Genomic DNA, 57,671 nt, shown 5'->3' with positions numbered 1-57,671 from the left:
ACCCCGCCCAGGCGTTCCATGTGGTCGTCCCCTCGGTGCCCGGTTTCGGCTTCTCCGCCCCACCGACGTCCACCGGCTGGAACGTGGCCCGGGTGGGTGGCCTGTTCGCCGAGCTGATGAACCGCCTCGGCTACGACCGCTACGGCGTCCAGGGCGGCGACCTCGGGGCGTATATCGCTCCCGCGGTGGCCAAGGCCGCCCCGGACCGGGTGGCGGGTGTCTATGTGATCGGCGGGCTGGGCTTCCCCACCGAGGCCGATCTCCCCGAGATGAACGAGGAGGAGCGGGCCGCCTTCGCCTTCATGCAGAGCCAGGACTGGATGTCCGGGGTGGACCACCACAGGCTGCTGCGCGCCGCGCCGCAGACCTTCTCCTACGCCTGGCACGACTCCCCGGTCGCCGCGCTGGCCTGGATGGGGCAGAAGTTCAACGAGTTCAGCATGACGGACAAGCTGCCGGAGGAGATCCTCGACCGCGATCTGCTGCTGACCAACGTCAGCCTCTACTGGCTCACCGACACCTTCGGCTCCTCCTCCTGGCCCATGTACGAGTCCACCGAGTTCACCTGGCCGGAGGGTCAGAAGGCGGTGCCGACGGGTGTGTACAACGGCCCGCCCGGAATCCGGCGGCTCGCCGAGCGCCACAACACCATCACCCACTGGCCGTCGGGCAACCCCGGCAGCCACCACTTCGTGGCCATGGAGATGCCCGGCAGTGTCGCCGCCGATCTGCGGGTCTTCTTCGGTCCGCTGCGCGGCTGACGGCGGCCGGAACAGCGGGGGGCGCGGTCATCCGACCGCGCCCCCGCACCGGCGTCACGGGTACCGACCGGGCATGAGGTGATCCTTTACGGGAACCCGGGAGGCCATGGAGACGCTGAGCCGATGGGAACGAGCGATAGAGCGCTGGCAAGAAGTACTGCTCGCCAAGATGTTCCGGAGCGAGCCCGTGGAACTGGTCGAAGCCCTGCGACGGGAGTGCGACGACCACACCGTGGTCTGTGGACCGGAGCGGGTGGTGGTCCCCAACGCCTATGACGTCGAGCTGGCGGAGGGCGTGTACGGGGAACTGACCCGGCGCGGCTGCACGGTGGGCCAGGTGCTCACCGACAGCCTGCTGCGCCACGCGGAGAAGAACGGCTACGAATGGGCGGGCCCGCCGACCGTCCATGTCACCTGGTCCCGCGAGGTGCCGAACGGACGGTACCGGGTGGCCGGACGCCCCATGGCCCACATCCGCGCGGACGGGTTCACCGCCCCGGTGGCCACTCCGGTGCCCGCCTCGGCAGCCACCCCGGCGGCCGCTCCGGTGGCCGCCCCGGTCGCCGAGTAGCCTCCGGCCGTCCGGGGCCGGGGACCGGTCCCGGAGCACCGCGCCTACGGTGCCGCCATGCGGATCACACGGAAACTGGTCATCGGCTTCCTCGCCGTCTCGATGCTCGCACTGCTGGCCGTGGTGGCCGGACCCTGGAGGTCGAGCGGGGCGGACACCGGGGCCGCGCAGTGCACCCGGTACGCCACCGGTCCCCGCGACGCCGCCCGTTCGGCGCGGCCGGGGGACGTGGTGTGCTTCGACGGCGATCTGTCCCGGCGGCGGCTGGTCATCACCCGGGGCGGGACCGCGAGGGAGCCGGTCACCTACTCCGGTGGCGGCGCCGCGGTACACGGCATCACGGTCGAGGCCGACCACGTTGTCGTCGAGGGCTTCCGCGCCGACCGGCCCGCGGCGCCGGGGGTCGAGCTCACCGGCGACCACCTCACCCTGCGCGACACCACGGTCATCGCCCCGCGGGGCGGGGACGGCGACGGCATCCGCTTCTTCGGCGACCACATCCGCCTGCTCGACAACACCGTCCGGGACACCGGCAACAGCGATGGCCGCCACGCGGACTGCATGCAGACGTTCGCCAGTGACACCCCCACCAGCCATCATGTGCGCATCGAGGGCAACCGCTGCGAACGGGTGGACAACATGTGCCTGATGGCCGAGGGCCCCGATGACAGCGACGGGGAGGGCGACGGACGGGGCACCACCTCCGGCTTCGTCATCAAGGACAACCACTGCGAAACCCTGCGCGCCGCACAGGCCCTGATGTTCGAGGACGTGCAGGACGTCACCATCACCGGCAACACCTTCGCCGCGCCGACCCACCACGCCATCGGACTCGCCGACCACTCGACCGGCGCCCATGTCGGCCACAACACCCTCGATCCCGGGATCGGCTACGAAGTGGGCATCGACGCCTCGTCCCGGCCGGGCTACGAGGGCCCGGAACCCGGCGGAGCGCCGTAGTCGGCCCGTCGCCCGCCGCCCCACGACACTGAACCGGGGCGCGGGCGAGGCGGTGTGCCAAGGTGGTGGCCATGACCTCCGGCCAGCACACTCCGCCACGGGCCTCCCTCGCCACCTGGCCCACACCCCTCGAACCCGCACCGCGGCTGGCCCATGCGCTCGGGCTCGGCGCGGACGATCTGTGGATCAAGCGCGATGACCTCATCGGCCTCGGCGGTGGCGGCAACAAGGTGCGCAAACTGGAGTGGCTGTGCGGTGCGGCGGTGGCCGACGGGGCCACCGTGCTGGTGACCACCGGCGCATCGCAGAGCAACCACGCACGGCTGACCGCCGCCGCCGGCGCCCGCCTCGGTCTGGACGTCGTCCTCGTCCTCGCGGGCTCCTCCGGTTCCTCGTCATCCGGCAACCTCGCGCTGGACGGCCTCTTCGGCGCCCGGGTGGTGTGGGCGGGCGAAGGCGACGCCGGGACCCTCGCGACCGCCGCCGAGCATGTGGCCCAGCGGCTGCGCCGCGAGGGCGCCGTTCCCGCGCTCATCCCCTTCGGCGGCTCCAGCCCGGTGGGCGCCCGGGGCTATGTGGAGTGCGCCCGTGAACTCCTCCTCCAGGCACCCGAGTTGAACACCGTGGTCACCGCGCTCGGCTCCGGCGGTACCATGGCCGGGCTGGTCGCCGGACTGAGCCCCGACCGGGTGCTCGGCGTCCACTGCGGTGCCGTCCCCTCCCCCGCGACCACGGTCTCGGCACTTGCCACCCCACTCACCGACACCCCCTGCCCGCCCCCCGCGCTCAGGATCCGCCTCGACCAGGTCGGCGCGGGCTATGGCACCCTCACCGAACCGGTGATGTCCGCTCTCACCCTCGCCGCCCGTACCGAGGGCCTCGTCCTCGACCCCATCTACACCGGCCGTGCCCTCGCGGGGCTGACCGCCGCCGTCGAAAGCGGCGACATCACCCCCGGCCAGCGCACCGTCCTTCTCCACTCCGGCGGCCTCCCCGGCCTCTTCGGCCACCCCCCGACCCTCGCCCGCGCGGAAGAGGGGCTGACCGACGGCTGACCGGCGGGTTCCCTCCGCCGCCTCCGGGAAGCCGGTCATCCGTGGTCGCGTCGGACGAGGGTGACCGCTGCTACCGGGGCGATGTACCTACGGCCCGGGGCGATGTGCGTACGGGGTCGCCGGTCGATGTCGTACGGCGTCGGCCACCGGACGCAGAAACGGCGTATTCCGCATGTCTGATTCAAGTCATGTCGTCAGGGCGGCCGCAGGCCGGTCTAGTCAGCCGCCCGCACATAGGACTATGGAATATGCTCCTGAAGGCTCTTGGCCGTATGAACCACTCCGCGCTATGAGTCGATACGGGCCGAAGCGGCCGGTGGCGCCGGGAAGTTCGCCGGTCGCGAGCCGGGCGCCGGGGGCGCTCGACGGGGCGTGGGGCCGTACCCAGGGGATTCGCTGAACTCCTGTGGCAGGTGGGGCCGCTGGGTCCTGCGGGGCACCTGGGGTCGCGGACCCTACTACACCCCACCGGCCTTTTCATAGCATTACCGGATTTCACCCCCTCGTGCTGAACGGTGCGTAACCTCACGGTCACTGATGAAGCGCCATCGGCGCGCACCACGGGTTCCGCAGGGAGGGGAGACCGCATGCCCGGGATCGACGAATGTCTGCTCGAGGCCATGACCGTGCACGGCGCCCGCGGCGCCGCCGTGATCGAGTGGACCAGTGGACTCGCGCTCGGGATGGTCGGGGAGGTACGGGACGACGACCCCGAGGCCACCGCCGCGGAGACGGCCGAGCTGGCCCGGATGGCCGCCGAACAGCGGGCGTTCGCGGCGGTCGGGGCCAAGGACGCGGAGCAGGGCGAGGGGGCTTCGTCCGTGGAGGACGTCATCATCACCACGGGCACCTGCTACCACCTGCTGCGCTTCGTCGACACGGCCTTCGACAGCGGTGTCTTCTTCTACTTATGGCTCGACCGCCGGGAGGGCAACCTGGCGCTCGCCCGGATGCGGCTGCGCGATCTCTCCGAGCGGCTGGCCCTCATATGAACCCTCATATAGACCCTCATCCGGACCCTTTGGTGAACTCCCCCGGGAGACCCGACAGCCGGACCGGATCCGGCCCCAGCCTTATCGAGCTCGCCGGTGAACGGGCCAGCGGCGCCCTGCTGTGCGACGCGGGCACCGTCTATCTCCGTGAGGGCCGGGTCGTGCACGCCGAGAGTCCGGTGGCCCCCGGTATCGATGTGCTGCTCACCACCGGTGGGCGGCTGACGGCCGAGACCTGGCGGGAGGCGGTCGGCCATACGGACGGCCCCGGCGGCGTCGGCCGGTTCCTGGTCGACAGCGGTCGGCTGTCCGACGCGGCGCTGGAGATCTGCCAGCTCGGGGCGCTGTTCGACGCGGCCTACTTCGCCCTGGGCACCGGCGGCGGCCCCCGCGGCTTCCAGCGGGGCGCCGCCCACCGGCTGGGCTCCGTCCGCCCGGTGGGCGCGGACGCCGTCGAGCGGGAGACCCGGCGCCGTAGCCGTCTCCTTGACGACTTATGGCCTTGTCCCCACGTCGACACGGCACCTGTGGTGCTCCGCCGGGCGGATCCGCGGTCCCCGGCGGTGACCCGCCGTCAGCGCGCGGTGCTGGACCTGGCCGACGGTGTCCGGACCCCCGCCGACATCGCACGGGCCCTGGGCCGCCCCGCGTTCCACACCTTGATCGACATACGGCGGCTGGCGGCCGCCGGACATGTCGTCACCCCCCGGCCCCAGGCCACCGCGCCATCGGCCCGCTCCCCCGGGTCCGGCGCGGTGGTCTGGCCCGACACCGTCCCCGAAACCGTCTTCGCCGACCCCGGTATCGATCTGCTGCGCCGACTCCGTGACGCCTTGGAGGCAACCCTGTGATTCCCCGGACCGCCCCCGCCGCCTCTTGCGCACCGACATGAGACGTACCTTGCGACAGCGCACGGAGAGAAAGCATCTGATGGCCGCCGAACCCGATGTGCTCGAGGAGCTACGGCGGTTACGCGCCCGGGTCGCCGATGTCACCGGCGCCCTGGCCGCCACCAGCGACGGTCTCGTCCTGGCGCATGACACGGCCACCGTCGAACCCGAGGGCGTCGCCGCGCTGACGGCCGCGGCCCTCGGAGTGTCACAGTCCCTCGCGGACGCCACCAGCCGGGGCGCCTTCCGCGAACTGCTGGTGCGCGGCCAGGACGGCTATGTCGCCACCTACGCGGCCGGGCCTGCGGCGGTGCTCACCGTCCTCGCCGGAGCGCGCACCAACGTCGGGCGGCTCCATATGGAGGCCCGCCGGTCGGGCGCCCGGATCGCCGACCTGGTCGGCGGCGCCCTCGCCCGGGCCGAGCACCAGGCATAGCCCGCCGTCCGCGCCCCCCGGTTCCCCCTCCCCGAACCGCCCGAACCACACCGAGCCACGCCGGGTCGCTCCACGGCCCTGCCACGGCCCGTTGCACCGCCGCGACCGCGGCACCGACGCACGACCGCACCATCACTGTCCGGGCCGACCCGGACATCACCCGATCGAAAGGAACCTTCATCATGGCGAACACCCAGACCGCGCTCAAAGAGGCCATGACCATCGAGGGCAGCATCGGTGTCGCGCTGGTCGACTACTCCAGCGGTATGGCCCTGGGCACCGTCGGCGGCGGGAAGGACCTCGACCTGACGGTGGCCGCCGCGGGCAATACCGATGTGGTGCGCGCCAAGGTGCGCACCATGGAACAGCTCGGCCTCAAGGACGGCATCGAGGACATCCTCATCACCCTCGGCACCCAGTACCACCTGATCCGGCTGCTGAAGGGACGTGACAGCCAGGGCCTCTTCCTCTATCTGGCGCTGGACAAGAACCGCGCCAATCTGGCCATGGCCCGTCACCAGCTGCGCAAGATCGAAGGCGAACTGGAGGTCTGACCCTCCGCGCCTCCGGGCGTATGACACCGCGGCGGAACCGGTCGGCCCGGACCCCGGGTCCGGCCGGTTCCGCTACGCCCCGCAGGCGTATCGTCACCGCCATGACCGCTCCGAGAAAGATCATCGTGTCCATGTCGGTGTCCCTCGACGGCTATTTCGAGGGGCCGAACCGCGAGATCGACTGGCATCAGGTCGACGACGAGCTGCACCGCCACTTCAATGAGAACGCCGCGGCCATGAGCGCCTTCCTCTGCGGACGGGTCACCCACGAGCTGATGGCCGACTTCTGGCCGACGGCCGACGACGATCCGTCCTGCTCCGAGCCCATGGCCGAATTCGCCGCGATCTGGCGGGAGATGCCGAAGATCGTGTACTCCCGGACGCTCACCCGCGCCGACTGGAACACCACCGTCCTGCCCGAGGTCGACGTGGACGAGATCAAGGCGATGAAGGCACGGCCGGGTGGCGATATGGCGCTCGGCGGCGCCGACCTGGCCGAGACATTCCGTCAGCACGACCTGATCGACGAGTACCGGATCTATGTCCATCCGGTCCTGCTCGGCCGGGGCAGATCCCTCTTCCGTCCCTCGGACACCACCACCGCGCTGGAGCTGGCGGGGACCCGCACCTTCGGCAATGGTGTGGTGATGCTCCACTACCGGCGGTCCGGGTCCACGGCGCGGGGCTGAGCGTCGGCCACCCGACTGCCGCTACGGCCGCTGCTCCTTCTCCGGCTGCCGCTGTTCCGAGCGCTGCTTCACCACCCGGTTCAGCCGGTCCATCCGCGTGGCCAGCGTCATCCGCCCCTCCAGCCGGAAGGCCGGCGGCCGTTTGCCGTCCACATCGTCGAAGCCATAGCGCTCGGCCAGATCACCGGTGGCCAGCACCTGTCCGGTGTGCTCCTTGACCTCGGGGTCGGCCAGCAGCGAGACGACCGCGCGGCCCACGTACTCCGGTGTGTGCACCACCGCGGCGGGACCGCTGCCGAGGGCGTCCCAGGCCGCCTCCACCCGCTCGGTGCGGACGAAGCCCGGGTGCAGGGAGAGCGCCGTGATGTCGGTCTTGCGCAGATCGGCGGCGAACCCCCGGCACATACGGTCCGAGGCCGACTTGAACACGTCGTAACCGACCTGGCCCAGGTAGATGTCCCCGTCGGAGAAGCTGATCCCCACGATCAGACCGCGCTTCTCCGGAAGCATCAGCCGGGTGAGACGGCGGGTCACCTCGTACTGGGCTCGCAGCGACCCCTCGAAGAGGTCGTAGCGCCACATGGGCTGGTCCCAGTACGGGGCGTCGAAGCGCACCTCGGAGGAGCGCTCGTAGCCGCCCCAGGCATTGTTGACCAGCAGGTCGAGCCGCCCGTGGTCGGCGTTGATCCGCTCGAAGAGCGCCTCGTTGTCCGCCGGATCACGGTGATCACAGCGGAGTGCGACACCCGTGCCACCACGCCGGGTGACCTCCTCGGCGGTCTCGTCCACCGTGCCCGGGAGACCCTCGGTCCGGCTCCCCTCGCGCGCGCTGCGCCCCGTGACATACACGGTGGCCCCCGCCGCGCCGAGCGCGGCGGCGATACCACGGCCCACGCCCCGGCTGGCGCCGGTGACCACCGCCACCGCCTTGCTGAGATCCGGTGGGTTCCAGCCGTCGTTCACCGTTCCGTCCTTCCGTCGTGGGGCGCGCCGTGGGGCGCGGATCAGCTCAGATGCGCCGTGGCGTACTCCAGGCTACGGAGGTACGCCGTGGTGTCGGCCACATGGGGAACGCCGTAGCGCTCGCGGAGTTCGGGCATGGAGGTGGGCAGTACGCCGCCGCTGCACGCGGTGACCTCGCTGACATCGCGCAGCACGGAGAGGTAGGAGCGGGTCATCGGCGCCATCCGGGCCAACTCGGCCGGATCCAGCGAGGCGGGGTCCACGATGGGCGGGGCGGTGAGCTCACGGCCCCGCGCGGCCGCGTGTTTGACGACCACCTGGAGACACGCGGGGACATCCATCGCCTCCTCCCCGTAGGTGACCCAGAACTCCCCTTGTTCATCGTCGAGTTGGACGGCCCGCAACACCGCCTTGGACAGCAGGTCCTGCGGGACGAAGTCCATCCGGATCCCGGCGTGGGCGGGGACGAAGGGCGCCCGGCCACGGCCGATCCAGTCGGACATCAGCTGGACGATCTGCCCCTGGGCGGTCCAGCCGGTCACCGAGTCGCCGACCAGGTTGGTGGGCCGGAAGACGGTGTGTGCCACTCCGGACGCGCGCAGCAGCTCCTCGGCCCGGTGCTTGGACTCGATATAGGCGCGGCACACATTGTCCTCGCCGAGCGGCGCCGGGGCGGTGTCGGCGAGCGCGGCGACGAAGGCCGTGCTCATGAAGTGGACGACCGCGCCGGCCCGTTCGGCGAACTCGGCGACCCGCCGGGTGCCCTCGATGTTGATCGGCTGATACCGCTCGACGGGCAGCCCCCATTCGGTCAGCCCGGCGGAGTGGATGACCACGTCCACCTCGTCGGCCAGTGCCGCGTAGCTCTCCTCGTCCAGTCCGAGACGCTCGGCCGTGACATCGCACGAGACCGATCGCTCGGCCTCCGGCGCGGGGGCGCTGTGGGCGGCGGCGATGATACGCAGCCCCGCGGCCTCCCGGCCGTCCGTGGGAGCGGTGTTCTCCCGCAGCAGCGACCGGCCGACGACACCGGAGGCACCGGTGAGCAGTACGGTCCGCGGTGTGCTCATGGCCGTGCGTCCTTCCAGTCCATCAGCCGGGGCGCCATCCGGGCTCCGGCGAAGAGGAAGGGCTCGGGCGGGAACGGCGGCGGGGGCTTGCGTTGATCGTTGTCGACCAGCAACAGCCGTGAGTGGTCGGTGTCCTTGCCGAGCACCAGGTCGCGCAGGACCTTGCCGCCGGTGTGGGTGGCCGCGATGCCGTTGCCGCAGTAGCCGTATCCATAGAACACACCGTGTCCCAGTCGGCCGAAGTGCGGTGCGTAGTCGCGGACGACATCGGCGGTGCCGCCGTAGGCGTAGGTGAAGGACACGTCGTCCCATTGGGGGAAGAACCGCTGAAACTCATGGCGGATGGCGCGGTAGACATCCTGACGGTTCATATTGCGCTGTCTCTTGTCACGCCCGTAGTAGTACGGCGCGGGTCCACCGGCGAACATCATGCGGTTGTCCTGGGTGAAACGGGCGCAGGTCAGCAGGGATTTGGCCTCCACCATGCCCTCGCGTCCGACCCAGCGCACCCGCTCCACCTGCCGGTCCGTCAGCGGCTGGCTCACCATCGCGTAGGTCCAGATGGGGACGACCCGGTGCCGGAACGGCCGGAAAGCGTCCATGTGCACATTGGTGGCGAGCACCACCTTGTCGGCGGTGACCCGTCCACCCGCCGTGACGACGGTGGTCCGCACCCCGGGCTCGACCCGCAGACAGGGGGTGTCGTCGTGGATGACCACGCCCTTGTCCCGGACCACCCGGGCGATACCGCGCACCAGCCGGAACGGGTTGATGAGGGCGCCGCCGACCCGCATACCGGCCTGGACGGCGGGTGAGTCGATGATGTCCCGGGCCTGTTCACGGGTGAGGATGTCGGGTGCGACCCCGCCGATGCGCTCGGCCAGCTCCCGGTCCTCCCGCAACCGTCTGACCTGCCCCCGGTCGGTGGCGACCATCAGGTAGTCATTGGCCTCATATCCCGCGTCGATCTTGTTCTTGCGGGTGAACCGGCCGATTTCCAGGATGGACCGGCCGACCGCCTGGGTGGCTTCCAGGGCCCGCCGGGCGCCGAACTCCTTGACCAGCGCCTGGAGGTCCTTGCCGATGGTCGGAGTGACAAATCCGTCCGCCCGTCCGGAGGCGCCATAACCGGAATGCTTCGCTTCGACGACGTGGATGTCGAGTGCCGGTTCGGCCTCCTTGAGGAAGTAGGCCGTCCACAGTCCGGTGAATCCACCGCCGACAATGCACACATCGCAGTCGACCGACTCCCGAAGCGGGGGGCCGGACACCACGGACTCCGTGTCGTGCCAGTACACGACGTGTTTCAGATTCTTCAATTACGGCCCCTTGACGTGAACCACCAGTGTCTTCCGGTCACACCGCTTCGAGGACCATTCTCGACAGTCCCAGGTGACGCTTGGCGAAGTGCTCGACCGTCGCGCCCAGGTACCTCTCGTAGTTGGCGACATTGAGCTCGCCGACGCATTCCAGGGCCTTCTCACGGTTCCGCCGCAGCCGGTTCAGCCACTCCTGACAGGTGCGGCTGTAGTGGTCCGGGTCGTTGCGCAACGTGACGACGTCGAAGTGTTTCTCACTGCCCTCCAGAACCTCGGAGAGCGCGGGAATCTCGGATTCCGGAAAGACCGTCTCCATGATGAACATCAGGTCACGGACGGTCCGCTTGTCCATGACCGTGTTGTTGCCCTTGATATTGGTCTGGAGCGCGAGACGACCGCCCCGGGGGAGCCAGGACCGGCACTGCCGGAAGAATTCCCGGTAGGCCGCGACCCGCTCGGCGCGGGACAGCCCGGTGCGCGCGAAGTGCTCGAAGGCGCCGATCGAGATGATGGCGTCGTACGGTTCCCCGGGCTCGTGGTCGAGCCAGTTCTCCACCCGGATCTCGGTGCGGGGCAGCTCCAGCCGGTGCAGATACTCCGCCTGGCTGCTACTGAGCGTCAACCCCACGGCCTGCTCGACGCCATGAGGGCCGACCAGCCGCTTGAGCAGACTGCCCCAGCCACAGCCGACATCGAGCACCCGCCGGGCGCCCGGGGCGCGGGCGCCCTCGATCAGGTAGTCCAGCTTCCGCCGCTGGGCGTCCTCCAGAGTGTCCCCCTCGCCCCACAGGGCGCAGGTGTACGTCAACTCCTCGTCCAGCCACAGCTCGTAGAAGTCGTTGGAGACGTCGTAATGGTGCTTGATCGATTCGGCGGTGGCGCCTTGATAGTCGACCGTCACTCGGCGCTCGCCCTGGTGGCCTCGGCCAGCTTCACCAGATCGCCCACGGTCTTCACGCTCGCGGCCTGGCTCGGGTCGAATTCGATGCCCGCGTCATCCTCGATGGTGTAGACGATGTCGGCGATCTGGAGACTCGACAGACCCACCTCGTCGAAGGCGGTATCGGCGTTGAGCGTGAACGAATCCGCCTTGCTGCCCAGCTTCTTGGCTATGAGACCGCAGACGTCCTCGACGGTAATCACGAGCTTCACCTCTCTGGAATGGTTGCGCGACCGTAGACCTGTCCGAAACTCGGTACTCATGGTGCGGGAACGCGGGCACGGCCGTGCGGGACCCACCCCCGGCACTCGCGATGAACCGGTAGAAACGAACCCGAGCTGTGCCCCGTCGAACTCGATTGCCCATCTTGCACGACGGGCAAGGTCATCTCCAGTGTCCCCATGAACTCCCCCACCGTGCCGTAGAGTTTCGGACCATGAAAGAGTGCTCAACCGCGCTACCCGATCAGGATGGCCCACGTCACAACGGTTGAGGCGCATGTGGCCACGTGTTTTCGTGAAAATTGGCAACGTCCTGCCACGAAGAACTTCCCCGAAATTGGCAACGTCCTGCCACCGGCCAGGGGGTTGAACTCCTTTGGCTCGGTATCAAAAAATGGTGTGTGGACCATCATCGCCCGAGCCTTTGTTCGAGGCCCCGGGTCGATGGTCAGTCGATGAGACGATCAGAGGGTGACATGCCTGATCAACTGGGAGAGCACGGGGATGAGTCGGCCTCGCCGACATCCGGCTTATCCAACGACGGCGAAGAGGAATGGGACGAGGTAATCCCCGTTACCTCTGTCATGAACCTGCCGAATCCAGCCGCACCGATCGCGCCACCCCGAACCACCCCCGAGATCCACTCCCGCCATGGGCCATCTCCCTTCCGGGCCACCGGCGTCGCCGCTCGTGGCGAGCGAGCCGTCCACACCACGGACGTCCGCGCGTCACGGCACAGACCGACCGGCGCATCCCGCCACCACGAGCCCGATCCACATGTGTGATCACGTGCGCGAAGTGAAGCAAGGGATTCAGAAAGGGAGTCAGGTCCCATGGACGGTAGGGAACATCGCTGGTTCATCCTCGGGGCGTCGGTGGTTCCGCTCATCGCGGTCTTCGGCGCCATGGTCCTCCTGTGGCAGGAGGTCTTCGGCTGGTCGGACGTGGTCGTCCTGATCATCATGTACGCGATCTCCGGCTTCGGCATCTCCACCGGCTACCACCGGATGCTGACACACCGCTCCTTCGAGACGTACAAGCCGATCCGGGTCGCTCTGGCCACCGCCGGCGCCATGGCCGGCCAGGGCCCGCCGATCATCTGGGCCGCCCACCACCGGCGCCACCACCGGGTCGCGGACAAGACCGGTGACCCGCACAGCCCGCATCTGGACTTCGAGCCCGGATTCCGGGGCATGATGGCGGGGCTGTGGCACGCCCACCTCGGCTGGCTGTTCCGTAACGGGCTGACCTCCGACCCGATCCGCTACTGCCCGGATCTGGTCCGCGAGAAGCCCCTGCGCTGGCTCAGCGAGAACCTGGTCCTGGTGGTGCTGGCCGGTGTGCTGCTGCCCGGCGTGATCGCGTACGCCCTCACCGGCGGTTCGTTACAGGCTCTGCTGACCGGCATCCTGTGGGGCGGGCTGGTCCGTATCTTCCTGATCAACCACATGACCTACGCGGTGAACTCGGTCGGCCACTACTTCGGACGGCGTCGCTTCAGCACCACCGACGAGTCCCGCAATGTGGCCTGGCTCGCCATCCCGTCGTTCGGCGAGGCATGGCACAACAACCACCACGCCTTCCCGCGCTCCGCACGGCACGGCATGAAGTGGTACGAGCTCGACCTGAGCGCCATCCTCATCTGGAGCCTGGAGAAGACCCGTCTCGCCTGGAAGGTCATCCGCATCGACACCGAGCGGCTGACCATGCGGGAGGCCAATGTCAGCCGGGTGGAGGCGGGTCGGCAGGACCGCCAGGAGCTGCTGGAGGGCCAGCAGCGGATCGCGCCCATGGCCGACCGCTCACGGAGCGCGGGGGCTTCGGTGGTGGACGTCGAATAACCCCGGTGTACCGCCCGGCCGACACCGCCGGGTCGCCTGACCACACAACCGGAACACCACCTGAGCGGCCGGGCGGCCCGGACCCGCCGGGGGCGAGACGACGGGGGACATCCCATGCAACTGTGGAACGCGCTGACCAACGGCTCGGCGGGCGGCACCCTGCACGCCTGGTCCGGTGAGGACTTCGAGCACACACCGTGGCGTGAAGTGGCCGCCGACGCCCATGGGATGGCCGCGCGGCTGCGCGCCCACGGAGTGCGGCCGGGCACCCGGGTGGCCACCATCCTCACCAACACCCCGGACACGGTGCGCGGGCTGCTGGCCGTCTGGCTCGCGGGCGGCGCGGTGGCCTCGCTGCCCCTGCCCACCCGCGGCCAGAGCCAGCAGGAGTACCGCCGTCAGTTCGCCGCCGTGGCCGCACGGCTGGACCCGACACTGCTGGTGGTGGACGACTGGCTGACGGCGCTGGTGCCCGAGGAGCTGACCGCGCAGATGCCGGTGGCCGGATGGGCCTCGCTGCGCGGCTCCGGCACCTTCGAGCCCAGCCCGCCCGGGCCGGATGACATCGCCTTCATCCAGTACTCCTCGGGCAGCACCAGCACCCCCAAGGGGTGTGCGCTCACCACCCGCGCCATCGAGGAGCAGATGCGGATCATCCTCGCCCTGACCGGGGGGCGCCCCGCCAATGACACCGTGGTGTCCTGGCTGCCGCTCTCGCACGACATGGGGATGTTCGGCTGTCTGCTCTACGCCTGGTCGTACGACTTCCACTTCGTGCTGTCCACGCCCGAGCGGTTCGCGATGGCGCCCCGCAGCTGGTTCCGCGATATGTCCGAGTACCAGGCCACCATGACCGCGGGCACCAGCACCGCGGTGTATCTCGCCGCCCGCGCACAGGGCCGCGCGGAGCTCCCCAAGGAGCTGCGGCTGCGGGCCGCGGTGATCGGGGCCGAGCGCGTCGACTGGGACACCCTGTCCCTGGCCACCGAGAAATTCGGCCGGTTCGGACTGTCCGACACCGCCTTCCAGCCCGCCTACGGCATGGCCGAGGCCACTCTCGCGGTGACCGGCAAACCGTGGGCCGACGCCCCGTCCTCACTGGTTTTCGACGGTGCGGCGCTGCTGGACCAGAAGGCGGTGGAAGTCTCCGCCGACCACCCCCGCGCCACCCGGCTGGTCTCCAACGGAGTGGCGCTGCCCGGGGTCGAGCTGGTGGCCGGGTCCTCGGGCGAGGTGGCCGAGATCGAGGTCGGCTCGCCGAGCCTGGCCCGGGGGTACCACGCCGACCCCGAGCGCACCGCCGACCGGTTCGTGGCGGGTCGGTTGCGCACCGGCGACCTGGGCTTCGTCCACGACGGCGAGCTGTATGTGATGGGGCGCTCGGACGACATGCTGTCCGTCGGCGGACGGAAGATCTATGCCGCGGAGATCGAGTCGGCCGTGGACTCCTTCCCGCAGGTGCGCAAGGGGTGTGCCGCGGTGGTGGACATCGGTGGCTCGCGGGAACTGCCCCGGCTGGTGCTGATGCTGGAGGCCCAGGGCAAGCCGCGGGACTACCGGCCGATCGCGGACCGGGCGGCGGCGGTGGCGCTGGAGAAGTCGGGTGTCGCGCTGTCGGAGTGTGTGTTCCTGCCGCGCGGCAGCCTGCCGAAGACCCCCAGCGGAAAGATCCAGCGGTTCCGCTGCCGGGCGATGCTGGACGGGGACCGGATCGAACCACTGGCCCGTGTGGCGTTCGCCTGACGAGGAGGACGTCCATGACCCCCACTCCAACGGCCGCTCTCCCGGCCACCGTTCGGGCGCCCGCGGCCGGCTCCGCCCCCTCTCCTCGGAGGCATCGCTCATGAAGGCGCGGATCACACCGTCCGAGGGCGCACCGCACGCCCGTATCCTCGGCATGGGCGCCTACCGGCCCCGCCGTGCGGTGACCAATGAGGAGCTGTGCCACCGGGTGGACTCCTCCGACGAGTGGATCCGCACCCGCACCGGAATCACCGCCCGCGGCTGGGCGGATCCCGACGAGACCATCGCCGATATGGCGGTGGCCGCCGCGGGCAAGGCGCTGGCCGCCGCGGGAGTCGCGGCCGACGCCCTGGACTGTGTCATCGTGGCCACCTTCACCCATCTGCGGCAGACGCCCGCGGTGGCGGCCGAGGTGGCACACCGGCTGGGGACACACGCCGCCGCGTTCGACGTGTCCGCGGGATGCGCGGGGTTTGTGCACGGTCTCTCGCTGGCCGCGGACGCGGTGCGGTCCCGGGGTGGCCATGTGCTGGTGATCGGGGCCGAGCGGATGACCGATCTGCTCGACCTGGACGACCGCTCGACGGCGGTCATCTTCGGTGACGGAGCGGGCGCGGTGGTGGTCGGACCGTCGCGGACGCCCGCGATCGGCCCGGTGGTCTGGGGCGCCGACGGCTCCCAGACCGAGGCCATCTCGCAGACCGTGCCATGGGACGCGTTACGTACCGACCGCGGTCTTCGGTGGCCCGCCCTTCAGCAGCAGGGACAGAAGGTGTTCCGCTGGGCGGTCTATGAGGTGTCCAAGGTGGCGGAGCGGGCCCTGGCCGCCGCCGGGGTGTCCGCGGCCGACATCGATGCCTTCATTCCGCACCAGGCCAATACGCGGATCATCGACGCGATGGCCAAGCGGCTGGGGCTGCCCGAGTCCACCGTCATCGCCCGGGACATCGTGACCACCGGAAACACCTCGGGGGCCTCCATCCCGCTGGCGATGGAGGCGCTGATGTCCTCCGACGCGACCAGCCCCGGGGATCTGGCGCTGCTGGTGGGCTACGGTGCGGGGCTGTCGTACGCGGCCACCGTCGTCGCACTGCCCTGAGCCCCGGCGGGCCCCGTGCCCGCGGACCCAACGGCACGAGGGGGCGGACCCGGTTCCGGGTCCGCCCCCTCGTATGGCCCGGCCCGCCCGGTCAGCCGGTGGCGCGGGTGCGGTCGGCGCGCTTGAGCAGATACGGCACAGCCATCTGGTGGATCGGTTTGGCCATGCCCCAGACGGCACGTGCGATTCCCTTGTTGAAACGCACAAAGGTCACCCAGACAACATCCCCGTCGTTCACCAGGACGATGTTGTAGGTCGCGACGATCCCGGAATGGGCCTCGATGGTCATCATCCCATCGTCGGAATCCGAGATGTGCCAGCCCAGCACATGCCGCGGCGAGGCGGACTTCGGGCCCATCCGTAAGCCGAGGACCTTGGTCCAGCCGAACCGGAGAAACCACCGCAGGACCCCTGGGGCGTCCTCGAAGGTGGCCCGGCCCCATTGTTCGGGCGTCAACTTCCGCGCGTCCTCGACGGGCAATTGATACGCCGACTCGTATTGGAATCCCGTGAATTTCCGCCCGTCCAGAAGTGCTCGCGGAACGTCGACACGCTGTGCGCGCGCAGTGGCCATGGGAGAGGGCTCCTTGGGAATCGCTGGCGGGGACTTATGGCCTGACGGCCCATGATGGCCCCGCACCTTACCCGCTGCTGACGAACGGCCGGAAGACGGCGCTTCACTATCCGCCGAATCCCGCACCGCTCTCCGCGACATGTCAGCCGACCGGATTCCTCCGGTCGGCTGACGGCCGCGCCCGATCACTCACCGGAAAGGGGTCCGGATCGATCGGCTCAGGCGCTCGTCCGCGGGGTCTGGGTGTCTTCCCGCTTGGCGGCCAGTTCGCACACCAGGTCGACCACATCTCCCACGGTGCGGACCCAGGAGAGCTGCTCCCGCTCCACATGCTGGCCGAGTTCGCGCTCCAGCACGGTGATGAGGTCGACGTAGTCCATCGAGTCCATGCCGAGGTCTTCGCGGAGATTGGTCCGCGGGTTCGCGACATCCTCCCGCGGCATCACCACGGCCTCGGCCAGTAGCGTGATCACCCGCTCCTCGAGCTGGGCGCGCTCCATATCCGCTCCTTCGGTCGATGCGCCGACGCCGGTCCCGGTCACGACGTCTGCGTCTGCGTCTGCGTCTGCGTCTGCGGCGAGATCGGCACCCCGGCCATGGCCAGCGCCTTCGGGGAGAGCTCATCGCGCTGCCAGCCCAGCGAGGAGAACCGGCTCAGCCCGTCGCCCTCGTTGTTGTGCCCCACCATCACCGAGTAGAGGTTGATGGTGCCGGGCTCCTGGAGCTGTTCGGCGAAGGGCACATCGTCGAACCCGGCGATCCGGCGGTGGCGGACCGTCAGCCCGCCGTACCGCCGCTCGTAGTCCTCCGGGGTGAAGGTCAGCACCCCGGTCTGGCCGCTGACGGCCGAGGGCTTGACGCTCTCGCGGTAGGTGCGGATCACGGAGTGGCTGCCGTTGACGAAGCGGAAGACGCTGAGGTTGCGGCGGAACGGCTCACGGTCGACCGCGATCTGCTGGACGAGGGTGGGCACGATATCCGGGGTCATGGCGGCGGCACCGTCGCCCGTGAAGGAGATGACGTTCTCCTCGCGCCGGGTGAGGATGCCGGGCAGGGCCATCAGACCGTCGCCCATCAGCCCCCGGCCGTACCAGCCGGAGACACAGGGGCTGGTACGCGGCAGGCTGTTGACCGCGGAGAGTCCGGCGCGGCCGATGTCGTAGACACCGACGTAGCGGTAGTCATGCTCACGGATGATGCCGTCCAGGACCCCGCGCAGCCGCCGGAAGAAGTAGTTGGTGGTCATGGGCAGCACCGGCAGCAGGCTGATCACATCGCCGTCGGAGTCGGTGGTGGACGCCATGGCGTCCCGCCGGTGGGCCAGCACCTCCGGGTCCACATCCAGCCGGTCCAGCAGGGTGCGCAGCACACCCTCGATATCGGCGACGATGCCCAGTCCGGTGAAGGGTGCCCGGTCGATCTCCCGCTCGGTGATCTGGATCGGGGCCAGCTGCCGGAGATGGGAATCGGAGAACGGGGTGTCGATCTGCGGGATCTGGGTGCCGAGGAACATCACCGACTGCTCGTCGCCGGGGCGGAGCCGTCCATCGCGGTACAGGTACTCGTAGACGCGGGTGGAGTAGCCGTACATGCTCAGCGTGCCGATGAACTCATCCACGGTGCGACCGTTGTGGTAGCGGGTCACGGTGCCGGGCTGGGCCACCGAGTCGGCCAGGCCGATACCCGCCTTGTGCGCCAGCTCGTACAGCAGCTCCTTGGCCGTGTCGCCGAGCGGTCCGACCTGACAGAGCAGCCTGCGGCGCTCGGAGTTGAGCAGCTGGGTCAGCCGGTCGACCTCGGGGGTGCGGACGGCCTCCACGGCGGGTGCCGCCACGGGCTCCGCCTGCGGCGACCGGTCGAGGTCGAGGGTGGTCTGGAGGACGTCGCGGGGGGCGATCACCATGACCGGGCCCCGGTCGGCCGAGTACGCCTCGAACGCCTCGGCGAGACCGCGGGGGATGTCCTCGGACCGCGGGATGTGAACCACCGGGAAGCCGCGGGCCAGCAGCGACGGACGGCTGTCCTCGGTGCGGTGGATGGTGCCCTGGAACGGGTGCCACTGATCGGCGCGGGAGTCGCAGCAGACGATGAAGCCCTTGGTGCGGACGGCCACGTGGTTGGCGAGCGTCCCGCGGAACTCCTCGTGCATACCGCTGGTGGCCACGATGGCGAACGGGGCGCCGTCGAGGGTGTATCGGGCCAGCGCGGAGCAGGCGAGGCTGTGCTCGCTGGGGCCGCGGACGATCGGGTTCCCACCCGCCACGGCGCGCTGCTCGATGTCGTCGATGAAGGTGGCGACCCCGGAGCCGGTGTAGTAGTGCAGCCCCCATTCGGCTCCGGCCCGGGCGGTCAGGAAGTCGGCGATGGCGTCGGCGATGGTGCTCGGCTTCATCGCGGGCCGCAGCCGGCTGTTGCTCTGCAACTGCACGGAGTCGACGAACGCGCAGGCGATATCGGCGGGGACGACCCACTCCTCGGCGGGCATCCAGCGCGGGGTGAAGTGCTCCACCGAGTAGAAGCTCTCGACATCGGCGTCGGTGTAGACATGCACCGTGTAGGGGCTCGGCTCGAACTCGACCGTCTCGCCCAGCTCCTGGGAGAGGGTGCCGAGCCGTTCGTTGAGCTCGTCGGGCGAGGTCATCCGGTAGCGGTAGTCCGCGTGGTCGACGACCAGCAGGCTGAGGACGGTCTTCTGCTCCTGTGCCGCCTTGATGACCGCGTCCCGGACGGCGTCGAGGGATTCCACCGTGAGAAGCGTGAACTGGTCCTCGGGTGCGACGAGGTCAAGAAACCTTAAACCGCGCTTGACCACTTCACGGTATTCGTCATTCACCGGATTGCCGGCCGGTGAAACGGCAATCTCGACATCACGCGCTCCGGCCAGATCGGAAAGCGCGCGGCCCGCCGCCGGGCCCATCACCTCGCTATCGGTGACAACAACCACCAGCCGGCGGAAGGGACTGATATGAGCCATCTCGGGCATCTAGAACATCCCAACAGTAGGCGTGATCAGGACTGACCAAGGTCGGAGAGTGGTTCTGACGTTCTGTCGCCCTCGATCCGACATCGTGCGACTATCCCAATTTCGATCCTGGCAGTCCTCCGTACTCGGTGTCAACGCATTGCGGATACAGGCTTTTTCACGGCGTCAGCCGGACTACCGCGGACCAGAGAGAACGGCCGGGGAGGCGCGGATTCCCCTTGGGCAGCCGGGCCACGATTCGCATCATGGGCGAGAGGCGATTCCAATGCGCGGCCGCGGGCAACTGCGAGGCGAAGCGCTCGACGGTCCAGCCCGCACGTTCGAAGAACGCAATCCCGTTCTCCGGTCCGAAGATGACCGGCGCGTTATTCGTTCTGCTCGCCTTACTGGACATCTTGAGGATGGCGGGTCCGATGATGTCCGCGACCCACCAGGCGACTTCCGGCCCCTTCAGCTCCGCGGCCAGCTCGCGCACCTCGGACTCCGGCAGATACAGCAGCAGTCCCTCGGTGATGACCAGCGTCTTCGCGGCTCCCTCGGTCGCCTCGCTCAGCCAACCGCGGCGCGCCGTCGCGTCGGCGAGGTCGACCGCCACCCGGGACAGCTTGCAGCGTGGCGACTCATCGGCCAGGAGCCGGTTCTTCTCGTCGACGATCCCCGGGAGGTCCACTTCGATCCACTCCAGGGACGGCGGCAGCGGAAGCCGGTACGGTCTGGTGTCCAGCCCGGCGGCGAGGTTGATGACCCGGTCGCATCCCTCGGCGAGGGACCGCTCGATGAGGTCGTCGATCAGCTTGGTGCGCGCGATGAAGAACCAGCCGTTGCCGAACGACCGCTTGGCCGCCTCGGCGATGATCCTGCCGCGCTCCCCCGCCAGTCCGGCCGCCAGCGGATCGTGGAACAGGGCGTCCGGACGGGTGGATTCCTGTGCCCGGTACTCCGCGACCCAGCGCGCGGTGTCGGAGACGTGGTCGAACACCGATTTCGCCATGGGCTCTCTCCCTTGTGCTGTGTCTGCCGCTTGTGCTGCCCGTGCTGGCTGTGTTGCTCCTGCTGTCGGCTGAACCGCGCTCAGGACGTGGAGACCCGGGTGAACCAGTCCCCGACCACCCGGGCGGTGGTGGCGGCCTTGTCCTCGAGGATCGAGAAGTGGTCGGCCAGGACGGATTCGCTGGTGTCCGCGGACTTCCAGACCGGATCGACGGGCAGGGTCAGCGGGGTGTCGGCGGCCACCGCCCGTACCGCGAGGGTCGGCGCGTCGAAGCTGCCCGGGGACCACTCGTCGTACAGCCGCAGATAGGACCCCATCGCCATCAGGTTGTTGTCGTTGACCACCAGACCGGTCGGATCCCGGTCGAGGATCTCGCTCATCGCCCAGACGAACAGGGCCTCGCGTTCGCTGCGCACATCGATGTCATAGGTGTCGATCATGACGACGCCCCGGGCGGGGTGGCCGCCGCGTTGCAGGCGTTCCGCGATGGCCTGGGCGATCAGCCCGCCGACGGAGTGGCCCACCAGGAAGAAGGGCTCGCCCGCGGCCGCCGCCAGGGTGGCGTCGGACATCGCCTCGATCGCCACCGTCCAGCTGGCGGGCAGCAGCCGGGACTTGCCGAACCCCGGGAGGACCAGCGCCGAGGTCCGCAGCCGTGGGCTGAACTCCGAGGCCAGCCGGGCGAATTGGTGCGGTCCGGAACCGGCGAGGAAGGACGGCAGGCAGACCACCGCGGGCGACGCCGCGCCCTCGGCCGCGAGCACCGAACCCGGCGCGCCGCCCAGCTCCGCCGTCGAGGAGAACGACGGCCGGAACCGCGAGGCGGCCATCACCATCGGCACGGCCTCGGGGATGGCGTTCTCGACATGGGCGCGGCGCAGCAGCACGGTGAGGGTGCCACGGCTCTCCTCGGCCGCGGCCGGACGCTCCGGCGGGCGTGCCGCGGGCCGCTCCTCGGCCCCGGCCAGCCAGTACCGCTGACGCTGGAAGGGGTAGGTGGGCAGCTCGACGGTGCGGGCGTCGCGCCCGGCGAACGAGGGCGACCAGTCGACCCGGACGCCTCCTACGTACGCCTGGGCCAGGATGTGCAGAAAGGTGGCCAGGCCGTCGGGGGCGCCCGGTACCGCTTCGGTGATCATGAATTCGGCGGGGTCGCCGCCCGCGGCGGTCACGGCACCGCTGAGGGTCTCGGTGAGCGTCAGCTGCGGGCTGATCTCGATGAAGGCGCGGAAGCCCTGTTCGGCCTGGGCGCGGAGGGTGTCCAGCAGAGTGCCGGACTCCGCCGCGCCGGTGGCGGTCGCGGTGGCCACGGCGTATGCGGCGTCCTCGAGGGTGCGCCGTCCGTCGATCACCTCCGTGGCGCGTTCGGCCCCGGGCTCACCGACCACCGCGTCGGGCTCCACACCGTAGGCGCGCCACAGTGTGGCCAGGGACACCTGGACGGCGAAGAGGGCGGGGCCGAAGACGCCGGGGTCCTCGGGCGCGGGGGCGCCCTGGGCGCCGTTGACCACGTCCAGCAGGTTCCAGCCGGTGTGCGGGGCAAGCACCCGGGCGCACTCCTCCATCCGCGTGGCGAACTCCGGCGCGGACACCAGGAGGTGACGGGCGAGCCCCAGGGACTGCTTACCGGGAGCGGGCACCACGAACGCCGTACTCCCGGCCCGTGCTCCCGAGTTGAGCAGCACACCGGGGGCCGGATCCCCGCTGATCACCTTGTCCAGTCCGGTCATCAGCTCGTCGCGGTCACGGCCGACCACGACCGCGCGGTGGGAGAGCTGGGCGCGGCCGGTGGCGAGGGAGTGGCCGATGTCCACGGCGTCGAGACCGGGGTGTTGGGTCAGCCATTCCCGCAGCCCCCGGGCCTGGGCTGTGAGTCCGGAGGGCATCTTGCCCGACACCGCCCACACCACCGGCTCCCCGGGCGTGGTGGCGGCGGGCCGGGCAGCAGGGGTGGATGCCGGGTCGGCGGGGGGTTCCTCGACGATGAGATGGGCGTTGGTACCACTGGCACCGAAACTGGACACACCCGCCCGCCGGGGCACCTCACCACGCGGCCACGGACGCGCCGCCGTCAGCAACTCCACCGCCCCGGAGGACCAGTCCACCTTGGAGGTCGGTTCATCCGCATACAGCGTCGCGGGTAAGGTCTCCGCCCGCATCGCCATGATCATCTTGATCAGACCACCCACCCCCGCGGCAGCCTGCGTATGCCCGATATTCGACTTCAGAGAACCCAGCCACAACGGCCGCCCCACAGCACGACCCTGACCATAGGTGGCCAGCAACGCCTGAGCCTCAATCGGATCACCCAGCACCGTGGCCGTGCCATGCCCCTCCACCACATCCACCTCGGCCACGGACAACCCCGCATCCGCCAACGCCGCACGAATCACCCGCTCCTGCGACGGACCATTCGGCGCCGTCATCCCATTACTCGCACCATCCTGATTCACCGCCGAACCACGCAACACCGCACGCACCCGATGACCCAAGCGCCGCGCGTCCGACAACCGCTCCAGCAGCAGCACGCCCATGCCCTCCGCCCATCCGGTGCCGTCCGCCGAGGCCGAGAAGGACCGGCAGCGGCCGTCCGGTGACAGTGCCCGCTGCCGGGAGAACTCCACGAACACGCCCGGTGTGGCCAGTACGGTCACCCCGCCGGCCAGGGCCATCGAGCACTCGCCTCGGCGCAGCGACTGCATCGCCAGATGGGTGGCCACCAGCGAGGACGAACACGCGGTGTCCACCGTCAGCGCCGGACCCTCGAAACCGAAGGTGTACGCCACCCGGCCGGAGACAAAACTGCCCAGGTTGCCCAGTCCCCAGCGGCCGCCGACCTGGTCGTCGCGCTGACGCGCCAGCCAGGCGTAGTCCTGGAACATGGCCCCGGCGAACACTCCGGTGGGGCTGGAGCGCATCGCGTCGGGGGCGATACCGGCGTCCTCGAACGCCTCCCACACGCCTTCGAGCAGCAACCGCTGCTGCGGGTCCATGGCGAGGGCGTCACGGCGGCTGATACCGAAGAACCGGGGGTCGAACTCGGTGGCCGTGGACAGGAAACCACCGGTGCGGACATAACTGGTGCCCGGGTGGCCGGGGTCGGGGTCGTAGAGGGCGTCCAGGTCCCAGCCCCGGTCGTCGGGGAAGCCGGAAATGGCCTCCCGGCCCTCCGCCACCAGCTGCCACAGGTCCGTACGGGACATCACCTCACCGGGGTAGCGGCAGGCCATGCCGACGACGGCGATCGGCTCCCGGAGGCGTTCGGTCTCCTGCCGCAGCCGGACGTTGTCCTTCATGGCCGCGCGCAGTGCTTCTACGACATCCTCGTTGTCGACGGGCATGAGTGTGGGTCCAATCACGAGTCGTTGCCGCGCAGGGCCAGGCGGACGAGGGTTTCGGCATCCATGTCGTCGAGCTCGGCCGCCGCGACGGGCGCGCCGTCGCCGCGGGGTGCGCCGCCGCCTCCGGTGGCGGTCGAACGCGGCGGTGTTTCCCGGGACGGGTGGTCGGCCGGGGTGTCCCCGGGCGGGTCCGCGGGGGTGTCGCCAGCGGGGAAGAGCCTGCCCGCCAGGAACAGGGACACCGCCCGTGGGGTGGGGTGGTCGAACACCGCCGTCACCGGCAGTCCGAGTCCGGTGGCCAGGTTCAGCCGGTTACGCAGTTGTACGGCTCCCAGTGAGTCGAAGCCGAGTTCATTGAAGGCCCGGTCCGGGGGGACCGCGTCCGGTCCCGGATACCTCAGCACCGCGGCGATCTCGGTGCGTACCAGGCGCAGCAGAAGGCGTACGCGCTCCGGTCCGGTCCGGTCGGCCAGCTCCTCCATGAGCGCGGCGGAGGTGGCGGCGGGGCGGGCGGGCGTGGTGCGTACCAGGCCGCGCAGTGGGGCGGGTGCCGTGCCCGCGGCGGTCTGGGCGCGCAGGGCGGCCATGTCCAGCCGCGCGGCCATGACCAGGGGGGCGGGCGCCGCGAGGGTGGCGTCCAGCAGCCGCAGCCCTTCCTCGGCGGTCAGGGCGATCACCCCGCTGTCGGCCAGCCGGGCGGTGTCGGCCCGGCTGAGGTGGCCGGTCATCTCGCTGGTCTCCTCCCACAGCCCCCAGGCGAGGGACACGGCGGGCAGGCCCTGGGCGCGGCGGTGGTGAGCCAGGGTGTCCAGGAAGGTGTTGGCGGCGGCGTAGTTGCCCTGCCCTGGTCCGCCGATGACCCCGGCCAGCGAGGAGAACAGCACAAACGCGGTGAGGTCGTGGTCGGCGGTCAGCTCGTGCAGATGCCATGCCGAGTCGGCCTTGGCGCGCAGCACCCGGTCCAGCTGGTCGCCGGTCATGGAGGTGATCAGGGCGTCGTCAAGCACACCTGCGGCGTGTACGACGGCTCTCAGCGGACGGTCCTCGGAGACCGTGGTGAGCAGCTCGGCCACGGCGGCGCGGTCGGACATATCGCAGGCGGCGATCCTGACCTCGGCGCCCAGGGCGGTGAGTTCGTCCCTCAGCGCGCCGGCGCCCTCCGCGGCCGGGCCGCGACGGCTGGCCAGCAGCAGACGCCGCACACCGTGTGCGGCGACGAGATGGCGTGCCACCAGCGCCCCAAGACCTCCGGTGCCACCGGTGATCAGCGCGGTCGCGTGCGGATCGAAGGACGGGGCGGCCGGGGCGGGGTGGGTCCGGACCGCACGCGGCACCAGCAACGCGCCGTCACGCACGGCGACTTGGGGTTCATCGACGGCCAGGGCGGAGACGAGGGCGTCCGGTCCGGGGGCGGCGTCGAGGTCGACCAGCCGGAAGGTGTCCGGATTCTCGGCCTGTGCGCTGCGCACGAGGCCCCACAGCGGAGCGAGCTCCAGGGCGGGTTCATCGGTGGGGCGCGCGGCCACCGCGGCTCTGGTGACGAGCACCAGCCGGGTGTCCTGGAGCCCTTCGGTGGCCAGCCACTCCCGCAGCAGAGCGAGCACTCCGCTCGTCACCGTCCGCACCGCGTCGGGTGCGGTCCTGGCGTCCGGTGGTCCGAGGGGCGCGATGACCCACCGGGGCGGTGTGCCTTCGGTGCCCTCCAGCAGCGAGCCGAGGTCGGGATAGGCGCGGGGCGGCGCGCCGTTCACCTCGAGCCCCTCCCCCGTGCCGAGGACGGCCACGGTGTCGATGGCCACCGGAGCGGATGTCGTGGCGGGCGCCCAGTCCACACCGAACAGACAGTCGGCCGTCACCGAGCGCGCGGCGGCGAGCTGGGCCATGGACACCGGCCGTGCCAGCACCGAGTCCACCGAGACGAGGAGGTGTCCGTCGGTGTCCCGGGCGGACATCCGCAGGGTGTCGGCGCCGAGCGGGGTCAGTCGGACGCGCAGTTCCCGGGCGGCGCGGTCACCGGGCCGGATCCGCACCCCGGACCAGCTGAACGGCAGCCATGCGGAGCCGGATCCTTCCGCGTCCACGCGGTCGGCGAAGGCCGCGTGGAAGGCGGCGTCCAGCAGCGCGGGATGGAGGAGGTGGCGGGGGTCGATGTCCTCGTCACCGCCGTCGAGGCGGACGTCGGCGCAGATCTCGTCCCCGCACCGCCAGGCGGCCCGTACCCCACGGAACATCCCGCCGTACTCCATGCCCCGGTCGGCCAGGCGGTCGTAGAGATCGCCGATCCGGATGGCGACCGCGCCCTCGGGGGGCCAGGTGGCGGGCGGTTCCTCGGCGGCTGGCGCGTCGGCCGAGACGGCCAGCAACCCGGACGCGTTCTGGGTCCAGCCGTCCGCGCCGTCCTCGGAGTGCAGGGTGAAGGCGGCCCGGCCGCGGGTGTCGGGCTCGGCCACCTGGAGCTGGATCCCGATCCCCGCGTCCCGCACCACCAAGGGGGATTCCAGGGTCAGTTCCTCGACGACGGGGACACCGAGGCGGTCACCCGCGCTCGCGGCGAGGTCCACCAGCGCCGTGCCCGGCACGAACACCTCACCGAACACGGTGTGACCGGCCAGCCACGGCAATCGCTCCAGCGCGAGCCGCCCGGTGAACACCGAGCCCAGTCCGCCCGCCAGGCGCACCTGACCGGTCAGCAGCGGATGGCGTGCGGAAGTGAGTCCGGCGGCGCGTGGATCACCCGTACCCTCCCCGGCGGTGGCCCAGTAGCGCTGCCGGGTGAAGGCGTAGCGGGGCAGGTCGACACGGTGGGCGGAACGTCCGGTGAACGCGGCCGACCAGTCCACCTCGACACCGCGCACATACGCCTCGCCGACGGACCCGAGGAAGTCCTCGAGCCGTCCGTGGTCCCGCCGCACCGACCCCAGGACCACCGCGTCGAGGTCGCCCAGGGACTCGATGGACTGCTGGAGGGCGGCGGTGAGCACGGGGTGCGGGCTGATCTCGACGAAAACCCGGCAGCCCTGGTCGGCCAGCTGGCGGACGGTCTGCTCGAAGAGCACCGGGTTGCGCAGATTGGCGTACCAGTAGTCGGCGTCGAGGGTGGTGGTCTCGACCGCCTTCCCGGTCACGGTCGAGTGGAAGGCGACCTGTCCCGCCCGCGGTTTCACCGGGGCGAGCGCGGTGTGCAACCGCTCGCGGAGCTCCTCGATATGCGGTGAGTGGGAGGCGTAGTCGACGGGGATCCGGCGGACCCAGACGTCCTCGGCGACACAGTCCTCGAAGAGTTCGTCCAGCGCGGCGGAGTCACCGGAGACGATGACCGAGGACGGGCCGTTGACGGCGGCCACGGACACCTCGCCCGTGACCATCGCCAGCCGGGCCCGGACATCCTCCACGGACTCGGCGATGGACAGCATCCCGCCGTCGCGGCCCAGGGTGGCTATCTCCTTGCCGCGCAGGGCGACCACCCGGGCGGCGTCGTCGAGGGTGAGCGCACCGGCGACACAGGCGGCGGCGATCTCGCCCTGGGAGTGGCCGACCACCGCGTCCGGCCGCACACCGTAGGAGCGCCACAGGGCGGCGAGGGAGACCATCATGGCGAACAGGGCGGGCTGGACCACATCGACCCGGTCGAGCGAGGGCGCGTCCGGGGCGCCGTTGAGCACGTCGAGCAGCCACCACCCGGTGTAGGGCTCGAGCGCCTCCGCGCACTCCCGCATCCGCTCGGCGAACACCGGTGAGGAGGCCAGCAACTCCACGGCCATTCCGGTCCATTGCGAGCCCTGCCCGGGGAAGACGAACACCACCCGGCCCGGCCGGGCGCTCACACCGGGGGTTTCCTGTCCGGGGTCCGGGTGGGCGATCCGGTCAAGCCCGGTGAGCAGGTCGTCGCGGCCGTGGCCGACGACCACCGCGCGGTGCGAGAGCGCGGCGCGCGTGCTGGCGAGGGAGTAGCCCACGTCCACCGGATCCAGTCCGGGTTCGGCCAGCAGCCGTGCGCGCAGACTGCGTGCCTGAGCCGACAGCCCCGCCCGCTGTTTCCCGGACAGCACCCAGACGGTCGGGGTACCGGCGGGCGGCGGGGGACCAGTTGGGGCAGGCTGCTCGGCGGGTGGTTCCTCGACGATGAGATGGGCGTTGGTACCACTGGCACCGAAACTGGACACACCCGCCCGCCGCGGCACCTCACCACGCGGCCACGGACGCGCCGCCGTCAGCAACTCCACCGCCCCCGAAGACCAGTCCACCCTCGACGTCGGTTCATCCGCATACAGCGTCGCGGGTAAGGTCTCCGCCCGCATCGCCATGATCATCTTGATCAGACCACCCACCCCCGCGGCAGCCTGCGTATGCCCGATATTCGACTTCAGAGAACCCAGCCACAACGGCCGCCCCACAGCACGACCCTGACCATAGGTGGCCAGCAACGCCTGAGCCTCAATCGGATCACCCAGCACCGTGGCCGTGCCATGCCCCTCCACCACGTCCACCTCGGCCACGGACAACCCCGCATCCGCCAACGCCGCACGAATCACCCGCTCCTGCGACGGACCATTCGGCGCCGTCATCCCATTACTCGCACCATCCTGATTCACCGCCGAACCACGCAACACCGCACGCACCCGATGACCCAAGCGCCGCGCGTCCGACAACCGCTCCAGCAGCAGCACACCGAGGCCGTCGGAGAACCCGGTGCCGTCCGCCTCCTCCGCGAAGGACCGGCAGCGGCCGTCCGGCGAGAGCGCCCGCTGCCGGGAGAACTCCAGGTACACGGTGGGTGTGGCGGCCACGGTCACCCCGCCCACCACGGCCATCGAACACTCACCGTGGCGCAGCGAGCGCATCGCCAGATGGGTGGCCACCAGCGAGGACGAACACGCGGTGTCCACCGTCAGCGCCGGACCCTCGAAACCGAAGGTGTACGCCACCCGGCCGGAGGCGACGGCGGGCAGGGTGCCGATCCCCCAGTAGCCCTGGAGGCCGGTGCCGCCGGAGCGGGCCACATAGCTGTAGTCGACGCCGGAGACGCCCGCGAACACCCCGGTGCGGCTGGAGCGGAGGGTGCCGGGGTCGATCCCGGCGTCCTCGAACACCTCCCAGACGCCTTCGAGCAGCAACCGCTGCTGGGGGTCCATCGCCAGCGCCTCGCGCGGACTGATGCCGAAGAACTCGGCGTCGAACTCGGTGGCGGCGTGCACGAATCCGCCGGACGTGGCGTACGCGGTGCCGGGGTGGTCCGGGTCGGGGTGGTACAGCTCGTCCAGTGGCCAGCCGCGGTCGGCCGGGAAGCCGGTGATCGCGTCCCGGCCCTCGTCGACCAGCCGCCACAGCTCCTCGGGGGATCCGACACCGCCCGGGTAGCGGCAGGCCACGCCCACGACGGCGATGGGGTCGTCCGCGCCGCACGCTTCACCTTCCGGTGGCGCCTCGGGCTCGGTGGTATCACCGTCCGTCAGTCCCATACGGGAGAGCAGATAGCGTGCGACCGCATAGGGATTGGGCTGGTCGAACAACATGGTGAGCGGTAACTCAAGGCCGCAGAGGGAGCTCAATTCCTCGGTCAGCGCGACGGCCGCGAGAGAGTTGTAGCCATAGTCGAGATAGGGGCGCCGCGGATCGATGGCGTGGGGCGGCTGGCCGAGCAGCGCCGCCGTTTCTCTCACCACCACATCGAGCACGATCCGCAAACGCTCGTCCGCCGCGCTCTCCGCCAGCCGGGCTGCCAGGGAATCGCCGGACGGCGCACCGCCAGTTCCTGAAGTCCCCACGTTGTCCACCCTTTCTACGAACCTTCGGTCGGGCCGCAAAAGGGGGCCGGTGGCCCCGGGTTCGAGACGGGAGGCGGACGTGACGCCTTTTCTCCCCCGAGGCACTCCCCCCGCGATTCATCCGCACAAGGGGATAATTCCGTTTCCCTCACTGTCAACTCCGCGACATCTTCCGGTCCATGAGTGCTGTGGTCGCTTTGCGGTGTGGTGGGAGATCACCATCGGAAGGCGGCCGCCGCGGCGAAATCCCCGGCGTGCGCGAAGCCCGCCGTGACCACGAGATTGCCGGGCTTGATACGGCCGGCGGTGACCGCGTCGTGCAGGGTGACGGGCGCCCCCGCTCCGTAGAGATTGCCGAAGCGGTCATAGGTGTCGAGGTGCCGCTCGGCGTCGATTCCGAGCGCGTTCCGCCAGTTGCGCAGAAAGACGCGGTTCGGCTGGTTGGTGATGAGGACGTCGATCTCGTCGACGCCGAACGCGCATCGCTCGCTCAACTCGCGGACGAGCTCCGGCACCAGCCGGTTTCCGAGCTCCAGGGTCTCCTTGGTCTTCGCGGCGTCGAACCGCACATCGAGCACGCTCTCACCGGTCTGCCAGTGGTGGCGGCCGTCGGAGGTCGCCATGCCGAGGTCGCGCGCCGTGGCGGGGGTGTTACGGACGCGAGTGCCCAGCAGCCGGGGTGTGTCGGGGCCGGGGTCGGCGGTGACCAGGGCGACTCCACAGCCGTCACCGGCGGCGACGCTATGGGATTTGAAGCGGTTGCCGTCCTGGGCGAAGATCTGGCCCGCGGTGTTCTGCACATTGGCTATCAGCGCGGTTCTGGCACCCTCGCTCGCCATGAGGGACGCCACGAGCTTCAGCATGTACGGGAAGGACGCACAGCCGCCGTTGTGCAGATCGATGATCCACTCGGGCGTCATCCCCATCCGGTGGGCGGTGTCGGCGCCGCATCCGGTGAACAGGTCGTCGGGCAGCAGCACATTGGTGATCAGGACGTCCACCTCACGGGCGGGATCGACACCGAGCCGCTCGAACATCGGCACCGCGGCCCGCTCGATCATCTCGCCGGCCCGGTCCCCCGGTGCGACATGGTGGCGCCATCGCGGTGCGCGCAACAGCGGTCCATTGTCCATCGGGCTCAGTTCCAGACCCGCCTCGATGTACGACTCCAGGCTGATCGGCTCATGCGGCAGATAATTCCCGGTCCCCACAATGCCGATCGAGGAGGTTAAGACAGGCACGCCCCGTTTCCTTCCCCTCGTGCTCATGACTCTCGTGCTCATGACTCTCGCGCTCATGACTCTCGCGCTTATGATGCGACGAGCTTACGCGTCACCGGTCGGAAACGGCCAGGGTCGAGATCCCGATCTCCGCTTCCTCGTCATCGGGAAGATCTTCCCGCATGTCACGCCGCCGGATGAACAGCAGTGCGATGAGGGCGCCGATCCCGGCGACCACCGCCAGCACCAGGAAACACAGATGCATACTGCTGACGAATACGCTGTCGGCTGAGTGGAGAAAGTCCTTCCGCAAAGGTTCCGGAATGGACTCACTCGCTTCTCTGGCACCGCCGTTGGCGATGGTGACACCGAGGGTGTGGGTGTCCACTCCGGAGGCGCCGAGCTGCTGGCCGACCGCACTGTCGGAGAATTCCCGCGCCACATGGTTCTGGAACAGAGAACCGGTGGCGGCGATTCCGAGTGCCACTCCGATCTGCTGGAATGTCTCGCTCGCTCCTGAAGCCATCCCGGCCCGGGCCGGTTCGGCGACCAGCATCGCGACCGAGGCACGTGGCGGATTGAAGGCCCCCATTCCGATACCAGCGGCGATCATGCTGGGCAGCAGCGCCGTCCACGACGAATCCTGGTCGGCGAGCAGCACCAGGAGCATCGCGGTACACAGGAACACCCCGCTGCCGAACAGCAGCAGCCGGGTAGGAAAGCGATTCATCACCATACCGGCCACGGTCCCGGCGACGAGCATGCCGAAGGTCAATGGCAGGAAGCGGACACCGGTCTCCCACGCGCTCAACCCGAGCACGTTCTCCACGTAGTTGGCTTCCAGGAAGATGGAGGTCGTACCGGCCATGTAGGCGAAGAGCGCGACCAGGGCCAGCCCGACGAAGGTCACATTGCGGAACAGGCCCATATCGAGCATCGCGGCGGGCCCGCGGCGGCGCTCCACCACGGCGAACAGCGCGAGCCCCGCCACCGCCAGTACGCCCAGGCCGACGATCCCCGGGTCGCCCCAGCCGTCCTGCGGTCCGCGGATCAGCCCCAGAACAAGGGCGAGCAGCGCGACCGAGAGCAGCAGCAGACCCGGTACGTCCACACCCCGGGCCCGGGGGTCGCGCGACTCACGGACGAACACGGCGGTGATGACGATGGCGAACACCCCGATGGGGATGTTGAGATAGAAGATCCACCGCCAGCTCGCGGTGGTGACCAGGGCGGCGCCGATCAGCGGCCCCAGGGCGACCGCGAGCCCGATGATGGCCCCGAACACGGAGAACGCGACCGCCCGTTCCCTGCCGCGGAACTGATGGGAGATCAGCGCCGGGGCCACGGCGAACAGCACGGCTCCACCGACCCCCTGGGCACCGCGCGAGATGTCCAGGGCGAGGCCGGTGTTGGACATTCCGCAGGCCAGTGAGGCCAGGGTGAAGACGACAAACCCCACCTGGAAGATCTTCTTGCGGCCGAGGGTGTCGGCCAGCGCCCCGGCGGTCAGCAGGAAGACGGCGAGGGTGAGGGCATAGGCGTCGAGGACCCACTGCACCTCCTCGAAACCGGCGTCCAGCTCCTGGCGGATCACCGGCAGGGCGACGTTCACCACGCTGAGGTCGAGCATCAGCATGAACGTCCCGAGTACGGCCGCCGTCAGCGTCCACCACCGGGAGGCGCCGGAGGAGGGTGGCGAGGAGGGCCTTCGGCCCTCCGGCTGTGGACCCCCTCCGCCTGCGGAGGGATCGGGACCGGCAGCAGGGCTCACGGACCGCTCTGAGGCCACTCGGATTCCCCTATGCGTCGAACGAAACGGACCACGCTCTACGGTTCCGGCACGTGGAGAGACCACGCTCAAGGAGACGAAAGTCCCCCAGATCGTGTCGGCATGTCAATCACCGCCGCCCCGACACACCGCGGCCCGACGATCCCATCGAGTCACCGACGGGACGTCAAGGGCGCGCCGGACACGGGTGCTTGGCATCAACTGTCCAGCCGGGAACGACAGCGGGCCCGGGGCGCCCGGAGGAGACGATCGCTTTGCAGAGAGCTCTATGCAGAGGATCCTCTGCGATTTACGATGCGGAGATGCCCGACGCACCCGAACCCACCCCTCCCCCGCCGCTGCCCGGCCCCGCCCGGCGGCTGGACGCCCACAGCCTGCGGGGGCTGGCCCATCCGTTGCGGATGCGCCTGTACGAGCTGCTCAGCCTCGACGGTCCGGCCACCGCCACCCTGCTCGCCCAGCGGCTCGGCGAGAACACCGGCACCGTCAGCTGGCATCTGCGCCATCTCGCCGAGCACGGCTTCATCGAGGACGACACCGCCCGGGGGACCAAGCGCGAGCGGTGGTGGCGGAGGGCGGGAGTCATCAACGATCTGCGGATCGCCGATTTCCGCGACGATCCCGATGCCCACGGGGCGCTGTCGGTCTTTCTGCGCGAGCTGGTGAACCAGTACTTCAACCGGGTCATGACCTACGTCGGCGAGGACTGGGACGAGCGGTGGCGGAACGCGGGCACCGTCTCCGACTGGCGTGACCTGCGGCTGACTCCCGACCGACTCAGGGCGCTCAACATGGAGTTGATGGAGGTCATCGCCCGTCACACCCCCGGCCCGGACACCGAGCCCGACTCGGAGGCACGGCCGGTCGTCGTACAGCTCCAGTCCTTCCCCCGCAAGGAGCGAGACTCCGCATGAGCCGACCCGAACGCGGTGGCCTGCTGCGCCGCCACCGCGACTTCCGCCTGCTGTGGTGCGGTGAGACGGCCGGTACCTTCGGCGCGTCCGCCACCGCGGTGGCGATGCCGCTGATCGCTGTCTCCACCCTGCACGCCAGCACCTTCCAGATCGGTCTGCTGACCGCCGCGTCCTGGATACCCTGGCTGGTCATCGGACTGCCGGTGGGCGTCTGGGTGGACCGGCTGCCCCGCAGGCCCATCATGCTCACGGCCTCCGCCGTCTCATGCGCGCTGTTCGCGAGTGTTCCGCTCGCCACCTGGTGCGGTCTGCTGAGCACCGGCCTGCTGCTGGCCGTCGCCCTTCTCATGGGCACGGCCGCGGTGTTCTTCCAGACCGCCTACCGCACCTACCTCCCGGGGCTGCTGGACCCCGACGACCAGCCCGAGGGCAACGCCGCCCTGCACGGCAGCGCCTCCGCCGCGCAGATCGCGGGACAGGGTTCGGCCGGTGTGCTCGCCCAGTGGGCGGGCTCGGTGAACGGCATGCTCACCAACGCCGCCGCCTTCTTCGCCACCTTCTTCAGTCTCCATGCCATCCGCCACCGCGAACCGGCCGCCACGATCGCGGCGCGTCCGCGGGGGGCGCTGGGCGAGGAGGTCGGCGAGGGGCTGCGGCTGATCGCCCGTGACCCGTGGTTCCGTACCTTCGCGCTGTTCTCCGCCGCGTCCAACCTCGCCCTCGTGGGATACCAGTCGATACGGGTGGTCTTCCTGGTCCGGACCGTGGGACTGACCCCGGGGACGGTGGGCGCGCTCATCGCCGCCGTCAGCACCGGAGGTGTCGCCGGGGCGCTGCTGGCGCGCCGGGTGGGCGCCCGGATCGGCACCGCCCGCGCCACCCTGGTGTTCGAAGTGGGCCTGGCCGGGTGTGCGCTGCTGATCCCGCTGACCGTCGCGGGACCCGCGGTCCTGCTCTTTGTGACGGGCGGCTTCTGTGTCTCGCTGGGCGTGGTGGCGGGCAATGTGATCAAGGCGAGTTTCCAGCAGCGCTACTGCCCGCCGGAGCTGCTCGGCCGGCTCACCGCCAGCTCGGCGTTCATCAGCTACGGCACGATCCCGCTCGGCGCGCTGCTCGGCGGTGCGCTCGGTACCGCGTTCGGTGTGCGCGCGGCGATGTGGATCACCACGGCGGGGATTCCGCTGGCCGGCTTGATCCTGCTGCGCTCCCCCGTCCGGTGGTCCCGTGATCTGCCCACGGCCCGGCCGACGGACGAGGCGGCGGAGACCCGGGTGGCGCCGCCCGCCGGCTGAGATGCCGCCGATGGCGCACCAGGGGTCGCCGTGTGCCGCCCGCCCCGGCAGGCTGGGAAGGTAGTTCACGGCCGTATCAGGAGCCCGTGTGTACAGGTCGGCTGAGGCACCCCCGCCCCGGAGCGAGCCGTGAGACGGCCGGGCCATGGCACAGCCGCCCACGGCACACGCCGCGAGGCGCCACGTCTGAACGACGGTCGTCTGGGGATCCCCTCTCCCCCGGCCTGGATGCGCTGGCTGCCGGTCTTCTATGTCGCGGTCATCCTGGCGGTCGAGCCCCTCACCCCCGTGGAGTGGCCGGTGAGCTTCCTGCTCATCGCGCTGCCCGTGGTGGCCGCGTTCAGCCATGGCCCGGTCGCCGTGGCCGCCATCACGGTGTTCACCGTCACCTTCGAGGGCGTGCTCGCGGGCACGCCATGCTGCGCGGGCCGCAGTGTGGGCTACCTCTGGGACCGCCACTACGTGGCCATCTACGTCGCCACGGCCCTGGTCGGCGCCCTCGGCACCGCGCTGGCGGCATACCGGAAGCGTCAGGAAGTCCATCTGATGCACGCCAGCTCGGTGGCCGAGGCCCTGATGCGCACCCTGCTGCGGCCACTGCCGCATGAGGTGGGGCATGTGCTGGTGGCCGCGCTCTACTGTCCCGCCGAGGCGGGCACCATGATCGGCGGGGATCTCTTCGACATCCGCGCCACCCGGCACGGTGAGCGGGCCATCATCGGCGACGTGCGCGGCAAGGGGCTCCAGGCGGTGCGCACCGTGGCCGATGTGCTCGGCAGCTTCCGCCAGACCGTCTACGACCCCGGGGACCTGCTCGTGGTGGCCAACCGGCTGGAGAACCGGATGGCCAGCGAAGCCGCGGACATCCCCGACGACGAGCTGTTCGTCACCGCCGCGCTGATCGAGTACGACCCGGTGGCCCACCGGGTGACGATCGTGAACTTCGGCCATATCGAGCCGGTCCTGATCTCGGGCGGTGAGGTGACCACGCTGACCGGCACCCCGTGCCTCCCCCTCGGCCTGGGCACTCTGGCCGATGCACCGCCCGTCGCCGCCGAGTACCGGCTGCTGCGCGGCGATGTCCTGCTGATGTGCACCGACGGGCTGATCGAGGCCCGTGACGCGGACGGGAACTTCTACCCCCTGCTGAGCCGACTGCGCGACCGGTTCGCGGGCCGCCCGGCCCCGGACCCCCTCGATGTCGTCAGCTTCCTCAACACCGATCTGCCGCGCCACGCGCAGACGCTCCACGACGACGTCGCCGTGCTCGCCATCGCCCCGCACGGACGGCTCTGACGCTCCGGCCGCGCGGTGTGCCGCCCGCCCGCCTGACGCCCGCCCGCCGGACGGCCAGCCGTCAGGCGGCCACCGGCAGCTCCGCCCAGCGGGTCACCCCGGAGCACCCCACCCGGGTGCCGTGGCAGGACGACAGCGCGGCGACGATGCCGACACCACGGCCGTGCTCATCCGGCTCGATCTCCTCGTCGATCCGCTCCTCCCGGGGCACCGGGCCGCCGTCGGTGACCTCGATGCGCAGGATGCGGCAGCCGCCGTCGGTATCGCTCGCGCGCAGTCGCAGCACGGCCGGGGGAAGGGCGTGCAGCACCGCGTTGGTGATCAGCTCGGAGATCACCATGAGGGCGTCATCGAGGCATGCGTCGGGCAGGTCCCACTCGTCCAGCAGCAGCCGGGCCCGGCGCCGTACGGTGGCGACGGCCTCGTGGATATGCGGCACCGGCAGATGGTGGTCGGCACGGTGGTCGACATGGCCGACCGGCGCACCCTCGGCGGGGCCGAACCGGCCGCCGCCGGGCACGGTCCCCCGCGCGGTGGCTCCGCGCGTCCGGGCTCCGCTACGCGGCGCCGGTGTCTCCGTATGCGCGGTGGGTGCCACGAAGCCGAACACCTGGGGAGCGCCCCAGTCCCCCGCTTCCACCTGGGGAACCCCTGCCGCATGGGGATCAGTCAGCGGTGCGTCGCCGACCGTCGGAAAATTCAGCGGATCCGCCACTTCTCCTCCTCCGGGTGGTCTGCCGGGCACTCCTCTGTCGCGCGCCCAGTGGTTCTGGCTGTCGGTCTCCGGCCGAATAGTGGCCGACACCGCTGCCCCGGATGCCGGGGCTGTCCTGATACGGACGCTATGGGCGCACAGGGGCGTGGTCAACGAATCCCGGTCGGCATTACCGAACGTTCTCGTACAACGCTGAATAATCGTAGAAAAGCGCAGTTAAGGGCTGTGCAGGATGAATGCCCCTACATGGGATATCACTGGTCAACAAGCTAGGAGCGGGGACATAGAGCTACGATCGCGACATGGCCGGCCCGGTGCAGTCGATCGAGCGGGCGGCGGCGATCCTGCGGCTGCTCGCCCAGGGCTCGGGACGGCTCGGCCTGGGCGAGGTGGCGGCCGCGCTGGGCCTGGCGAAGGGCACCGCGCACGGCATCCTGCGCACCCTTCAGAGCGTGGACTTCGTCGAGCAGGACAAGGAAACCGGCAAGTATCAGCTCGGCGCCGCCCTGCTCCATCTGGGAACCAGCTACCTCGACATCAACGAGCTGCGCTCCCGCTCCATCAACTGGGCCGACGCACTCGCCGCACGCAGCGGTGAGGCGGTACGGCTCGGCGTGCCCCTCGAGGGCAAGGTACTCATCGTCCACCACGTCTTCCGTCCCGATGACACATTTCAGACCCTGGACGTGGGATCCCTGCTGCCCCTGCACGCCAGCGCCCTGGGCAAGGTCCTGCTGGCGTACGGGGCGACACCCCTGGAGCCGGTTATGGAAGCAGAACCCGAGGGCTACACCCGGCACACCCCCGTCTCCCCCCAACAGCTGGGCAGAGCGCTCGGCGAGGTCCGGGAGGCCGGATGGGCGGCCGCGGTCCAAGAAATGATCATGGGTGAGGCCGATATCGCGGCACCGATCCGCGGCCAGGGCGGCCTGGTCGTCGGCGCCATCGGGGTGTCCGGCTCCGTGGAACGCCTCTGCGACAGCAAGGGACGGCCGAACCCCCCGCTCATCGGCCTGGTGCGGGACGCCGCCCGGGCCGTCTCCCGGGATCTCGGCGCGGCCCGCTGGTGATCCCCATGCCCTGCTCGAAACCGCGCGAAGGCAGGCCCGGCCATGGTTGAACGCTATGTGCTCTCCATCGACCAGGGCACCACCTCGACCCGGTGCATCCTCTTCGACCACCAGGGACGTCTGGTCTCCGTAGCGCAGCGGGAACACCAGCAGTACTTCACCCAGCCGGGCCGGGTGGAACATGACGCCACCGAGATCTGGGCCAATCTCCAGCGGATCGTGCCCCGGGCGCTCGGCAACGCCGGTATCGGCCCCGACCAGGTGGTGGCGATCGGTATCGCCAACCAGCGCGAGACCACGGTGGTCTGGGACCGCGCCACCGGTGTCCCCATCGGCAACGCGATCACCTGGCAGGACACCCGCACCGACGCCCTGGTCGGCCAGTTGCGGCGGACCACCGGTGACGACTTCTTCCTCGACCGCTGCGGTCTGTCGCCCGCGACCTACTTCTCCGCACCGCGGATCCGCTGGCTGTTCGACCACGTCGGCGGTCTGCACGAGCGTGCGGAACGCGGTGAGGTGCTGTTCGGCACCGTGGAGAGCTGGCTGATCTGGAACCTCACCGGTGGGCCGGACGGCGGACTGCACATCACCGACGCCACCAATGCCAGCCGCACCATGCTGATGAACATCCGCACGCTGAGCTGGGACGACGAGCTGCTGAGCTACTTCGGGGTGCCGCGTGCGATGCTGCCGGAGATCCGCCCGTCCGCCGAGCGCTACGGCGTGGCCCGGGCGCTGCTGCCGCATGTGCGCATCGGTGCCGCCCTCGGCGATCAGCAGGCCGCGCTCTTCGGGCAGACCTGTTTCGCCACGGGGGAGGCGAAGTGCACCTACGGAACCGGCAGCTTCCTGCTGATGAACACCGGCACCAGTCCGGTGCGATCACGGCACGGGCTGCTCACCACCGTGGGCTACAAGATCGGGGACGAGCCGACGGTCTACGCCCTGGAGGGGCCGATCGCGGTGACCGGTTCGCTGGTGCAGTGGTTCCGGGACCGGCTGGGGCTGATCCACAGCGCCGCGGAGATCGAGACCCTCGCCCGGACCGTCGAGGACAACGGCGGCTGCTACATCGTGCCCGCGTTCTCCGGGCTCTTCGCCCCGCACTGGCGCAGCGACGCCCGCGGCGTCATCGTCGGCCTCACCTCGTACATCACCAAGGGCCATCTCGCCCGCGCCGTACTGGAGGCCACCGGCTGGCAGACCCGCGAGGTCATCGACGCCATGAACGCCGACTCGCCCGAGCCGCTGAAGGCCCTGAAGGTCGACGGCGGGATGACGGCCGACAACCTGCTGATGCAGTTCGTGGCCGATGTGCTCGATGTGCCGGTGGTGCGCCCCATGGTGTCCGAGACCGTCTCGCTGGGCGCGGCCTACGCCGCGGGCCTGGCCGTCGGCTACTGGCCGGACCTCGAGGGGCTCCGCCGCAACTGGCACCGGGCCGGTCAGTGGCTGCCCACGATGGATCCGGCACACCGGGAGGCGGAGTACACGAACTGGCGCCGCGCGGTGGAGCGTTCCCTCGGCTGGCTGCGATAGCGGCGCAGGCGCCGGTGGTGGGCACGGAGCCGGCCCCTCGGTGATGAAGGACCGGCCCCGTGGAAGCTGATCCGCCGGACCGGGTGACTCCTGGTGTCCCGTCCCCGCCGATCAGGCGGCTCCACCGGCCCGCATTCTGGACCGGAAGAGCCTGGCCATCGCGTTCCCCCGGGGGCTCCGTCGACAGCTTGCGCAGCGGGTACCCACCGGTGCGCGGTTTACGTCCGCCCGATCCGGAGTTCCCCCTGGGGCGCGGGGTTTCACTCCTCGACGACGAGCGCCGGGGTCTCCCGGGTGAGGACGTCGCCGCGGAAGAAGGCCGGGCTGCGGCGGTTCATCGCCGCCATCAGGACCGCCCCGAGGAGCAGCAGTCCGACCCCGATCAGGAAGACGCTGCCGACGCCGAACACCGCGCTGCCGGAGCCGTACGCCGGGTTCCACATATCGAGAAGCGTCTTGGCGAAGACGGCGGTCAGCAGGGCGCCGCCCACCACCGGGAGCAGCCCCTTGGACACGAAGCCGCGTACGTCGCGGACGAGGTCGCGGCGGAAGTACCAGGCGCAGGCGAAGGCGGTGAGCGCGTAGTAGAAGCAGATCATGAGGCCCAGCGCGTAGATGGTGTCCACCAGGACGTTCTTGCTGAGCAGGGTCATCACCGTATAGAAGACGCCGGTCGCCACGCCCGCGGCGACGGTGGCGCGGCCCGGGGTGCGGAAGCGGGGGTGCACCCGGGCGAAGGAGGCGGGCATGGCCCCGTAGGTGCTCATCGCGAGGACGGTGCGGGCCACCGGGAGGAAGGTGGTCTGGAGGCTGGCCGCGGCGCTGGCCAGGACGGCGACGAACAGCAGCACCCCGAAAGGGCCCATGACCGGCTCGGCGAGGGCGGCGAACACGTTGTCGTTGGTCTCGGGGTTGCCGAGGCCGACGCCCCGGTCGCCGACGCCCGTGTACATCTGGGCGGCGACGGCGGTCACCAGATAGGAGCCGACGAGGACGACCATCGAGATCAGCGCGGCCCGGCCGGGGGTCCGGTCGCTGCCGCGGGTCTCCTCGTTCACGGTGAGACAGGCGTCCCAGCCCCAGTACATGAAGATCGACAGGGACAGCCCCGCGGTGAAGGCGGCGAAGGACGTCACGGAGAACGGGTCCACCCAGGTCCAGGAGAAGTGCGCGGCGCCACCGACCTCCCCGGACTTGGCGAACGCCATGACGACGAAGCCCACGAGCACCGCCATCTGGAGACCGACCAGGGCGTACTGGAACCACTTGGTGGTGGTGATGCCGCGGTAGCTCACCGCGGTCGCGACGGCGACCAGGGCGAGCACGGTCAGCACATGGGGCACGGTCTCGTCGCCGATGGCGGCGACCCGCTCGCTTCCGGTGATGTCGCCGAGGAGCAGATAGAGGAACGAGGTGGCGACGCCCGCCAGGTTCGAGAGCACGATGATCGTCGCGATCACCAGCCCCCAGCCGCACATCCACCCGATCCGCGGTCCGAACGCCTTCACCGTCCAGGTGAAGGACGTACCGCAGTCGGGCATCGCCCGGTTCAGCTCCCGATAGGCGAAGGCGACCAGCAGCATCGGCAGGAAGCCCGCGAGGAAGACGGCGGGCATCTGGAGCCCCACCTCGCCCGCGGTGGGGCCGAGCGTGCTGGTGAGGCAGTACACCGGGGCGACGGTGGACAGCCCGATCACCGCGCTGCCGAGCAGTCCGACGGAGTTGCCGCTGAGTCCCTTGGCCGTGACGCCCTCGGAACGGGTGGCGCTCTGTTCCTCGTTCCGGGGCCGTGTCGGCGTGTGGAGTTGAACCATGCCCCGAAGCCTAAATCCTGCTATTTCCGCACTCAGTGCGATATCAGGAGCCGCTTCAACCTTGAATACGTCAGCATTCTGAGCCGCCGACCCTCAACACGCAAACCAGATCCACCTTGTGGACAACTAAAAGAAAGGCAGGCGTTGCCCGGAGGGGTATACGGGAACCGAAGCGGTGTCCGATATGGGGAGATGAAAATTTTCCCGCGATCCTCCACGGCTCCCCGCGGCACACCACGGCTCTCCCCGACTTCCCCGCGGGAGCTCAGCGGCCGCGCGGGGCGTACATGATCACGGCCACTCCGGCGAGGCACACCAGGGCGCCGATCACATCGAACCGGTCCGGCCGGTAGCCGTCGGCGACCACGCCCCAGGCCAGCGATCCGGCCACGAAGACCCCGCCGTACGCGGCGAGGATGCGCCCGAACTCGGCGTCCGGCTGGAGGGTGGCCACGAAGCCGTACAGCCCGAGGGCGATCACCCCGGCGCCGATCCAGATCCAGCCCCGGTGTTCCCGTACCCCCTGCCACACCAGCCAGGCACCGCCGATCTCGAAGAGGGCGGCGACCACGAACAGGGCGATGGAGCGGGCGATGAGCACGGTGCGGGCTCTCTCTCGGACGGACGGACGCACGCGGGTAGCCGCGCCCGGCCGGTGGCCCGGGCACGCACCGACCGTAGACCGTCCGCGCGGAGGGGCGGCCGTATCCCCGCCCCTCCGCCGCGCCCTACAGCCCGACGTCGCGACTGCGGAAGTCCGCCAGCGACTCGCGCCGCACCAGCAGCCGGGCGTGGCCGTCGGCCACGGCGACCACGGGCGGCCGGCCGACCAGGTTGTACCCGGAGGCCATGGACAGGTGGTAAGCGCCCGCCACCGGCACCGCGAGCAGATCGCCGGGGTGGACATCGGCGGGCAGCTCGGCCCCGCCTGCGAGGACGTCACCGGCCTCGCAGTGGCGCCCGGCCACCGTGACCGGGGCCAGCGGCGCCGAGGAACACCGGCCGACCAGCCGGGGCGCGTAGCGCACCCCGTACAGCGCGGGCCGGGGGTTGTCGCTCATCCCGCCGTCCACGGCGATGAAGGTGTGCTCCCCGGTGCGCTTGACGGCCAGCACCCGGTAGAGCGCGACACCCGCCGGTCCCACCACCGCGCGCCCCGGTTCGATCACCAGCCGCGGTACCGGGAGCCCGGCCGCCGCACAGCCCTCGGCCAGCTCGGCCCGGACCCGCCCGGCCAGGGCGGTGATATCGAGCACGGGCTCACCGGGCCGGTAGGCGATGCCGTGGCCGCCGCCGAGGTCCAGTTCGGGGAGGACCACCCCGTACAGCTCCCGGACCCGGGCCATCAGACCGACCATGCGACGCACCGCCGCCAGATAGGGCTTGACGGAGGTGATCTGGGAACCCAGATGGCAGTGCAGACCGACCAGTTCGAGCCGTGGCTGGTCCAGGATCCGCGCGATGGCGTGGTGCGCGGAGCCATCGGTGAGCGACAGGCCGAACTTCTGGTCCTCGGTGCCGGTGCGGATCTTGGCGTGGCCGCCCGCGGCGATCCCGGGCGCGACCCGCACCAGCACCTTCTGGCGGCTGCCCGCCGGTACGGCCACGGCCAGCCGGGCGATCTCCGAGGGGCTGTCGATCACGATGCGGCCGACGCCGAAGCGCAGCGCGGCCTCCAGGTCCTGCGGACTCTTGGCGTTGCCGTGCAGCACGATCCGGTCCGGCGGGAAACCGCTGGTGAACGCGAGCTCCAGCTCACCCGCCGAGCAGACGTCGAGCCCCAGGCCCTCGTCCTCCACCCAGTGGGCCATGGCGCGGCACAGGAACGCCTTGGCCGCGTAGAGGACGGATGAGCCGGGGAAGGCGCGCTGGTAGGCCCGGCAGCGGGCCCGTACCTCGGTCTCGTCGAGCAGATAGACCGGGGTGCCGAAGCGGTCGGCGATCTCGGTGAGCGAGACCCCGCTCACCGCCAGATCGCCGTGGGCGAGCCGGGTGGCCGAGGCCGGCCAGACGGTGAGCTCGTCGTCGGGGCCCGGTGCCGGCTGTCCGGTGTCCGGGAGCAGCGGTGTGACCATGGTGCGTCGTCCCCTCAGCCGATGCCGGTGCCGAGGGCTCCGGTGCCGCGTCCGGAGAACAGTGCGGCGAGGGTGACGCCCTGGGGGTCGCGGGGGCGCCGGATGCGCCGTTCCAGCGGCCGGGACGGCGGCAGACCACGGCCGCCCGCCACCCTCGGGTCGACGGTGAGGTCGGTGACGCCCAGCGGTTCGGTGAGGGCGCGCAGCGCCGGTTCGGCGAGCCTGATCCACTGCTGCCGGGAGCCGAGGACGGCCGCCAGCCGCCGCTGGCTGGAGAAGCCGACGGCGGTGCGGCCGCCGAGGGGGGTACGGAAGACCCGCACCGCGCAGCTGTCGGGTCCCGGCCGGACGGGAACGTAGAGCGGTCCGGCCGGGACCCGTTCTGAAGGTTCGGAATCGTCTCCGTACAGCAGCTCGGTCATGGCTGTCCTCCCTGGAGGAGTGGTGAGCGAACGGTGCGCGGCCACGGGCCGGATGGATCCGGGCGCGTCGGGCTGCTCATTCCCCCGGTCGGGGCACCGACGCCGTCCCTGACGCGACGCTGACGGGATTCAGTGGGGGGTTGACGCGATACTGGCGCGCCGAGGCCTTGGAACGCGGCCCGGTGCACGGTTCCGGGCGGTTCACCTCGGCGCGGGCGGCCGGGCGGTCAGCGGGGCCGGACGATCTCCAGTCCGGCCCGGGCCGCCGCCTCGAAGCCGTCGTCGACGGCGACGACGGCGCGTCCGGCGGCGTCCAGCAAGGAGGCGGCGATCGCCGCGCGCATCCCGCTCGCGCAGTGCACCCACACCACACCGGGCGGCACCCGCTCCATACCGTCGTGCAGCAGGTGGACGGGGAGGTGGACCGAGCCCTCGATGAAGCCGCGGGCACGTTCGGAGTCCCGGCGGACGTCGAGGACCACCAGCTCCTCGCCGCGGCGGCGCGCCGTGGCCAGGGCGGCGAAGGTGCTCCGGGGGAAGGAGCGGGGCCGCTCGCCCGCCCGGACCCAGGCGGTGGGGGCGCCGGTGGCGGCGGCGGCCGGGTGGTCGATGCCCACGCGGACCAGCTCGCGCTGGGCGGCGGCGATCTGTTCGGGGCTGTGCCCGAGCAGGGTCACGGGTTTGCCCCAGGGGATCAGCCAGGCCAGATAGGTGGCGGGCTGTCCGTCGCCCTCGAAGTTGAACGATCCGGCCAGATGCCCGGCGGCGAAGGCGACCCGGCCGCGGAGGTCCACCACCCACTCCCCCGCCGCGAGCCGCGCCGCGATCTCCTCGGGACCTGCCCGGTGCGGCGGGGTGAGGTCGACCGGGGCGGGTCCGGCGGCGTTGGCCGGGCCCATATGCGCGTAGTACGCGGGGACGTCGTCCAGCCCGGCCAGGGTTTCGGCGACGAAGGCGTCCACATCCTCGGTCAGCGCGTGGTTGCGCGCGCGTTCCCGGCCGATGGTGGTGGTCTCCCCGCTCGCTTGGGAGGAGGAGCAGAAACTGCCGAAGCCATGGGTGGGCAGCACCGGCACCTCGTCGTCGAGTTGGTCCGCCAGCCGGTGGGCCGAGGCGTACTGGGCGCGGGCCAGCGGCTCGGTGAGCCGGGGCTCGACGAGGTCGGGCCGGCCGACGGTGCCGATCAGCAGCGATCCGCCGGTGAACGCCGCGGCGGCGCGGCCGTCGTCCTCGACCACGTACGCGGTGTGGTGCGGGGTGTGGCCGGGGGTGGCCAGCGCCCGCAGCACCAGCCCGTCGTCGAGGGCGAGGGTGTCGCCGTCGGCGACCGGGACACGGTCGAAGGAGACCGAGGCGCGGGCGGGCACCAGATATCGGGCGCCGGTGACCCGGGCCAGTTCGAGACCGCCGCTGACGTAGTCGTTGTGCACGTGGGTCTCCGCCACATACGCGATCCGCACCCCGCGCCGGGCCGCGGCGGCGATCACCCGGTCGATATCGCGCGGCGGGTCCACCACCACCGCCCGGTGCTTCCCGCCGGCCAGATAACTGCGGTTGCCCAGGCCCTCGACGGCCAGGGTGTCCACGGCGAACATGTCGGCGGCTCCTTTCCGGACCGGGCCCCGGTGGGCGTCCGGCCCTCGGACGGCTCACCCGCCGGGTACCCGGTCCGACGGACTCCGTCACCACCCGCTCCGCCGGTGCGGCTCCGTGACGCCTCGGGGTGTGCGCGAGGCCGTGATCGGCCATCTCGGCACCGGGTGGCCGATCCCGGCCGGTCACTGGACCGGCGCGTCCGGCGGTGGCAGCCGGACGGTACGGTCCCGGTCGACGGACTCCACCCCGTCAACGGCCGCCAGCGCCGGGATCCGGTCCTCCTCGATGGTTCCGGAGAGCGAACCGAGCACCTCCTGCTCACCGGTGACGGTCAGCCCGGCCCGGCGCGCGGCGGCCACCACCTCGGCGAACCGGTCCGGGTCGACCGAGAGGATCACCCCGGCCCGGCGGGCCGGGGACGCCCCGTTCACGGGGCCTGGAGCAGACCCGAGCCGATGTCCGCCACAGGCTGCGGCAGCGGGTACGCGCCGGAGAGCAGCCGGGAACGGAGATCGGCCGCGGTGTCCTCGGGGTGGGCCTGGGCCATCAGCGCGAGCGCCCCGGCCACCTGCGGTGTGGCCATGCTGGTGCCGTTCAGTGTCTGGTACGTACCGTCCGGCGCGGCCGAGAAGATATCGACACCGGGCGCGGCCACGTTGACCTCGCCGCCCACGCCGTTGATGGCCCCGCAGGAGAACCAGGCGGTGGCCAGGTCCTTGCCGAGCGCGGCCACCGCGAGGATGGACGGGCAGTTGGCCGGGCGGCCCACCGCCGCGACGAACCGGGGACGGCGGCTCTCGTTGCCCGCCGCCGCCACGATCACCGTGCCGCGTTCGAGCGCGCGCAGCGCCACGTTCTCGTAGGTCTGCGGGAAGAGTTCGCCCGGCTCCACCGGAGCGCCCAGCGACATGGAGACCACCCGCGCGCCCTGGGAGACCGCCCAGGCCATGCCCGCGAGGATCTGTCCGTCGGTGCCCACACCACGGTCGCTGAGCACCTTTCCGGCCAGTACCCGGGCCTCGCCCGCCACCCCGTAGCGGGGCGCGTGCTCGGGTCCGGCCGGTCCGGCGGCGGTGCCGACGCAGTGGGTGCCATGGCCATTGCCGTCCTCCACGGTCTCTCCGGGCACGAACGAGGCGGTGGCCTCGAGGCAGCCGGTGAGATCCTGGTGGTCGGTGTCCACACCGGTGTCGAGGATGGCGATCTTGATATCCCGCCCGGTCAGGGTGGACCAGTTGGCCCGGGTCGCCTGGAGACCCCAGGTGGTGTTCTGCTCGTCCCAGGCGGGGCCGAGCGAGGCGGCGAGTTCGGCGCGGGCATGCCGGTCCACCTCGTCGTCATCGCTGCGGTAGGCCGGGAAGAAGCCGGTCAGCGTCGGATCGGGTTCGGTGATCACCGTGGCGTAGACCAGGCGTTCCGGTTCGGCCGCGATGATGCCGGGTTCCGCCTCGGCGGTGGTCACCAGCGCGTGGCGCTGGTCGGGGGATACCTCGACGACGGCGGTGGCGAGATCGTCGAAGAGCACCGAGGCGTCGGGGCGTTGGAGGAGTTCGGTGGCGTCCTCGGCCTCGGCTCCCCGGACCCGTTCGACGGACGCGATGCCGACCGAGGAGCGGAGGGCGTCGATACCGCGCTGGGTCTCCTGCTGGTCGAGCAGGACCACATAGCGGCCCGTGTACTCGGCGTTCCGATGTGTCAAGGGGGAATCGGCGCGCCCCGGCGGTTCACTGCCGAAGGGGTGCCTGCCCATGGGTCCGTTGGTCATCGCTGTCTCCGCTTCCTGTGCGCTTTCCCCGCCCGGAGGGGACGCGCCGATGCGCGGAGTGTTCAGAGAGCCGGGACCGGTGAGCGGTTCCGGCGGGAGAGCGGTTCTGCCGTGTACCGGCGCGTCGCCATCGGGTATGTGCGTGACCGCGTGTACGCGGAGCGCGTACGCGCGTGCTCGCCTGTATGCCCGGCCGTACTCCCGGAGGGCGCTGCGCTCCCGCAGGGCGCCGTGCTCGCGGAGGGCATGGCCGAGTACTTCTGCAACATCCCCTCTCCACCGTCCCTCCGGCCATGGGCGGCCGCAACTCGGCCGTCAACCCTCTGTCGCCACGACGCGCCGTCCACCACATCTCCGGCGAATCTGCCACCACGGGCGACCGGGTGCTGACAGACTGACGCGCCGATAGGTCGGCAGAAAGGCACTTCATGGACGTCAGCGCTCGTATCGAGGCCGTGTACGCGCAGGTGGTGGACCGCAACGCCGGTGAGGCGGAGTTCCACCAGGCGGCGCGTGAGGTGGTGCAGAGCCTCGGACCGGTGCTCACCGCACATCCGGAATACCTCGACTCGCGGATCCTCGAGCGGCTGTGCGAACCGGAGCGTCAGATCATCTTCCGGGTGCCCTGGGTGGACGACCAGGGAGATATCCAGGTCAACCGCGGTTTCCGGGTGGAGTTCAACAGCGCGCTGGGCCCGTACAAGGGGGGCTTGCGCTTCCACCCCAGCGTCAACCTGGGCATCGTGAAGTTCCTCGGCTTCGAGCAGATCTTCAAGAACGCGCTGACCGGGCTGTCGATCGGCGGTGGCAAGGGCGGCTCGGACTTCGACCCCAAGGGGCGTTCCTCGGCCGAGGTGATGCGGTTCTGCCAGTCGTTCATGACCGAGCTCCACCGCCACCTCGGTGAGCACACCGACGTACCGGCCGGGGACATCGGGGTGGGCGGCCGGGAGATCGGCTATCTCTTCGGCCAGTACAAGCGGCTGACCAACCGCTTCGAGGCGGGGGTGCTGACCGGTAAGCACACCGGCTGGGGCGGTTCCTACGCCCGCACCGAGGCCACCGGATACGGCACCGTCCACTTCGCCGAGGAGATGCTGCGCACCCGGGGCCGGGACTTCGACGAGCGGCGGGTGGTCGTCTCCGGGTCCGGCAATGTGGCCGTCTACGCCATCGAGAAGGTGCATGCCCTCGGCGGGCGGGTGGTGGCCTGCTCGGACTCCTCCGGCTATGTGGTCGACGAGGACGGTATCGATCTGGAACTCCTCAAGGAGATCAAGGAGGTCCGCCGGGGGCGGCTGTCCGCGTACGCGGAGGTCCGGCAGCGTGCCACCCACTCCCAGCGGGGTTCGGTCTTCGATGTGCCCTGCGATGTGGCGCTGCCCTGCGCCACCCAGAACGAGCTGGCCGAGGCGCAGGCCGTGGCGCTGGTGAAGAACGGTGTGCTGGCGGTGGCCGAGGGCGCGAACATGCCCTGCACCCCGGCCGCGGTGGACGTCCTGCGCGAGGCCGATGTGCTCTTCGGCCCCGGCAAGGCGGCCAACGCGGGCGGAGTGGCCACCTCGGCGCTGGAGATGCAGCAGAACGCCTCCCGCGACCGCTGGACCTTCGACCAGACAGCGGCCCGGCTGGGCTCGGTCATGACCGAGGTGCATGAGCTGTGCCGGAACACCGCGGCCCGCTTCGGCTCCCCCGACGACTACGTCCTGGGCGCGAACGTGGCGGGTTTCCTGCGGGTGGCGGAGGCCATGGAGGCGCACGGGGTCATCTGACCCACGCCGGGGTCGGCGGCCGCGACAGCGGCCGAGGCCCTCAACGCCTCCTGAACGCCTCACAGTTCTCCCCACCCACAGGTGTGGGCCGGGGCCGGGCGGCATACGATCCAGGGGTGGGCCGCCGCGATACGACGATCGCGCCCTGTAGTGGAGGAGAACACGACGTGACCGGTCACGGGGTAGCATCCCAGACGGCGAGCGGGCCCGAGCCGCCCAACAGCCCCATCAACCAGGGGCGTCCGCACAGCGCCCGGATGTACGACTACTTCCTGGGCGGCAAGGACAACTATGTCGCGGACCGGCAGGCCGCGGCGAAGGTGCTCACCCTGTGGCCGGGCGTCATGATCGCCGCCCGTACCAACCGCGCGTTCATGCAGCGCGCCACCCGCTATCTGGCGGCCGAGTGCGGTATCCGGCAGTTCCTCGACGTCGGCACCGGCGTGCCCACCAGCCCTAATCTGCACGAGGTCGCCCAGTCGGTCGCGCCGGAGTCACGGATCGTCTACGTCGACAACGACCCGATCGTGCTGGCCCACGCCCAGACGCTGCTCACCAGCCACCCCGAGGGCCGCACCGCCTATGTCGACGCCAATGTGACCGACCCCGAGACCATCCTCAACTCCCCGGAATGCACCGAGGTGCTGGACCTCTCCCAGCCGGTGGCGCTGAGCCTGTGCGCGTTGCTGCACTTCGTGCCGGACGAGTGGGAGCCCTATACGATCGTGCGGCGGCTGGTCGACGCGCTCGCGCCCGGTTCGTATCTGGTCCTGAGCCATATCACCCCGGACTTCGACCCGGTGGCGACCCAGCGGACCGTGGACGTCTACCACAGTGGCGGAATCAAGGGGCAGATCCGCAGCAAGGCGGAGGTGGAGAAGTTCTTCACCGGTCTCGAGCTGGTGGATCCCGGCGTCGAGGTGCCCCACCGCTGGCACGGCGACCTGACCAACGACCCCCGGACGAGCACCGGTGATGTCACCGACGAAGAGGTGTCCATGTGGGCCGGAGTCGCCCGTAAGCCCGCCTCCTGACACTGCACCACCACGGCCCCGCCCCACCGCGTACGGCGAGGCGGGGCACCGGACCGATCGGGCGCTGATGGCCACCCGGGCCGCGCGGGTTCAGGGCAGCAGCCGCCGCTCGTTGGCCACGGCCACGGCTCCCGCGCGGGTCTCCACCCCCAACTTGCCGTAGATACGGCCCAGATGGGTTTTGACGGTGGCCTCGCTGATGAACAGCGCACGGGCTATCTCCCGGTTGCCGAGGCCACGGGCGAGCTGGCGCAGGATGTCGCGTTCACGCTCGGAGAGGTCGGGGCGCGGGCTGCGCATCCGGGCCATCACCCGGTCGGCGACCGGCGGCGACAGCGCGGTACGGCCGGAGGCCGCGTCGTGGATCGCCGCGAACAACTCGTCCGGGCGCTCGGCCTTGAGCAGATAACCGGTGGCCCCCGCTTCGATGGCGCGGGCGATATCGGCGTCGGTGTCGAACATGGTGAGCACCAGGACACGTGGTGTGGCGGCGGCGCCCGCGCCGGCGTCTTCGGGCGGGGAGGTGAGACGGCGGGTCGCCGTCACACCGTCCATGCCGTCGCCGAGTTGCAGATCCATCAGCACCACATCGGGCCGGACCCGGGCGGCCACGGCGAGGGCCTCTTCACCGCTGCCCGCCTCGCCGACCACCTCGATGCCGTCGGTGCTCGCGAGCAGGGCGCGCAGCCCGGCCCGGACCACGGCGTGGTCATCGCAGAGCAACAGCCGTACGGGCGCGGCGGGTTCGGTCGGATGTGGGCTCAACGACGGGCCTTTCTCAGCGGGTGAGGACACGCCTGCTCAGGGCGCGAGGGGGACGGGAGGTGTCAGCGGAACGGACGCGGACACGACGGTGCCCTCGCCCGGTGTGGATTCGACGGTGAGGGCGCCGCCCGACTGCCGTGCCCGGACCCGCATGGCGGGCAGGCCATGGCCCCGGTCCCCGTCCGGCGCGGGGTGGCGGTCGGCGTCGAAGCCACGGCCGTTGTCGGCGATGTCCAGGGAGATCTGGTCGTCCAGGCAGGTCAGGGTGAGTGCGGCGCGGGTGGCCCAGGCGTGTTCGCGCACATTGGCCAGGGCGCCCTGGGCGATGCGCAGCAGCGCGGCCGCCACGCGCTCCGGCAGCGGCCCGGGGGCGCCGTCCAGCCGGAAGTCCACGGTGAGCCCTTCGCCGGACGCGCGCTCGGCGAGGGCGCGCAGCGCCTGGGCGAGGGTGCGCTCGGTGAGGTCCGCCGGGGCGAGGTCCTGGACGAACCGGCGGGCCTCGACGAGGTTGCGGGACGCGATCGCGGCCGCGTCCCGCACATGGCGCCGTGCGGTGTCCGGCTCCGCCGACCACATCCGGTCGGCGGCCTGCAACAGCATCCGCTGGCTGGACAGCCCCTGGGCCAAGGTGTCGTGGATCTCCGTGGACAGCCGCTGCCGCTCCGCCAGCACCCCCGCCCGCCGCTCCGTCGCGGCCAGCTCACGACGGGTGCGTACCAGGTCGTCGATGAGGACGCGCTGCCGGGCGGCCTGGCGTCGCAGATGGACCAGGACGGCGGTGGCGACCGTGGCGATGGCCAGCGGCGCCACCACCACATTGGGGTTGAGCGCGCCATGGCCACCGGGGCCGCCCCGCGCCACCCGCAGTTCGGAGGCCACGACCAGCACGGTGAGTGCGGCCGCCAGCGGCACCGCGGTGCGCGCGGGCAGCGCCTGCAACCCGGTGAAGAGCAGGGGCATCGCACACCATGTGGCGCTCGGGGCGAGCACCAGCAGTCCGCCCCACACCGTGCACACCGCCCCCAGCCAGACCAGATGGCGGGCGGTGGGCCGGGCGCCGGGCCGTGGCGCGGGGGCCAGCAGTCTGCCCAGGACGTAGAGCACCCCGAAGGCGGAGAACAGGGCGACCACCCAGGCCGTACGCGGCTGCCCCTGGTCACGGCTGAGGAAACGGACCAGCGAGGAGCCGAGCAGCAGCAGGAAGGCGGAGTCCATCACCGCCCTGAGCCACCGCCCGTCCGGATCGGGCGGTGGGGCGGCTGGAGTGGCGGTCGGTGTGGCGGGCTCGGTCGTGGGTGGCTCCCCGGCCGCCGTGGTCATGGGCCACTCCGTCGCTCCGGCCGACGGGACCGCTCCTGTCGACGGAGCCGCCCCGGTCGCCCCCGTCGCATGTCGTACCGCATCCCCGCCTCCTCGTCTCATCCGGCCACCGTAGGGCCATGGTCCGGCCGCCTCCGCAGCCAGTCCTAACGCGCCCGGCGCATATCCCGCATCATCCGATCGGTTGATACCGGGGTCCGCCGGACCGCGTGCGCACGGTGTCCGGTCCGCCGACGGCAGCGCGGCGCCACGGCACGGAGGCTGAGACCGAGGCCCGAACACCACCGCCACGAGCCGTAGCACCACGAGCCGTGGTACCACCGCCACGAGAGGACCCGCCGCCCATGCCCGCCAGGAACGTCACCGTCAACCGCGCATCGCTCGGCCATCGCATCGCCTACGCGCTGCGCCACCCCGACCGGGTTCCGCGCCATCTGGCCCGGGCCGCCCGGGACGCCTGGCTGCGGCACCGCTTCCCGGACCACGTCTCCTACTACCGCGCCGTGATGCGCTCCGACACCCGCGCCAACCCGGACGCCGCTGTGGGCAGTGCCACCCGTGAGCGGTGGCTCGCCCTGGGCGCCATGCAGTTCGACTACCTCATCGGCCACGGGCTCCGCCCCGAACACCGCATGCTGGAGATCGGCTGCGGGAATCTGCGGGCGGGCTGGCGGTTCATCCGGCATCTGGAACCCGGCCACTACTACGGGATCGACATCTCGCCCGACATCCTGGCCGCCGCGCAGGACACCGTGGTGCGGTCGGGGCTACAGGAGCGGGTGCCGCATCTGACCCCGGTCCGCGACCTCACCCTGCGGTTCCTGCCCGAGGCCCGGTTCGATGTCATCCACGCGCACAGTGTCTTCTCGCACTCTCCGCTGCCGGTCATCGAGGAGTGCCTGGCCAATGTGGGGCGGGTGATGGCGCCGGGCGGCTGGTTCGACTTCACCTTCGACCGCACCGAGGGCACGGAGCACCAAGTGTTGCGCGAGGACTTCTACTACCGCACGGAGACGCTCATCGCCCTCGCCGCGAAACACGGTCTGGAGGCTCGTTTCATGGACGACTGGGAGGCGATGCCGCACGGTCAGTCGAAGCTCCGGGTCACCCATGGCCCGGACACCGGACGGCAGTCGGAGTCCGGGGCCGAGCCCGGCTGATCCACCGACGCCTCGCCCGTGCGCTAGGTGATGGTGAGGGTGCGTTCGCCCTTGGCCAGGGAACTGTTTCCCGCGTACAGCCGGATCTCGCCCTTCTCCACCACGAAGTCGCCCTGGCGGTCATGGGTCCAGAAACCCAGCTCCTCGGCGCTGAGCCGGAAGCGCACGGTGGTGGACCTCCCGGCGCCGAGGGTGACCCGGCGGAAGCCGCACAGTCTGCGCACCGGCTGGACGATGCTGGCCACCGGATCGCGCAGATAGAGCTGGACGACCTCGTCTCCCGTACGCCGCCCGGTGTTGCGCACCGCCACCGCCACGTCGACGGTGTCGCCCGCGCGCAGGGCGTCGGCGGCGATCCGGCGCACCGAGAGCCTGGGCTCACCGACGTCGAAGGTGGTGTAGCTCAGACCGTAGCCGAACGCGAACTGCGGACCGTCGGGCAGATCCAGGTAGCGGGAGGTGTAGGGGTTGTGCGGGTCATAGGGGCGGCCGGTGTTCTCGTGGTTGTAGTAGACCGGGATCTGGCCGACCGCGCGCGGGAAGGACACCGGCAGTTTGCCACCGGGGTTCACCTTCCCGAACAGTACGTCCGCGATGGCGTGTCCGCCCTCGAGCCCCGGATGCCACGCCTCCAGCACGGCGGGCGCGGACTCCAGCCAGCCACCGATCGTCAGCGGACGCCCGTTGACCAGCACCACCACGAACGGCGCACCGGAGTCCGCGATGGCCTCGATCAGCTTCTCCTGTCTCCCGGGCAGGCTGATGTCGGCCCGTACGCTCGCCTCACCGCTGAGCTTCGCGCCTTCGCCGACGACCACGACCGTCACCTCGGCCGCCCTGGCGGCCGAGACCGCCTTGGCGATGCTGTCGCCGTTGTCCCTGCCCCGGGCGTCCACGCCCCGCACCGGGGTCACCTTGGCCTTCGGGACGGCGGCTTTGACCGCGTCGGCGACGGTGACCGGGCGGGGCGTCTCCGCCCAGGGCCCGGCCCAGGAGCCCTTGAGGTCCGGGGAGTCGCCGAACGGGCCGACCACGGCGATGGAGCGGACCGAGGTGCTCAGCGGAAGCGCCGACCTGTGGTTCCTGAGGAGCACCATGGACCGCGCGGCGGTTTCGCGCGCGGCCGACCGGGCGGCCTTGGTGGGTTCGGTGATGGCGGCGTCCTCGTCCACGTAGGGACGGCGGAAGAGGCCGAGCCGGAACTTCAGCCGCAGGATCCGCGCCACCGCGTCGTCCAGCCGCGCCATGGCGATCCTGCCGTTCCTGAGCAGCCGTTTGCCGTACTGGGCGAGCAGGGTGCTGGCCATCTCCATGTCCACACCGGCGTTGAACGCCAGCCGGGCCGCGTCGGCGCCGTCGGCCGCGAACCCGTGGACGGTCAGTTCCCGGATGGCGATGTAGTCGCTGACCACCACACCGTCGAATCGCCACTGCTCCTTGAGGATGTCGGTGAGCAGATGCCGGTTGGCGTGGGCCGGTACGCCGCTGACGGTGTTGAAGGCGGCCATCACGGTGGCCACTTCGGCCTCCACGGCCGCCGCGAACGGTCCGAGGTAGAGGTTGCGCAGCCGGGCCTCGGACACATCCACGCTGTTGTAGTCGCGCCCGCCCTCGGCACCCCCGTAGGCGGCCAGGTGTTTGGCGCAGGCCGCCACCCGGTCGTTGTCGGCGAGGTTGTCGCCCTGGTAGCCGCGGACCTTGGCCGCGCCCAACGCCGCCGTCAGATAGGGGTCTTCGCCGTTGCCCTCGGCGATCCGCCCCCAGCGCGGCTCATGGGTGACGTCCATCATCGGGGAGAACGCCCAGTGCACCCCGTTGGAACGGGCTTCCCGGGCGGATACCTCGGCGTCCCGCCCGGCCACAGCGGGGTCGAAGCTGGCCGCCTGGGCGAGCGGGATGGGAAACGTGGTCCACAGACCGTGGATCACATCGAGCCCGAAGACCAGGGGAATGCCAAGACGCGACTCCTCCACCGCGATCCGCTGCAACGCGTTGGTCTTCCGGGCCCCGTAGAGGTTGAGCACCGAGCCGAGCCTGCCCCTGCGCGCCGCCCGTACCGCTTCGGCGTTCTGCCCGCCACCGGGGCCCGTGTCGGCGCTCCAGGCGAGCTGCTGCAACTGCCCCAGCTTCTCGTCCACCGTCATCCGCCCGAGCAGTGCCCGCACTTGGGGCTCGTACGGTCCGGGGCGCTCCCGCTCCTGCCGCACACCGTCCGGCGCGCCGGGCGGGGGCTCCCCTCGCCGTAGACGGCCGACGGCTCCGCCCGCGGCGACGGTGCCGCCGAGCGCCCCGAGCACCGTACGTCTGCGCACACCATCCATGGTCTTCGCCTCGTGATGAGCATCGTGAAGAGCCCCGAGCGCATACCTCTCCCCCAGCGTAGAACGGCGGCACGCCGGGATATCGTGCGCGTATGACTGGGGAGGACGGGATACACCTGCCGCGCTTGCGGTTCCGGGACGTGGTGCTGCGCGGAGTGCTCTACGGGCTCGCCGCGATACCCCTCGTGGCCATCGGCTCGCTCGGGGTGAGCGACCACCATGAGCGGATGACGTTCCTGGCGGTCACCGGCGGGTTCGCGATGGTCGGCGGGGGCGTGTTCACGGTGGCGGGGCTGGGGCTGTGGGCCGCGTGCGGCGGTGACATCCGGCGCTGCCGCGACTGGCGCACCATCACGGGCCAGGCCGGCAGCGCCACGGTGGCGGCGCCGGTCCTGGTGCGGGTCGGTGTGCTCGCGCTGGTGCTGTTTCCCGGGGCATTCGGCCTCTACCACCTGGTGGACAGCGCCGATTACGACAGCTGGTTCCACGGCGGCTGACAACAGTCGGTGGCGGCGGTGACCACTGTCCGCACACATCCGGGGCAAAACCGGAAAATACGTGCGACAGCCCATGTGAGTGGGTAAGGAACCCCTGTGCCCCGCAAGACACGGCGCCGGGCCACCCTGGTGCTGGCCGTCCTGGTAGCCCTGGTGGCGACGCTGTTCGCCGCCGGGAGCGCCCGCGCCGCGACAGCCGCCGCGACGGACATGGACAAGATCGGCCGGGCGCTGCGCGGCAGCCCCGTGTACGTCGATCCCCGGGCCTCGGACGCGCTGAGCACCGGGCAGGCGCGGGCCCTCGCGAAGCACATCCGCGCCGCGGATGTGCCCGTCTATGTCGCCGTGCTGCCGGACGACCGCGCGTACGGCGGGGAGCGCGTCTTCTCGCGGCTGCGTGCGGCCGTGGACCGCCCCGGTGTGTACGCGGTGGCGCTCGGCTCCTCCTTCGGCGCCGCGTCCGACAGCTCGGTGCTGCCGGGCTCCACCTCCCAGGCGCTGGCCGAGCAGAATCTGCGCCGCCACCCCGATGACCTGCCGAAGGTGCTGGACGGCTTTGTGACGGATGTGGCCGCGGCCACCCATGGCGACGCTGCCCACCACGACCAGGGCGCCACGGACCCCGGCGGGGTGTCGGCGGGCAGCGCCCTGGTGCTGCTGATCATCCTGGTGGCGCTGGCCGGAAGCGCGCTGTTCGCCATGGGGCGCACCCGCAAGCGGCGCCGCGAGCGTGAGCGGGCCGAGCTGGACCAGGTGCGCGGTGCGGTCCAGGAGGACATCACCGCGTACGGCGAGAAGCTCACCGAGATCGGATTCACCCCGTCCGACCCGTCGTCCACCCCCGAGATGGTGGACGACTACGGTCGCGCGCTGGACGCGTACGAGGAGGCCAAGGCGAAGTCGGAGGCGGCACGGCGCCCCGAGGACGTACGGGCGGTGACCGAGGCGCTGGAGGACGGCCGCTTCTCGCTCGCGGTGCTGGACGCCCGCCGCGCGGGCACACCGCTTCCCGAGCGACGCCCGCCGTGCTTCTTCGATCCGCGCCACGGGCCGTCGGTCCGGGATGTCACCTGGGCCCCGGCGGGTGGCGCCGAGCGATCGGTGCCCGCGTGCGCCGCGGACGCCACGCGGATCGAGGACGGGCTCGAGCCGGACACCCGTACCGTCGCCGTCGGTGATGGACGCCGTCCCTACTGGGAGGCGGGCCCGGCCTACGCCCCGTGGGCGGGCGGGTACTTCGGCGGCTACGGCGCCGCGCTGCTCCCCGCGCTCCTCGTCGGCACGCTGCTGGGCGGGTCGCTCAGCCCCGGTTACGACGAGGCGGGCGCGTTCGGCGACGGCGGTGACTACGGCGGTTTCGGGGACGGCGGCGACTACGGCGACGGTGGCGGATTCGGCGGCGGTGACTTCGGGGGCGGTTTCGGCGGAGGCTTCGGCGACGTCTAGAGCCTGTCCGGCGGATCATTGTCACGGCAGGTCAGCCTTGATGATGATCCGCGGGACGCGGCTGGGGGTTGGTTGTCAGGTCATCGCG

46 protein-coding genes (1 of these 46 running past the window's edge) are annotated in these 57,671 nt (G+C 70.8%); 22 read left to right on the top strand and 24 right to left on the bottom strand.

Annotated features, from left to right (window positions below):
* The 9 genes from AB0C66_RS33495 to AB0C66_RS33455 form a co-directional block, all read left to right on the top strand.
* A protein-coding gene (locus tag AB0C66_RS33495; RefSeq protein ID WP_362447440.1) for an epoxide hydrolase crosses the window boundary here: on the top strand, positions 1-761 show its 3' portion. The gene continues 376 nt to the left of window position 1, outside the view; only the last 761 of its 1,137 coding nucleotides appear in the window; its start codon lies beyond the left edge, outside the window; the stop codon is at positions 759-761.
* A gap of 106 nt (positions 762-867) precedes the next feature.
* Complete coding sequence (locus tag AB0C66_RS33490) at positions 868-1,332, top strand: DUF3662 domain-containing protein (RefSeq protein ID WP_362447437.1); 465 nt, start codon at positions 868-870, stop codon at positions 1,330-1,332.
* 57 nt (positions 1,333-1,389) lie between these two features.
* A complete protein-coding gene (locus AB0C66_RS33485) occupies positions 1,390-2,292 on the top strand; it encodes a right-handed parallel beta-helix repeat-containing protein (RefSeq protein WP_362447434.1) in 903 nt (300 codons plus the stop codon).
* 71 nt (positions 2,293-2,363) lie between these two features.
* A complete protein-coding gene (locus AB0C66_RS33480; RefSeq protein ID WP_362447431.1) occupies positions 2,364-3,347 on the top strand; it encodes a D-cysteine desulfhydrase family protein in 984 nt (327 codons plus the stop codon).
* A 587-nt stretch (positions 3,348-3,934) separates the two neighbouring features.
* Positions 3,935-4,339 (top strand): hypothetical protein, encoded by a 405-nt coding sequence (locus tag AB0C66_RS33475; RefSeq protein WP_362447428.1) that lies wholly within the window; start codon positions 3,935-3,937, stop codon positions 4,337-4,339.
* Positions 4,340-4,371: 32 nt separating this feature from the next.
* A complete protein-coding gene (locus AB0C66_RS33470; RefSeq protein WP_362447425.1) occupies positions 4,372-5,190 on the top strand; it encodes a transcriptional regulator in 819 nt (272 codons plus the stop codon).
* Positions 5,191-5,227: 37 nt separating this feature from the next.
* The gene (locus AB0C66_RS33465) at positions 5,228-5,665 is read left to right on the top strand and encodes a roadblock/LC7 domain-containing protein (protein ID WP_362447422.1); all 438 of its coding nucleotides are present in this window, start codon (positions 5,228-5,230) and stop codon (positions 5,663-5,665) included.
* 182 nt (positions 5,666-5,847) lie between these two features.
* Positions 5,848-6,219: a hypothetical protein gene (locus AB0C66_RS33460; RefSeq protein ID WP_362447419.1), complete on the top strand. Its 372-nt coding sequence runs from the start codon at positions 5,848-5,850 to the stop codon at positions 6,217-6,219.
* A 101-nt stretch (positions 6,220-6,320) separates the two neighbouring features.
* Complete coding sequence (locus AB0C66_RS33455) at positions 6,321-6,908, top strand: dihydrofolate reductase family protein (protein ID WP_362447416.1); 588 nt, start codon at positions 6,321-6,323, stop codon at positions 6,906-6,908.
* Positions 6,909-6,929: 21 nt separating this feature from the next.
* Here the strand turns inward: AB0C66_RS33455 and AB0C66_RS33450 are convergent, their stop codons facing one another.
* Genes AB0C66_RS33450 through AB0C66_RS33430 form a run of 5 tightly spaced genes read right to left on the bottom strand, consistent with a single transcriptional unit; the run spans position 6,930 to position 11,412 of the window.
* Positions 6,930-7,871, bottom strand: coding sequence for an SDR family NAD(P)-dependent oxidoreductase (locus AB0C66_RS33450; protein ID WP_362447413.1), 942 nt, complete (start codon positions 7,869-7,871; stop codon positions 6,930-6,932).
* Positions 7,872-7,912: 41 nt separating this feature from the next.
* Positions 7,913-8,941, bottom strand: coding sequence for an SDR family oxidoreductase (locus AB0C66_RS33445; RefSeq protein WP_362447410.1), 1,029 nt, complete (start codon positions 8,939-8,941; stop codon positions 7,913-7,915).
* Positions 8,938-10,260, bottom strand: coding sequence for an FAD-binding oxidoreductase (locus AB0C66_RS33440; RefSeq protein WP_362447407.1), 1,323 nt, complete (start codon positions 10,258-10,260; stop codon positions 8,938-8,940). Before AB0C66_RS33440 ends, AB0C66_RS33445 begins: the two co-directional genes overlap by 4 nt.
* A 37-nt stretch (positions 10,261-10,297) precedes the next feature.
* Positions 10,298-11,161, bottom strand: coding sequence for a cyclopropane-fatty-acyl-phospholipid synthase family protein (locus AB0C66_RS33435; protein ID WP_362447404.1), 864 nt, complete (start codon positions 11,159-11,161; stop codon positions 10,298-10,300).
* Positions 11,158-11,412 carry an acyl carrier protein gene (locus AB0C66_RS33430; RefSeq protein WP_362447401.1) on the bottom strand — a complete coding sequence of 85 codons (255 nt, stop codon included), beginning with the start codon at positions 11,410-11,412 and terminating at the stop codon, positions 11,158-11,160. Before AB0C66_RS33430 ends, AB0C66_RS33435 begins: the two co-directional genes overlap by 4 nt.
* A gap of 842 nt (positions 11,413-12,254) precedes the next feature.
* Between AB0C66_RS33430 and AB0C66_RS33425 the strand changes: the two genes are divergently transcribed.
* From AB0C66_RS33425 to AB0C66_RS33415, 3 genes are all read left to right on the top strand, one after another.
* Positions 12,255-13,262 carry an acyl-CoA desaturase gene (locus tag AB0C66_RS33425; protein ID WP_362447398.1) on the top strand — a complete coding sequence of 336 codons (1,008 nt, stop codon included), beginning with the start codon at positions 12,255-12,257 and terminating at the stop codon, positions 13,260-13,262.
* 114 nt (positions 13,263-13,376) lie between these two features.
* Entirely contained in the window at positions 13,377-15,005 is a 1,629-nt protein-coding gene (locus AB0C66_RS33420; RefSeq protein ID WP_362447396.1) for an AMP-binding protein, read from the top strand.
* A gap of 100 nt (positions 15,006-15,105) precedes the next feature.
* Entirely contained in the window at positions 15,106-16,104 is a 999-nt protein-coding gene (locus AB0C66_RS33415) for a beta-ketoacyl-ACP synthase 3 (RefSeq protein ID WP_362447393.1), read from the top strand.
* 91 nt (positions 16,105-16,195) lie between these two features.
* On the opposite strand, the gene AB0C66_RS33410 is transcribed toward AB0C66_RS33415, so the two are convergent.
* From AB0C66_RS33410 to AB0C66_RS33375, 8 genes are all read right to left on the bottom strand, one after another.
* Positions 16,196-16,678 (bottom strand): DUF2867 domain-containing protein, encoded by a 483-nt coding sequence (locus AB0C66_RS33410; protein WP_362447390.1) that lies wholly within the window; start codon positions 16,676-16,678, stop codon positions 16,196-16,198.
* Positions 16,679-16,896: 218 nt separating this feature from the next.
* Entirely contained in the window at positions 16,897-17,178 is a 282-nt protein-coding gene (locus tag AB0C66_RS33405; protein WP_362447387.1) for an acyl carrier protein, read from the bottom strand.
* A 38-nt stretch (positions 17,179-17,216) separates the two neighbouring features.
* Complete coding sequence (locus AB0C66_RS33400) at positions 17,217-19,661, bottom strand: hypothetical protein (protein WP_362447385.1); 2,445 nt, start codon at positions 19,659-19,661, stop codon at positions 17,217-17,219.
* Positions 19,662-19,818: 157 nt separating this feature from the next.
* Positions 19,819-20,652, bottom strand: a complete 834-nt coding sequence (locus AB0C66_RS33395) for an SAM-dependent methyltransferase (protein WP_362447382.1) — start codon at positions 20,650-20,652, stop codon at positions 19,819-19,821.
* Positions 20,653-20,732: 80 nt separating this feature from the next.
* Complete coding sequence (locus AB0C66_RS33390; protein WP_362447379.1) at positions 20,733-23,993, bottom strand: alpha/beta fold hydrolase; 3,261 nt, start codon at positions 23,991-23,993, stop codon at positions 20,733-20,735.
* 14 nt (positions 23,994-24,007) lie between these two features.
* Entirely contained in the window at positions 24,008-29,758 is a 5,751-nt protein-coding gene (locus AB0C66_RS33385) for a type I polyketide synthase (protein WP_362447376.1), read from the bottom strand.
* Positions 29,759-29,973: 215 nt separating this feature from the next.
* The gene (locus AB0C66_RS33380) at positions 29,974-30,999 is read right to left on the bottom strand and encodes a 3-oxoacyl-[acyl-carrier-protein] synthase III C-terminal domain-containing protein (protein WP_362447374.1); all 1,026 of its coding nucleotides are present in this window, start codon (positions 30,997-30,999) and stop codon (positions 29,974-29,976) included.
* 91 nt (positions 31,000-31,090) lie between these two features.
* A complete protein-coding gene (locus AB0C66_RS33375; RefSeq protein WP_362447597.1) occupies positions 31,091-32,641 on the bottom strand; it encodes an MFS transporter in 1,551 nt (516 codons plus the stop codon).
* Between the two features lie 428 nt (positions 32,642-33,069).
* Between AB0C66_RS33375 and AB0C66_RS33370 the strand changes: the two genes are divergently transcribed.
* From AB0C66_RS33370 to AB0C66_RS33360, 3 genes are all read left to right on the top strand, one after another.
* Entirely contained in the window at positions 33,070-33,681 is a 612-nt protein-coding gene (locus tag AB0C66_RS33370; protein WP_362447371.1) for a helix-turn-helix domain-containing protein, read from the top strand.
* Positions 33,678-34,973, top strand: coding sequence for an MFS transporter (locus AB0C66_RS33365; RefSeq protein WP_362447368.1), 1,296 nt, complete (start codon positions 33,678-33,680; stop codon positions 34,971-34,973). The genes AB0C66_RS33370 and AB0C66_RS33365 overlap by 4 nt, the downstream gene beginning before the upstream one ends.
* Before the next feature lie 129 nt (positions 34,974-35,102).
* Entirely contained in the window at positions 35,103-36,269 is a 1,167-nt protein-coding gene (locus tag AB0C66_RS33360) for a PP2C family protein-serine/threonine phosphatase (RefSeq protein WP_362447365.1), read from the top strand.
* 61 nt (positions 36,270-36,330) lie between these two features.
* Here the strand turns inward: AB0C66_RS33360 and AB0C66_RS33355 are convergent, their stop codons facing one another.
* Positions 36,331-36,984 (bottom strand): ATP-binding protein, encoded by a 654-nt coding sequence (locus AB0C66_RS33355; protein WP_362447362.1) that lies wholly within the window; start codon positions 36,982-36,984, stop codon positions 36,331-36,333.
* A gap of 302 nt (positions 36,985-37,286) precedes the next feature.
* On the opposite strand from AB0C66_RS33355, the gene AB0C66_RS33350 reads away from it, so the two are divergent.
* Positions 37,287-38,054, top strand: coding sequence for an IclR family transcriptional regulator (locus AB0C66_RS33350; protein WP_362447359.1), 768 nt, complete (start codon positions 37,287-37,289; stop codon positions 38,052-38,054).
* 42 nt (positions 38,055-38,096) lie between these two features.
* Positions 38,097-39,596: a glycerol kinase GlpK gene (glpK, locus tag AB0C66_RS33345; RefSeq protein WP_362447356.1), complete on the top strand. Its 1,500-nt coding sequence runs from the start codon at positions 38,097-38,099 to the stop codon at positions 39,594-39,596.
* Between the two features lie 260 nt (positions 39,597-39,856).
* Here glpK and AB0C66_RS33340 read toward each other — a convergent pair whose 3' ends face one another.
* From AB0C66_RS33340 to AB0C66_RS33310, 7 genes are all read right to left on the bottom strand, one after another.
* Positions 39,857-41,410, bottom strand: a complete 1,554-nt coding sequence (locus tag AB0C66_RS33340) for an APC family permease (protein WP_362447353.1) — start codon at positions 41,408-41,410, stop codon at positions 39,857-39,859.
* A gap of 265 nt (positions 41,411-41,675) precedes the next feature.
* The gene (locus tag AB0C66_RS33335) at positions 41,676-42,011 is read right to left on the bottom strand and encodes a YnfA family protein (protein ID WP_362447350.1); all 336 of its coding nucleotides are present in this window, start codon (positions 42,009-42,011) and stop codon (positions 41,676-41,678) included.
* 127 nt (positions 42,012-42,138) lie between these two features.
* Positions 42,139-43,485 (bottom strand): diaminopimelate decarboxylase, encoded by a 1,347-nt coding sequence (lysA, locus tag AB0C66_RS33330; protein ID WP_362447347.1) that lies wholly within the window; start codon positions 43,483-43,485, stop codon positions 42,139-42,141.
* 14 nt (positions 43,486-43,499) lie between these two features.
* On the bottom strand, positions 43,500-43,907 hold the full coding sequence (locus AB0C66_RS33325; RefSeq protein WP_362447344.1) for an SAV_915 family protein: 408 nt from the start codon (positions 43,905-43,907) through the stop codon (positions 43,500-43,502).
* Between the two features lie 227 nt (positions 43,908-44,134).
* Positions 44,135-45,502, bottom strand: a complete 1,368-nt coding sequence (locus AB0C66_RS33320) for an MBL fold metallo-hydrolase (RefSeq protein WP_362447341.1) — start codon at positions 45,500-45,502, stop codon at positions 44,135-44,137.
* A 183-nt stretch (positions 45,503-45,685) separates the two neighbouring features.
* Complete coding sequence (locus tag AB0C66_RS33315; protein ID WP_362447338.1) at positions 45,686-45,934, bottom strand: hypothetical protein; 249 nt, start codon at positions 45,932-45,934, stop codon at positions 45,686-45,688.
* Complete coding sequence (locus AB0C66_RS33310) at positions 45,931-47,268, bottom strand: S8 family serine peptidase (RefSeq protein WP_362447335.1); 1,338 nt, start codon at positions 47,266-47,268, stop codon at positions 45,931-45,933. Before AB0C66_RS33310 ends, AB0C66_RS33315 begins: the two co-directional genes overlap by 4 nt.
* Positions 47,269-47,696: 428 nt before the next feature.
* On the opposite strand from AB0C66_RS33310, the gene gdhA reads away from it, so the two are divergent.
* Both gdhA and AB0C66_RS33300 read left to right on the top strand, forming a co-directional pair.
* Positions 47,697-49,040, top strand: coding sequence for an NADP-specific glutamate dehydrogenase (gene gdhA, locus AB0C66_RS33305; RefSeq protein WP_362447332.1), 1,344 nt, complete (start codon positions 47,697-47,699; stop codon positions 49,038-49,040).
* 167 nt (positions 49,041-49,207) lie between these two features.
* Entirely contained in the window at positions 49,208-50,074 is an 867-nt protein-coding gene (locus tag AB0C66_RS33300) for an SAM-dependent methyltransferase (protein WP_362447329.1), read from the top strand.
* Positions 50,075-50,164: 90 nt separating this feature from the next.
* Here the strand turns inward: AB0C66_RS33300 and AB0C66_RS33295 are convergent, their stop codons facing one another.
* Together AB0C66_RS33295 and AB0C66_RS33290 are read right to left on the bottom strand one after the other, a co-directional pair.
* Positions 50,165-50,839 carry a response regulator transcription factor gene (locus AB0C66_RS33295; protein ID WP_362447326.1) on the bottom strand — a complete coding sequence of 225 codons (675 nt, stop codon included), beginning with the start codon at positions 50,837-50,839 and terminating at the stop codon, positions 50,165-50,167.
* Positions 50,840-50,875: 36 nt separating this feature from the next.
* Positions 50,876-52,054, bottom strand: coding sequence for a sensor histidine kinase (locus AB0C66_RS33290; RefSeq protein ID WP_362447594.1), 1,179 nt, complete (start codon positions 52,052-52,054; stop codon positions 50,876-50,878).
* Between the two features lie 449 nt (positions 52,055-52,503).
* Between AB0C66_RS33290 and AB0C66_RS33285 the strand changes: the two genes are divergently transcribed.
* On the top strand, positions 52,504-53,319 hold the full coding sequence (locus AB0C66_RS33285; protein ID WP_362447323.1) for a class I SAM-dependent methyltransferase: 816 nt from the start codon (positions 52,504-52,506) through the stop codon (positions 53,317-53,319).
* 23 nt (positions 53,320-53,342) lie between these two features.
* Here the strand turns inward: AB0C66_RS33285 and bglX are convergent, their stop codons facing one another.
* Entirely contained in the window at positions 53,343-55,640 is a 2,298-nt protein-coding gene (bglX, locus tag AB0C66_RS33280; protein WP_362447320.1) for a beta-glucosidase BglX, read from the bottom strand.
* 92 nt (positions 55,641-55,732) lie between these two features.
* Between bglX and AB0C66_RS33275 the strand changes: the two genes are divergently transcribed.
* Together AB0C66_RS33275 and AB0C66_RS33270 are read left to right on the top strand one after the other, a co-directional pair.
* A complete protein-coding gene (locus AB0C66_RS33275; protein ID WP_362447317.1) occupies positions 55,733-56,137 on the top strand; it encodes a DUF6336 family protein in 405 nt (134 codons plus the stop codon).
* 96 nt (positions 56,138-56,233) lie between these two features.
* Positions 56,234-57,583: a hypothetical protein gene (locus AB0C66_RS33270; protein WP_362447314.1), complete on the top strand. Its 1,350-nt coding sequence runs from the start codon at positions 56,234-56,236 to the stop codon at positions 57,581-57,583.
* The last annotated feature ends 88 nt before the right edge of the window (positions 57,584-57,671 follow it).

Source organism: Streptomyces sp. NPDC048636 (genome assembly GCF_040650655.1).
Lineage (GTDB): Bacteria > Actinomycetota > Actinomycetes > Streptomycetales > Streptomycetaceae > Streptomyces.
Note: the sequence above shows the minus strand (reverse complement) of the source record. Positions and strands in the feature narration are given on the sequence as shown.

Excerpts from the sequence above, each read along its gene's own strand:
- AB0C66_RS33370 (WP_362447371.1), top strand. The coding sequence starts at position 33,070 with ATGCCCGACGCACCCGAACCCACCCCTCCCCCGCCGCTGCCCGGCCCC.
- AB0C66_RS33465 (WP_362447422.1), top strand. The coding sequence starts at position 5,228 with ATGAGACGTACCTTGCGACAGCGCACGGAGAGAAAGCATCTGATGGCC.
- AB0C66_RS33475 (WP_362447428.1), top strand. The coding sequence starts at position 3,935 with ATGCCCGGGATCGACGAATGTCTGCTCGAGGCCATGACCGTGCACGGC.
- AB0C66_RS33400 (WP_362447385.1), bottom strand. The coding sequence starts at position 19,661 with ATGCCCGAGATGGCTCATATCAGTCCCTTCCGCCGGCTGGTGGTTGTT.
- AB0C66_RS33365 (WP_362447368.1), top strand. The coding sequence starts at position 33,678 with ATGAGCCGACCCGAACGCGGTGGCCTGCTGCGCCGCCACCGCGACTTC.
- AB0C66_RS33460 (WP_362447419.1), top strand. The coding sequence starts at position 5,848 with ATGGCGAACACCCAGACCGCGCTCAAAGAGGCCATGACCATCGAGGGC.
- AB0C66_RS33485 (WP_362447434.1), top strand. The coding sequence starts at position 1,390 with ATGCGGATCACACGGAAACTGGTCATCGGCTTCCTCGCCGTCTCGATG.
- gdhA (WP_362447332.1), top strand. The coding sequence starts at position 47,697 with ATGGACGTCAGCGCTCGTATCGAGGCCGTGTACGCGCAGGTGGTGGAC.
- AB0C66_RS33285 (WP_362447323.1), top strand. The coding sequence starts at position 52,504 with ATGCCCGCCAGGAACGTCACCGTCAACCGCGCATCGCTCGGCCATCGC.
- AB0C66_RS33275 (WP_362447317.1), top strand. The coding sequence starts at position 55,733 with ATGACTGGGGAGGACGGGATACACCTGCCGCGCTTGCGGTTCCGGGAC.
- AB0C66_RS33480 (WP_362447431.1), top strand. The coding sequence starts at position 2,364 with ATGACCTCCGGCCAGCACACTCCGCCACGGGCCTCCCTCGCCACCTGG.
- AB0C66_RS33395 (WP_362447382.1), bottom strand. The coding sequence starts at position 20,652 with ATGGCGAAATCGGTGTTCGACCACGTCTCCGACACCGCGCGCTGGGTC.
- lysA (WP_362447347.1), bottom strand. The coding sequence starts at position 43,485 with ATGGTCACACCGCTGCTCCCGGACACCGGACAGCCGGCACCGGGCCCC.
- AB0C66_RS33390 (WP_362447379.1), bottom strand. The coding sequence starts at position 23,993 with ATGCCCGTCGACAACGAGGATGTCGTAGAAGCACTGCGCGCGGCCATG.
- glpK (WP_362447356.1), top strand. The coding sequence starts at position 38,097 with ATGGTTGAACGCTATGTGCTCTCCATCGACCAGGGCACCACCTCGACC.
- AB0C66_RS33410 (WP_362447390.1), bottom strand. The coding sequence starts at position 16,678 with ATGGCCACTGCGCGCGCACAGCGTGTCGACGTTCCGCGAGCACTTCTG.
- AB0C66_RS33325 (WP_362447344.1), bottom strand. The coding sequence starts at position 43,907 with ATGACCGAGCTGCTGTACGGAGACGATTCCGAACCTTCAGAACGGGTC.
- AB0C66_RS33425 (WP_362447398.1), top strand. The coding sequence starts at position 12,255 with ATGGACGGTAGGGAACATCGCTGGTTCATCCTCGGGGCGTCGGTGGTT.
- AB0C66_RS33340 (WP_362447353.1), bottom strand. The coding sequence starts at position 41,410 with ATGGTTCAACTCCACACGCCGACACGGCCCCGGAACGAGGAACAGAGC.
- AB0C66_RS33310 (WP_362447335.1), bottom strand. The coding sequence starts at position 47,268 with ATGACCAACGGACCCATGGGCAGGCACCCCTTCGGCAGTGAACCGCCG.
- bglX (WP_362447320.1), bottom strand. The coding sequence starts at position 55,640 with ATGGATGGTGTGCGCAGACGTACGGTGCTCGGGGCGCTCGGCGGCACC.
- AB0C66_RS33445 (WP_362447410.1), bottom strand. The coding sequence starts at position 8,941 with ATGAGCACACCGCGGACCGTACTGCTCACCGGTGCCTCCGGTGTCGTC.
- AB0C66_RS33455 (WP_362447416.1), top strand. The coding sequence starts at position 6,321 with ATGACCGCTCCGAGAAAGATCATCGTGTCCATGTCGGTGTCCCTCGAC.
- AB0C66_RS33420 (WP_362447396.1), top strand. The coding sequence starts at position 13,377 with ATGCAACTGTGGAACGCGCTGACCAACGGCTCGGCGGGCGGCACCCTG.
- AB0C66_RS33405 (WP_362447387.1), bottom strand. The coding sequence starts at position 17,178 with ATGGAGCGCGCCCAGCTCGAGGAGCGGGTGATCACGCTACTGGCCGAG.
- AB0C66_RS33350 (WP_362447359.1), top strand. The coding sequence starts at position 37,287 with ATGGCCGGCCCGGTGCAGTCGATCGAGCGGGCGGCGGCGATCCTGCGG.
- AB0C66_RS33415 (WP_362447393.1), top strand. The coding sequence starts at position 15,106 with ATGAAGGCGCGGATCACACCGTCCGAGGGCGCACCGCACGCCCGTATC.
- AB0C66_RS33320 (WP_362447341.1), bottom strand. The coding sequence starts at position 45,502 with ATGTTCGCCGTGGACACCCTGGCCGTCGAGGGCCTGGGCAACCGCAGT.
- AB0C66_RS33490 (WP_362447437.1), top strand. The coding sequence starts at position 868 with ATGGAGACGCTGAGCCGATGGGAACGAGCGATAGAGCGCTGGCAAGAA.
- AB0C66_RS33290 (WP_362447594.1), bottom strand. The coding sequence starts at position 52,054 with ATGGACTCCGCCTTCCTGCTGCTGCTCGGCTCCTCGCTGGTCCGTTTC.